General features: G+C 70.2%; 42 protein-coding genes (1 of these 42 running past the window's edge). 26 read left to right on the forward strand and 16 right to left on the reverse strand.

Annotated features, from left to right (window positions below; translation table 11 throughout):
- The 4 genes from ACIHIX_RS38245 to ACIHIX_RS38260 all read left to right on the forward strand — a co-directional run.
- Window positions 1-147 (forward strand): sigma factor-like helix-turn-helix DNA-binding protein (locus ACIHIX_RS38245; RefSeq protein ID WP_399964864.1); only part of this gene is annotated, 147 nt, incomplete at its 5' end.
- Window positions 144-860 carry a hypothetical protein gene (locus ACIHIX_RS38250; RefSeq protein WP_399964628.1) on the forward strand — a complete coding sequence of 239 codons (717 nt, stop codon included), beginning with the start codon at window positions 144-146 and terminating at the stop codon, window positions 858-860. The genes ACIHIX_RS38245 and ACIHIX_RS38250, both read left to right, overlap by 4 nt.
- Before the next feature lie 62 nt (window positions 861-922).
- Window positions 923-1,660, forward strand: coding sequence for a flavodoxin family protein (locus ACIHIX_RS38255; RefSeq protein WP_399964630.1), 738 nt, complete (start codon window positions 923-925; stop codon window positions 1,658-1,660).
- A gap of 207 nt (window positions 1,661-1,867) precedes the next feature.
- Complete coding sequence (locus ACIHIX_RS38260) at window positions 1,868-5,074, forward strand: condensation domain-containing protein (protein ID WP_399964632.1); 3,207 nt, start codon at window positions 1,868-1,870, stop codon at window positions 5,072-5,074.
- A gap of 77 nt (window positions 5,075-5,151) precedes the next feature.
- On the opposite strand, the gene ACIHIX_RS38265 is transcribed toward ACIHIX_RS38260, so the two are convergent.
- On the reverse strand, window positions 5,152-6,195 hold the full coding sequence (locus ACIHIX_RS38265; RefSeq protein WP_399964634.1) for a MupA/Atu3671 family FMN-dependent luciferase-like monooxygenase: 1,044 nt from the start codon (window positions 6,193-6,195) through the stop codon (window positions 5,152-5,154).
- A 283-nt stretch (window positions 6,196-6,478) separates the two neighbouring features.
- On the opposite strand from ACIHIX_RS38265, the gene ACIHIX_RS38270 reads away from it, so the two are divergent.
- From ACIHIX_RS38270 to ACIHIX_RS38300, 7 genes are read left to right on the forward strand one after another with little or no spacing between them, the layout of a single operon-like run.
- Window positions 6,479-7,834: a class I adenylate-forming enzyme family protein gene (locus tag ACIHIX_RS38270; protein WP_399964636.1), complete on the forward strand. Its 1,356-nt coding sequence runs from the start codon at window positions 6,479-6,481 to the stop codon at window positions 7,832-7,834.
- Complete coding sequence (locus ACIHIX_RS38275; protein ID WP_399964638.1) at window positions 7,831-8,577, forward strand: SDR family NAD(P)-dependent oxidoreductase; 747 nt, start codon at window positions 7,831-7,833, stop codon at window positions 8,575-8,577. Before ACIHIX_RS38270 ends, ACIHIX_RS38275 begins: the two co-directional genes overlap by 4 nt.
- Before the next feature lie 45 nt (window positions 8,578-8,622).
- Window positions 8,623-8,898: an acyl carrier protein gene (locus ACIHIX_RS38280; RefSeq protein ID WP_399964640.1), complete on the forward strand. Its 276-nt coding sequence runs from the start codon at window positions 8,623-8,625 to the stop codon at window positions 8,896-8,898.
- Window positions 8,895-14,267 carry a type I polyketide synthase gene (locus tag ACIHIX_RS38285; RefSeq protein WP_399964642.1) on the forward strand — a complete coding sequence of 1,791 codons (5,373 nt, stop codon included), beginning with the start codon at window positions 8,895-8,897 and terminating at the stop codon, window positions 14,265-14,267. The genes ACIHIX_RS38280 and ACIHIX_RS38285 overlap by 4 nt, the downstream gene beginning before the upstream one ends.
- On the forward strand, window positions 14,264-16,117 hold the full coding sequence (locus ACIHIX_RS38290; RefSeq protein ID WP_399964644.1) for a condensation domain-containing protein: 1,854 nt from the start codon (window positions 14,264-14,266) through the stop codon (window positions 16,115-16,117). The genes ACIHIX_RS38285 and ACIHIX_RS38290 overlap by 4 nt, the downstream gene beginning before the upstream one ends.
- Window positions 16,110-20,186, forward strand: a complete 4,077-nt coding sequence (locus tag ACIHIX_RS38295) for an SDR family oxidoreductase (RefSeq protein WP_399964646.1) — start codon at window positions 16,110-16,112, stop codon at window positions 20,184-20,186. Before ACIHIX_RS38290 ends, ACIHIX_RS38295 begins: the two co-directional genes overlap by 8 nt.
- A complete protein-coding gene (locus tag ACIHIX_RS38300) occupies window positions 20,186-23,485 on the forward strand; it encodes an aminotransferase class III-fold pyridoxal phosphate-dependent enzyme (RefSeq protein WP_399964648.1) in 3,300 nt (1,099 codons plus the stop codon). The genes ACIHIX_RS38295 and ACIHIX_RS38300 overlap by 1 nt, the downstream gene beginning before the upstream one ends.
- A gap of 79 nt (window positions 23,486-23,564) precedes the next feature.
- On the opposite strand, the gene ACIHIX_RS38305 is transcribed toward ACIHIX_RS38300, so the two are convergent.
- From ACIHIX_RS38305 to ACIHIX_RS38315, 3 genes are read right to left on the reverse strand one after another with little or no spacing between them, the layout of a single operon-like run.
- Window positions 23,565-24,332 carry a thioesterase II family protein gene (locus tag ACIHIX_RS38305; RefSeq protein WP_399964650.1) on the reverse strand — a complete coding sequence of 256 codons (768 nt, stop codon included), beginning with the start codon at window positions 24,330-24,332 and terminating at the stop codon, window positions 23,565-23,567.
- Window positions 24,333-24,338: 6 nt separating this feature from the next.
- A complete protein-coding gene (locus ACIHIX_RS38310; RefSeq protein WP_399964652.1) occupies window positions 24,339-28,682 on the reverse strand; it encodes an amino acid adenylation domain-containing protein in 4,344 nt (1,447 codons plus the stop codon).
- Window positions 28,679-31,153: a beta-ketoacyl synthase N-terminal-like domain-containing protein gene (locus tag ACIHIX_RS38315; RefSeq protein ID WP_399964654.1), complete on the reverse strand. Its 2,475-nt coding sequence runs from the start codon at window positions 31,151-31,153 to the stop codon at window positions 28,679-28,681. Before ACIHIX_RS38315 ends, ACIHIX_RS38310 begins: the two co-directional genes overlap by 4 nt.
- Window positions 31,154-31,296: 143 nt before the next feature.
- On the opposite strand from ACIHIX_RS38315, the gene ACIHIX_RS38320 reads away from it, so the two are divergent.
- The 6 genes from ACIHIX_RS38320 to ACIHIX_RS38345 all read left to right on the forward strand — a co-directional run bounded on the left by ACIHIX_RS38320 (window position 31,297) and on the right by ACIHIX_RS38345 (window position 37,023).
- Window positions 31,297-31,533 carry an MbtH family protein gene (locus tag ACIHIX_RS38320; RefSeq protein ID WP_399964656.1) on the forward strand — a complete coding sequence of 79 codons (237 nt, stop codon included), beginning with the start codon at window positions 31,297-31,299 and terminating at the stop codon, window positions 31,531-31,533.
- Complete coding sequence (locus ACIHIX_RS38325; RefSeq protein WP_399964658.1) at window positions 31,530-31,784, forward strand: phosphopantetheine-binding protein; 255 nt, start codon at window positions 31,530-31,532, stop codon at window positions 31,782-31,784. The genes ACIHIX_RS38320 and ACIHIX_RS38325 overlap by 4 nt, the downstream gene beginning before the upstream one ends.
- Window positions 31,785-31,852: 68 nt before the next feature.
- Entirely contained in the window at window positions 31,853-32,839 is a 987-nt protein-coding gene (locus tag ACIHIX_RS38330) for a glycosyltransferase family 2 protein (RefSeq protein ID WP_399964660.1), read from the forward strand.
- Between the two features lie 36 nt (window positions 32,840-32,875).
- A complete protein-coding gene (locus ACIHIX_RS38335; protein WP_399964661.1) occupies window positions 32,876-34,267 on the forward strand; it encodes a condensation domain-containing protein in 1,392 nt (463 codons plus the stop codon).
- Window positions 34,268-34,385: 118 nt separating this feature from the next.
- Complete coding sequence (locus ACIHIX_RS38340) at window positions 34,386-35,633, forward strand: MFS transporter (protein WP_399964663.1); 1,248 nt, start codon at window positions 34,386-34,388, stop codon at window positions 35,631-35,633.
- A 49-nt stretch (window positions 35,634-35,682) separates the two neighbouring features.
- The gene (locus ACIHIX_RS38345) at window positions 35,683-37,023 is read left to right on the forward strand and encodes an NAD(P)-binding protein (RefSeq protein WP_399964665.1); all 1,341 of its coding nucleotides are present in this window, start codon (window positions 35,683-35,685) and stop codon (window positions 37,021-37,023) included.
- Here ACIHIX_RS38345 and ACIHIX_RS38350 read toward each other — a convergent pair.
- The 3 genes from ACIHIX_RS38350 to ACIHIX_RS38360 all read right to left on the reverse strand — a co-directional run bounded on the left by ACIHIX_RS38350 (window position 37,004) and on the right by ACIHIX_RS38360 (window position 40,418).
- Entirely contained in the window at window positions 37,004-37,804 is an 801-nt protein-coding gene (locus ACIHIX_RS38350) for a thioesterase II family protein (RefSeq protein WP_399964667.1), read from the reverse strand. The two genes, ACIHIX_RS38345 and ACIHIX_RS38350, sit on opposite strands and share 20 nt — an antisense overlap.
- Window positions 37,805-37,812: 8 nt before the next feature.
- Window positions 37,813-39,642, reverse strand: coding sequence for an amino acid adenylation domain-containing protein (locus ACIHIX_RS38355; protein ID WP_399964669.1), 1,830 nt, complete (start codon window positions 39,640-39,642; stop codon window positions 37,813-37,815).
- A 101-nt stretch (window positions 39,643-39,743) separates the two neighbouring features.
- Window positions 39,744-40,418 carry an LmbU family transcriptional regulator gene (locus ACIHIX_RS38360; protein ID WP_399964671.1) on the reverse strand — a complete coding sequence of 225 codons (675 nt, stop codon included), beginning with the start codon at window positions 40,416-40,418 and terminating at the stop codon, window positions 39,744-39,746.
- Window positions 40,419-40,969: 551 nt separating this feature from the next.
- Here ACIHIX_RS38360 and ACIHIX_RS38365 point away from each other — a divergent pair.
- Window positions 40,970-41,869 (forward strand): thioesterase II family protein, encoded by a 900-nt coding sequence (locus ACIHIX_RS38365; RefSeq protein WP_399964673.1) that lies wholly within the window; start codon window positions 40,970-40,972, stop codon window positions 41,867-41,869.
- A 75-nt stretch (window positions 41,870-41,944) separates the two neighbouring features.
- Window positions 41,945-42,184, forward strand: a complete 240-nt coding sequence (locus tag ACIHIX_RS38370) for an acyl carrier protein (protein ID WP_399964675.1) — start codon at window positions 41,945-41,947, stop codon at window positions 42,182-42,184.
- 131 nt (window positions 42,185-42,315) lie between these two features.
- Here ACIHIX_RS38370 and ACIHIX_RS38375 read toward each other — a convergent pair whose 3' ends face one another.
- Entirely contained in the window at window positions 42,316-43,194 is an 879-nt protein-coding gene (locus ACIHIX_RS38375) for a sigma-70 family RNA polymerase sigma factor (protein WP_399964677.1), read from the reverse strand.
- Window positions 43,195-43,279: 85 nt separating this feature from the next.
- On the opposite strand from ACIHIX_RS38375, the gene ACIHIX_RS38380 reads away from it, so the two are divergent.
- The 3 genes from ACIHIX_RS38380 (at window position 43,280) to ACIHIX_RS38390 (ending at window position 44,821) form a co-directional block, all read left to right on the forward strand.
- Window positions 43,280-43,729: a carboxymuconolactone decarboxylase family protein gene (locus tag ACIHIX_RS38380; protein ID WP_399964679.1), complete on the forward strand. Its 450-nt coding sequence runs from the start codon at window positions 43,280-43,282 to the stop codon at window positions 43,727-43,729.
- Window positions 43,730-44,039: 310 nt separating this feature from the next.
- Entirely contained in the window at window positions 44,040-44,435 is a 396-nt protein-coding gene (locus ACIHIX_RS38385; protein WP_399964680.1) for a VOC family protein, read from the forward strand.
- A 20-nt stretch (window positions 44,436-44,455) separates the two neighbouring features.
- Window positions 44,456-44,821, forward strand: a complete 366-nt coding sequence (locus ACIHIX_RS38390; protein ID WP_399964682.1) for a hypothetical protein — start codon at window positions 44,456-44,458, stop codon at window positions 44,819-44,821.
- 51 nt (window positions 44,822-44,872) lie between these two features.
- Here the strand turns inward: ACIHIX_RS38390 and ACIHIX_RS38395 are convergent, their stop codons facing one another.
- Complete coding sequence (locus tag ACIHIX_RS38395) at window positions 44,873-45,991, reverse strand: FAD-dependent oxidoreductase (protein ID WP_399964684.1); 1,119 nt, start codon at window positions 45,989-45,991, stop codon at window positions 44,873-44,875.
- A 53-nt stretch (window positions 45,992-46,044) separates the two neighbouring features.
- Between ACIHIX_RS38395 and ACIHIX_RS38400 the strand changes: the two genes are divergently transcribed.
- The gene (locus ACIHIX_RS38400; protein WP_399964686.1) at window positions 46,045-46,731 is read left to right on the forward strand and encodes a TetR/AcrR family transcriptional regulator; all 687 of its coding nucleotides are present in this window, start codon (window positions 46,045-46,047) and stop codon (window positions 46,729-46,731) included.
- 189 nt (window positions 46,732-46,920) lie between these two features.
- On the opposite strand, the gene ligA is transcribed toward ACIHIX_RS38400, so the two are convergent.
- Complete coding sequence (gene ligA, locus ACIHIX_RS38405; RefSeq protein WP_399964688.1) at window positions 46,921-49,020, reverse strand: NAD-dependent DNA ligase LigA; 2,100 nt, start codon at window positions 49,018-49,020, stop codon at window positions 46,921-46,923.
- Between ligA and ACIHIX_RS38410 the strand changes: the two genes are divergently transcribed.
- Both ACIHIX_RS38410 and ACIHIX_RS38415 read left to right on the forward strand, forming a co-directional pair.
- Entirely contained in the window at window positions 49,019-49,477 is a 459-nt protein-coding gene (locus tag ACIHIX_RS38410; RefSeq protein WP_399964690.1) for a hypothetical protein, read from the forward strand. The genes ligA and ACIHIX_RS38410 overlap by 2 nt on opposite strands.
- Window positions 49,478-49,630: 153 nt before the next feature.
- Window positions 49,631-49,834, forward strand: a complete 204-nt coding sequence (locus tag ACIHIX_RS38415) for a cold-shock protein (protein WP_059190954.1) — start codon at window positions 49,631-49,633, stop codon at window positions 49,832-49,834.
- A 120-nt stretch (window positions 49,835-49,954) separates the two neighbouring features.
- On the opposite strand, the gene ACIHIX_RS38420 is transcribed toward ACIHIX_RS38415, so the two are convergent.
- From ACIHIX_RS38420 to dctA, 5 genes are all read right to left on the reverse strand, one after another.
- Window positions 49,955-50,872: an NAD-dependent protein deacetylase gene (locus ACIHIX_RS38420; RefSeq protein ID WP_399964692.1), complete on the reverse strand. Its 918-nt coding sequence runs from the start codon at window positions 50,870-50,872 to the stop codon at window positions 49,955-49,957.
- A 168-nt stretch (window positions 50,873-51,040) separates the two neighbouring features.
- A complete protein-coding gene (locus tag ACIHIX_RS38425) occupies window positions 51,041-52,120 on the reverse strand; it encodes a tartrate dehydrogenase (RefSeq protein WP_399964694.1) in 1,080 nt (359 codons plus the stop codon).
- A 131-nt stretch (window positions 52,121-52,251) separates the two neighbouring features.
- The gene (locus tag ACIHIX_RS38430; protein WP_399964696.1) at window positions 52,252-53,151 is read right to left on the reverse strand and encodes a LysR family transcriptional regulator; all 900 of its coding nucleotides are present in this window, start codon (window positions 53,149-53,151) and stop codon (window positions 52,252-52,254) included.
- 58 nt (window positions 53,152-53,209) lie between these two features.
- Entirely contained in the window at window positions 53,210-54,448 is a 1,239-nt protein-coding gene (locus ACIHIX_RS38435) for a glycerate kinase (RefSeq protein WP_399964697.1), read from the reverse strand.
- Entirely contained in the window at window positions 54,448-55,908 is a 1,461-nt protein-coding gene (dctA, locus tag ACIHIX_RS38440; protein WP_399964699.1) for a C4-dicarboxylate transporter DctA, read from the reverse strand. Before dctA ends, ACIHIX_RS38435 begins: the two co-directional genes overlap by 1 nt.
- A gap of 517 nt (window positions 55,909-56,425) precedes the next feature.
- Here dctA and ACIHIX_RS38445 point away from each other — a divergent pair.
- Window positions 56,426-57,259 carry a PIG-L family deacetylase gene (locus tag ACIHIX_RS38445; RefSeq protein WP_399964701.1) on the forward strand — a complete coding sequence of 278 codons (834 nt, stop codon included), beginning with the start codon at window positions 56,426-56,428 and terminating at the stop codon, window positions 57,257-57,259.
- Window positions 57,260-57,355: 96 nt separating this feature from the next.
- On the opposite strand, the gene ACIHIX_RS38450 is transcribed toward ACIHIX_RS38445, so the two are convergent.
- A protein-coding gene (locus ACIHIX_RS38450; protein WP_399964702.1) for an aldehyde dehydrogenase family protein crosses the window boundary here: on the reverse strand, window positions 57,356-57,671 show its final stretch. It continues 1,163 nt past the right edge of the window; only the last 316 of its 1,479 coding nucleotides appear in the window; its start codon lies beyond the right edge, outside the window; it ends in the stop codon at window positions 57,356-57,358.

Raw genomic sequence — 57,671 nt, forward strand, 5'->3', positions numbered from 1 at the left:
CAGCAGACGGCGGACCTCCTCGGCTGCTCCGTCGGCACCGTGAAGAGCCAGGCCAGCAGGGCGCTGAAGAAGCTGCGCTCCAGCGCGGCCCTGTCGGACTACGCCGGCGGGTCGGCGCACACGGAACAGGACGGACCCCGGGCATGAGTACCGACATCTCCCCGCAGCCGCCGTCCCCTGAGCTCTGGCAGATGCTGGACGAGGCCGCACGGGACTGCGCCCCCACGGCGTTCCCACGTGACCGGGTCGTACACCGGGCCAGGCTCATCAAGCGGCGCCGCAGGCTGGTGACCGCCACTCTGGCCGTCGCCCTGCTGACCCCGCCGGCCGTCAAGCTGGTCCTGCCGCACGAGACCACGCACTCGCCCGCCGTCTCCAGCACCCAGGTGCCGACGCCCGGCCCCTCCGCCACCCACGACCCGGCCGACGACCGCTCGCCGGTCCGTGTCGTGCGACCAGGGGAGCGGATCGAAGCGGGGCTCGGCGTCTGGTACATGCTCAAGAAGCGTGAGTACTGCGACGCGAACCCGGCTGACGAGAAACCCATCTGCGTGGCGGACCTGGACGTGGACCAGCCCGGTGCCATACCGATGACCTTCAACACGCACCCCTTGGCGAACGGGATGGTGTACGTCTTCGCGTACACCGGGAAGACACCCGCCGTCCGCATCACGATGACGGAGAACGGCCGGACCACCGTCCTCCCCATCGTGCGGCTGGCCGGCCGCCCGGCCTATGTGAGTTCCTACGCGGTCGGCGCACCGCAACCCGCCGACGCGAGCGAAGGGCTGCTCGGGGACGCGCAGTTCCGGGTGTACGGCGCCGACGGCAAGGAACTGGCCCGGATGGGGGGACGGTGAACGGCGGAGGACCAGCCGCGCGTGAACGGGACAAAACGGAACACTCGCGAGAAGCTGCCCTCATGACAACCGAACCCGCGCCCGCCGCCGACGCCTCGTACCGCTTCGACGACCTGACCGCTCTTTTCATCAACTGCACCCTCAAACCGTCCTCGCAGCTCAGCCACACCCAAGGGCTGATCGACAAGAGCGCGGAGATCATGATGGCGCGGGGGGTCACCACGTCCGAGATCCGTGCCGTCGACCACGACATCGCCCCTGGCGTCTACCCGGACATGACCGAGTACGGTTTCGCCACCGACGAGTGGCCCGCACTGTACGAGCGTGTGATGGCCGCGGACATCCTGGTCGTCGCCGGTCCGATCTGGCTCGGCGACAACAGCTCGGTGACCAAGCGGGTGATCGAGCGCCTCTACGCCTGCTCCGGCATCCTCAACCCACAGGGCCAGTACGCCTATTACGGCCGCGTCGGCGGCTGTCTGATCACCGGCAACGAGGACGGCGTGAAGCACTGCGCGATGAACGTCCTCTACAGCCTCCAGCACCTCGGCTACACGATCCCGCCCCAGGCCGACGCCGGCTGGATCGGACCGGCCGGCCCGGGACCGTCGTACCTCGACCCCGGTTCGGGCGGCCCGGAGAACGACTTCACCAACCGCAACACGTCCTTCATGACCTGGAACCTCATGCACACCGCCGCCCTGCTGAAACGGGCGGGCGGCATCCCCGCGTACGGCAACCAGCGCTCCCAGTGGGACGCGGGCTGCCGACCGGGGGCGGAGAACCCCGAACACCGCTGAGCGTGGCGTTCTCCCCGTCTTGCCGGCGAGACAAGTGTCGTCCCTGCATCGCCGTGGAATGTGCGCCTCTCTGCTTTGACGTCCGCAGGCAGCTGGTTAGGCTTTATCGAGTCGGTGTGAGCAGTCTCCGTGCCCCTCGGTAACCGCACTCGATCGATTGGTTGGCGGACTTCTATGTCTCGAATACGTCACGCGAATGGACAGGATGTGGTTCCCGCCTCGTCGGCGCAGCGGAGGATGTATTTCTCGTCCTTGGTGAGATCGGATGATGCGGCGGACACCTGGGGAACTGTACTCAGGCTCGACGGGGCGCTGGAGACAGAAAGACTGGATCGCGCACTCAGGGTTCTGTACGACCGGCACGAAACATTGCGCACCACATTCCTGGAACGCGACGGTGAAGTCCTCCAAGTGGTACGCGATGTGCACGGAGATCCTTTCCTCGCGTCCCTGATCGACATTTCGGAGGCCGAGGGCGACACCCACGACGAGCGCCTTGCCTGGGCTGAGGCCGAAGCGGGCAGGCTGCTCGATTTTCCTTTTGATCTGTCATCCGGACCGCTCTGGAAGGCAAGCGTCATACGGGTGTCGCCCAAGCTGCATCTGATGATTCTCGTTTTTCATCACATCATCATCGACGAAATGTCCGCCCAGGTGTTCGCCGAGGAGCTACGCCTCGCCTTCGCTGACCCTGACGCGTCGGCCTGGGCGGTGCCGGCCGTTCCGTACGCGGATTTCTGTCTCGCGGAGAAGGCCTCCGGGGTCGATCGCGCAGGCCTGGACTACTGGCGTGGTCAGCTGGCGGGCCTCAAGTCGGTGCGGCTGCCCGAGGACAGCACGGAAATCCCGGGGAGGATGGTCGGTTCCCGGCTCCCGGTCGCCGTTGCGAAGGATGTGGTGACGGGATTCGAGAGGTTCTGCAAGGAGCGCTCGATCACTCCGTTCATGGGCATGCTGGGAGCCTATTTCATTCTGTTGCAGCGCTGGGCGGGATCGAGTGACATAGCGGTCGGCACGCCGGTACTCGCGCGACCCGACGCAGAATTCTTCGGAACGATCGGATTCTTCGCCAATACGGTTGTGCTGCGCTGCCCGGCAGCGCCCGAATCGACCTTCGATCAGTTCATCGAGCGCGTGAGTGAAATGGTTCTGGACGCACTCGACCACCAGGATGTGCCGTTCGAGACGGTGGTGGAGACTCTTTCCCCCTATCGGGACGCCGATCGCAACCCCCTGTTTCAGGCCGCCATCGGATACGGCTCGCTCGACCCGAGCGATATCTGGGAGCTCGACGGGCTGCGGGTGACGCCGATGCCGGAACCCACGCAATTGGCGCGCGTCCAGTTCGACCTGAGACTGGACATACAACGGCAGGCGCACGAGACCCTGCTCACCGTCGAATACAACCGTCAGCGGTTTTCCGAGGCAGCCATGGAGGTGTTCGCCGATGCCTACGGAAGCCTCCTGGAGTCCCTCACCCTGGCACCCGACGTCCCGCTCGGGAGCATCGCGGTCCTCGGGCACACCGCACAGGCCGAAGCGCTGACGCTCGGGGCGGAGAACGAGACCCGGGAGGGCGGTGCCACCTCGCACCGCGTATCGGCATGGGAACTCTTCGAGGCGACGGCCGCGACCTCGCCTGAACGGGAAGCGGTCGTGGCACCGGGGGAGCGGCTCACCTTCGCCGAACTCGCGGACCGGGCCCGGACGATGAGCGTGGCATTGCGCGCCCGCGGCGTGCGCACCGGCACCATGGTGGGGATCTGCCTGGCGAGGCGCAGCGATCTGATCGTAGCGATGCTCGCCACGTGGGGCGCGGGCGGAGGATTTCTCCTGCTCGATCCACGGCAGCCCCAGGGGCGCCGCCGACCGCTCATCGAGGAGGCGGGCATCACCCTGGTCGTCTCGGACGAGTACGTCGCCGATGTGGAGACGGTCTCCGCGGCCGTCCTCCTGGCGCGTGGGGCGCACGGTGCCGGGGAGGTTCCCACGCACCGCGACGATCCCGCTCGGCGCCCGGCCACCGCGCCCGCCTACATGGTCTTCACCCCGGGTTCCACGGGACAGCCGAAAGGCGTGGTCGTCGATCAGACGAGCCTCGTGGCTCGCGTCACCGCCCAACTGGCGCCGATGTACGCGCGGTTGCCCGACGGCGCTCAGGTCAACGTCGGCGCGCTGAGCTCAGTGTCCTTCGACGCGTTCCTCGATCAGTGTCTGGGCATGATCGCCTTCGGGCATCGGCTGCTGTTGATCGACGAGGAGGAGAGGACGGATCTGCTCCGGCTCCTCGCCCGAGGATCGGATCCCGAATCGGCGATCGACGTGCTGAGCTGCGGCAGCAGCCAGATGGAACGCCTGGTCGACGCCGGCGTCCTGGCGCTGGCGTACCCGCCGAAGCTTGTGGTCGTCGGTGGCGAGCGCGCGCCGGACGGGCTGTGGCGGCGGCTGTGCGAGCAGCCGGGGCTCCTCGCGTTCCACACCTACGGCCTGACCGAGTGCGGTGGAGGTGTGGCCAGGACGGAGATCGGGGAACACACGCGTCAGGAGGGCGGGCGCGCGGCGGGCAGCTCCCGCATCTATGTCGTCGACGAGCAACTGCAGTTGCTGCCGCCCCTGTTCGTCGGCGAGATCTGTATCGGCGGGCCCGCAGTGGCCCAGGGATATCGAGGGCGACCCGCCGACACCGGCGAGCGCTTCGTCGCCGACCCGTTCAGCGACGTCCCCGGTCGGCGTATGTACCGCACGGGTGACAGGGGCCGGCTGCGTCCTGACGGGCAGCTCGAGATCTGGGGCCGCCTTGAGGACCGGGTGACCGTCCGGGGGCTGCGTGTCGAGCCGGGTGATCTGGAAGCGGTCCTTCACACGCATCCCGCCGTCGCCCGGGCCGCCGTCGTCGCGACCGACCCCGGCACGCCCACGGCCCAGTTGGTGGCGTACGTCGTGCCGGGCGAGGAAGGCCGGGAAGGGCTGACGGCCTCCGCCGTACGGGAGTTCCTTCGCGGCAGGCTGCCCTCCGCGCTGTTCCCCGACCGGGTGGAGGTTCTCGAAGCGTTCCCGATCGCCCCCGACGGCAGGCTGGACCGCAGGGGGCTGTCGGATATCGAGCCGTCGGGCACGGTACCGGCGGCCGGCGAGAACGCGGGGCTTCTCGTCGACTCCTGGGGAGAGCGTCTGTGCGAGATCGTGGCCGAGGTGGTCGGAGTCCCGGAGGCGGGCCTCGACGACAACTTCTGGGTTCTCGGCGGCAATTCGCTGCTCGCCATGCAGATCATAGGTCGCGTGCGCACGGAGTTGGGCTGCGAGCTGAGCATCCGAACGATCTTCGAAGCGGAGTCGCTGGGCGACATGGCGGTCCACTTGACGGCCGAGGAGGATGGCGCGGACCGGCCCGCGCCGCACGGGGAGAGGCCGTGATGCCGGTGGCGCGAGTCGACCACGGACAAGGGATCCGGCGAGCCCCTCGCGGAGCTCGCCGGATCCCTTGTCCGCCCTCAGTCGCCGGAGATCGAGCGCAGCCGTCCGAGGTGCGTCAAGCCTGAGACGACCTCGTCCGTCGGCAGCCCGAAGTCGATGAGACAGGCGATCTCGTCCACGCCGATCTCCGCGAGGCGTGCGACGACGCCTTCGGCCTTCTCCACGGAGCCGAGCAGACCGATGTTGTCGAAATAGTGCTCGAACGATCGCTCGACGAGGAAATCGATCTCGTCTTCTTCGAGGTTCTCCGCACCCTCCGCACCGGCATGGGTGTCCGAGGCCAGGATGAGGCTCAGAGAGCTGCGCATGTACGCCGACAGTGCCGGCCGGACCAGTTCCCGGACCGCCTCGTTGTCCTCACCCAGAAAGGTGTGCACCATGACCACGACGTGGCCCGGCCATGCGCCCTGACTCGCTTCGGACGCCGCCTCCCGGTATTCCGCGATCTTCTCGGCCAGTTGCTCCGGGCTCTGACCGAGCAGGTGGGTGAGCAGCCCGGCACCTGTACGTCCGGCGCTGCGGAACGTCGCGACATCGCCGACGCTGGTGACCCAGACAGGCAACTCGGCCTGCACCGGCGGGGGAAACGACCGTACTTTGACCGGGTTTCCCAGGCCGTCCGGAACCTCGATGGTCTCGCCGCGCCACAGTGCCCGTACCTGCTCGATCCGCTCGTACATCTCGGTGCGGCGGTCCGCGTAGGCCGGCGGGTTCAGCGCGAAATCGGTGGCGTGCCATCCAGAGGCGAACGACACACCGACGCGGCCGTGCGAGAGGTTGTCGACCACCGCCCACTCCTCGGCGATCCGCAACGGATGGTGCAGGGGCGCCACCACGCTGCCCGCCCGAATTCTGACGCGGCTGGTGATGGAGGCGATCGCCGCACTGGTCACCGAAGGATTCGGATAAGTGCCTCCGAAGTGATGGAAGTGGCGTTCCGGTGTCCACACGGCACGGAAGCCGTGTTCGTCCGCGAAACGAGCACCGTCGATCAGTAGCCGATATCGATCTCCGTCGGAATTTCCACTGTCATTGGCGAAGTAGAAGAGACTGAAATCCATCCCGCTCGCTCCCCTCGGCTCGGCTGTCCGCATGGACCGGCGTCATGCTATGCATCGGCATGAACTCCTGTCAGTACTTGTCTCGCCGGCGGGACAGGCGGTGGCATGAGGATTCCTGTATCGCCCGGCCGGATGAAATGCCGGTAGTCTCCGTGATCGCCTTACGTGAATGGGAAGCGTGGGCGAATCAATTGACCGCCATGGAATTCACGAGAAAGTCCACACCGTATTCCGTGGCCTCGCGGCTCAGCTGATGGCGCACATGACAGTGAGGGGAGGCGCGATGGACTGGCTGCTGTCGCAACTTCAGGGTCGATCCGACACCGAGGCCATGGTCGGGTACGGCGGCAGCGTCACGTACGGCGAACTCGCGGCGCGGGCCGGCGGCTGGCTGACCGAGCTGAACGGGCTCGGAGTGACGGCGGGCGAGAGCGTCGCGATCGTCGGCAACGCCTCGCCGCACACGGTCGCGCTCTTCGTGGCACTGGCCGAACTCGGCGCCGTCGTCGTTCCCTTCGCGCCCGCCGATCCCCCGAAGGACCAGCGCGAGCGCCGGATCGCGACGGCGCACGCGACCCGTGTCATCGAGTTCAGCGGTCCCGACGAGTGGACCGTCCGGACCGTCCCGGCGGCGGATGCGCCTCGGCCACGGCTGCTGACCGAGCTCGCCCAACGGGGAGAGGCCGGGCTGCTGTTGTTCTCCTCGGGCACGACCGGCGAGAGCAAGGCGGCCCTTCTCTCCTTGCCGCGGCTGCTGGGTGACTTCCGTGCGTCGTCGCGGCCCCGGCGCACGCTGCAGTTCATGGCGCTCGACCACATCGGCGGAGTCAACACATTGTTCCGCACACTCATCGGCGGTGGAACGGTGGTCACCGAGCCGCAGCGCACCCCCAAGCACGCGTGCGAGGCCATCGACCGGCACGGCGTCCAGGTGCTGCCGACCACACCGACCTTTCTCAACATGCTGCTGCTCTCCGGGGCCCACGAGGACCACGACCTGTCCTCGCTCGAACTGATCACCTACGGGACGGAGCCCATGCGGGAGGTCACCCTCGCGCATGCCGCCGAAGTCTTCCCCCAGGTGCGGTTCAAGCAGACGTACGGCCTCACCGAGACCGGCATCCTGCCCACCCGGTCGATCGCCTCGGACTCGTTGCGGATGGACGTCGGGGGACGGGGATTCGGGACGCGGGTGCGTGACGGAGTGCTCTGGATCAAGTCGCCCAGCGCCATGCTCGGGTATCTCAACGCGCCCAGCCCCTTCGACGAGGACGGGTGGCTCAACACCGGAGACGCGGTCGAAGTGGCCGAGGACGGCACCCTCCGGGTCCTAGGCCGGCTGTCGGCGCTGATCAACGTGGGCGGGGAGAAGGTGTCACCGGCCGAGGTCGAGAACGTGCTGCTCCGGGCCGGCAATGTCTCCGACGTCATCGTGACCGGACGCCCGAACGCGGTCACCGGTCACATCGTCATGGCCACGGTCGAGCTGATCGAGCCGGAGGAGCGGCGAGCCCTGAACAAACGGCTGCGCCAGTTCTGCACCGCGCACCTGCCGCCGCACAAGGTTCCGGCCGTCATCGCCGTCGCGGACACGCCGTTGCACGGCGAGCGATTCAAGCGCATGGGGGGTGCGGCATGAACGGCACCGCGGACCAGCGCCCGGTGGCGGTCGTCAGCGGCGGCAGCCGCGGCCTGGGACTGGCGCTGGTGACGGACTTCCTGGAGCGCGGCTACCGGGTGGAGACCTTCAGCCGGACCGAGTCCGCCGAACTCATCGCACTGGGCAAGTCGACCGCTCCGGACACGCTGTTCTGGTCCCCGATCGACGGCACGGACGCGGACGCGGTCGAGGAGTTCGTCCGTACCGCCGCGCGTCGCCACCGCCGCATCGACACCCTGGTGAACAACGCGGCGGTCGGGCTCGAAGGTCTGCTGACGCTGACCGCCCCGGCAGCCATCGACACCGCGCTGCGGACCAACCTGACGCTACCGGTCCTGCTCACCCGGGCCTGCCTCAAGCCCATGCTCGCGAGCCGAGCCGGTGTGGTGATCAACCTGTCCTCCATCAACGCGCTGCGCGGACAGACCGGCGTCGCCGTGTACGGCGCGGCGAAAGCGGCACTCGACGGACTGACCCGGGGCCTCGCCCGTGAAGTGGGCCCTGCCGGAGTGCGGGTGGTCAGTGTCGCTCCCGGCTATTTCGACAGCGAGATGACCGCGGGCATCAGCGAATCCCAACGTCACCGCATCGTGCGCCGGACGCCGTTGGGCCGGCTCGGCTCGGTGGAGGACGTCCTCGGCGTCATCCGGTTCCTCACCTCGCCCGCGGCGAGCTTCATCACCGGCCAGACCATCACCGTCGACGGCGGCTACACCTGCTGAACCCCTGCCACGGGGCCGGGTGATCATGAACGGAGTGTGATTCCAATGAACAAGCGGGACACGGTCAGGGCCGCACTGCTGGAGATCGTGAACGAGGTGGCCGGGCCGGTCGAGCGCCTGGACGAGGACCAGCTGCTCGTCGATCAGCTCGGCCTCGAGTCACTGCACCTCGCGCGGCTCGTCGCCGTGCTGGAGATGGAGCTGGACACCGACCCGTTCTCCGCCGAAGTGCCCATCACCGGTGTGCGCACGGTCGGTGACCTGCTGGAGGCGTACGACCCGGTCGTCCTGCCCCGACTCGGCGCCGGCGAGCCGTCATGACGCGGCGCGCACCCGAGGGGGAACCGATCGCCATCGTGGGCATGGCGGCCCGCTTCCCCGGAGCCGCGGACCTGGACCAGTTCTGGGACGCGATCCTGGCCGGGCGCGAGTCGATACGCGACCTCGGTGAGGAGGAGTTGCTGCGCACCGGCGTCAACCCTGAGTGGCTGCGCAACCCTGACTACGTCAAGGCCACCGCCTCGATGGACGACATCGACCTCTTCGACGCGGCCTTCTTCGACATCTCCGGCCGCGAGGCCGCCGTCATGGACCCGCAGCAGCGGATCTTCCTGGAGACCTGCTGGCACGCCCTGGAGAACGCGGGCCTGGCCACGGCGACCGGGGCCGGGAACCCGGTGGGCGTCTTCGCCGGCAGCGGGGGTGTTCTCACCAGCTATCTCCCCGAGGTGCTGCACAGCTCCGGGCCACTGGAAGATCCCACGGCCTCGCTCGAACAACTCGGGACCGACAAGGACTTTCTCGCCACCCGGGTGTCGTACAAACTCGATCTGACCGGTCCCAGCCTGACCGTGCAGACGGCCTGCTCCACCTCGCTGGTCGCGGTGCACCTCGCGGTCCAGAGCCTGCTGCGCGGCGAGTGCGACGCGGCACTTGCCGGCGGCGTGAACATCCGGCTCCCGCACGCCGCGGGGTACTGGCACCGCCGGGGCGGCATCCTGTCGCCGGACGGCCGCTGCCGCCCCTTCGACATCGGCGCACAGGGAACGATCTTCGGCAGCGGCGTGGGCGCCGTCGTCCTCAAGCCGCTCGCCGCCGCGCTGCGCGACCGAGACACGGTCTACGCCACCATCCTCGGAACGGCGATCAACAACGACGGGGGCGGCAAGTCGAGTTACGGAGCCGCGAGCCTGTCCGGCCAACTGGCCGCCATGCGGCAGGCACTTCATGTCTCCTGCGTCGACCCCGCCACGATCGGCTACATCGAGGCGCACGGAACCGGAGTACCGCTCGGCGACCCCACCGAGATCGGCGCGCTGAAACAGCTCTTCGGGCAGGACGCACCCTGCGCCATCGGCTCGGTGAAGGCGCTGATCGGGCACATGGAGGCGGCGTCCGGCATCGCCGGTCTGATCAAGGCCGCACTGTCCCTGCATCGCGGGCAGATCCCGCCCAGCCCGTACTTCACGGCGCCGAGTCCCCGGCTGAAGCTGGATGACACGGGCCTCTTCGTCAACACGGCGCCACTGCCGCTGCCCGGATCCCCGCGCCGGGCAGCGGTCAACTCCCTGGGCATCGGCGGCACCAACGCCTTCGCCGTGCTGGAGCAGGCACCCGAACGCACGCCCCCCGATCGGCGACCGGGGCCCGAACTCATCACGATCAGCGCCAAGAACGCGGACGCGCTGCGGGAACTGGCGAACCGGTGGGCGAGCCGACTGCGCGAGCCGGACGCGGACCTGACGGACCTGGCCCGCACCAGTCACGTCGGCCGCCGCGCGCTTCGACACCGGCTCAGCGTCATCGCGGACACCGGGCACACAGCGGCCGAGCGCATCGAGTCATGGCTCGGCGACGGCACCGGGGCTGCCGACACCGGCGAATCCGCGCGAAACAGGCCGAGGGTCGGGTTCCTCTTCCCAGGACAGAGCTCCGAGTACGCCGGCATGGCCGTCGAACTCCACCGCGACAGCCCGACCTTCCGCGCGGCACTGGACCGGCACACGGAAACCTTCCGCCGCCTCACCGGAGTCGGCCCGCTCGACGTGTTCGCCGACCCCGCGGCACAGACAAAGGCCGAACTGCTCCAGCCGGCGGTCTTCCTCCTGCAGATCGCCCTGGCGGAATTCTGGGCCTCGTGCGGAGTACGCCCCGACGCGGTCGTCGGTCACAGCCTCGGCGAGTACGCGGCCGCCTGCGTGGCAGGCGTGTTCAGTGTCGAGGAGGGCCTCGAACTGGTCTGCGCGCGCGGTCGTGCCTTCGCGGCCGTACCCGGCAGCGGTCGGATGGTCGCCGTCGGCTGCACCGACCCCGCCGAACTGGAACGGCTGGTCAAGGCCAAGGGCGGCACGGCGGCGGTGGCGGCCTACAACGCGCCGGAACGGATCACGGTCTCCGGCTCGGACACCGAGATGGGCGAGCTGGAAGAGGAGTTCGGACAGCGGCGCTGGGGCGTGATTCCGCTGGAGACCACGCACGCCTTCCACTCCCCGCTGGTCGCCCCGGCCGTACCCGAACTCGTCGAGGCCGCGGGCCGGATCACCCACCGGGAGCCGGTAGTGCCGATGGCGCTGAACCTCACCGGCGCCTGGGCGGGCCGTGCGGAGCTCGGCGCGGAGTACTGGGGACGGCAGCTCACCTCACCGGTCAGGTTCGCGCCCGGCATCGGCGAACTGCTCGCCGGAGGGTGCACGGTCTTCCTCGAAGTGGGTCCGGGCCGCACCCTCACCACCTCCGGCCGCGCCCAGTGCGACGACGATGCCGTCTGGTTGCCCGGCCTGGCGCCCAGAACCCCGGATCAGGTCACCGTGCTCACCCATCTGGCGCGCCTGGAGAGGGCAGGAGTCCCGGTCAGCTGGGCGGAGTACCACGCACCATCGCCGGCGGGGAACGCTTCCGCTCCGCTCTATCCCTTCGCCCGGACCCGGCACTGGACCGCACCGGCGCCCGCGCCGGCCACCGAGACGCCGACCGATGCCGAGCCGCCCATCCCTCCGGCCGGAGACCTGCCGGAACTGACCCGGCTCGCGCTGCCGCAGTCCACGCAACGGCGTTACGAGACCACGGTGGCCGCGAGGGCCCCGCGCGTGCTCGCCGACCACGAGATCTCCGGCCGCCTCGTCGTACCCGGGGCGTACCACACGGCCTGCCTGGTGGAGGCGGTGGCCGCCGACTCCGCCGCGGTCGTCGAGGACCTGGTCTTCCCGCGCGCGCTGGAGGCCGAGGAGACACCGCGCCGACTCCAGCTCGTGCTCACCCCGGCCGGGGACCACCGCTACGTCGCCCAGTCGCTCAGCCTGACGCACCCGCAGGACCCACTGGCCGACGAGTCCTGGCAGGTCCACGCGGAGGGACGGATCCAACGGACCGACGCCGTCGCACAACTGACGGACCGGTCGGCCTACCGCACCGGCCGGCCGGTGCCCCCGACCGAGCTCTACCCCCTGTTCGAAACGGCGGGCTTCCGGTTCGGCCCGGCGTTCCAGTGGATCGAAGAGCTGCGCCTGGACGGTGCGGACAGCTCCGGCGACCTCCGCTTCGCCGCCGGCTCGCCGCGAGAGCGGACCATGGCACTGCTCGACTCCTGCGTCCAGCTGGCCATCGCCGCCCGGATCGTCCGCTCGGCACCTCAGGACGGCGTGCTGCTTCCGTTCCGGATCGAGCGAGCCGTGTTCCACGCCTCCCGCGACGCCGTGGAATCCGGAGTCGCCCTCGTCCGGCACCGAGCGGCCGACGACTCGGGAGCCCTGGCCGACGTCTCGCTGACCGATCATGAGGGCAACCCACTGCTGGAGCTCTTCGGCCTTCAACTGCGAGCCGTCTCCTTCCGCTCGTCCGAGGCGGCGATCTACACCGACGCGTGGGAGACGACCGAGCCGACCGCCGCCCAGCCCACGACCGGCACCTGGATCGTGCTCGCCGACCGTCAGGGGCACTGGCGGCACCCGGTCACCGCGCTGGAGGAGAGCGGCAGCCGGTGTGTGATCGCCGAGGTGGGCACGGCCTTCACCCGCCTCCGAGAGGGGCGTTACACGCTGGATCCCGCCGACGTGGACCACCTGGTGCGGCTGTTCCGGGAGACCGGACCGGCGAGCGTGCTGCACTGCCTCGGGCTGGACGCACAGAACACCCGGCTTGCCTGTGGCAGCGTCCCCGCCCTCGTGCAGGCCACCGAGCAAGCGGACTGGACACCGGATTCCGTGCTGCTGCTCACCCGCGGCGCGGTGGCCGTGCACGAGCCCGCCGAGGTCGGCGACCCCTACGGGGCGATGCTCTGGGGCCTCGGCCGGAGCGCGGCACTGGAAGCACCACAGCTGAACGTACGGCTGCTCGACCTGGACCCACGAGACCCCACCGGCCTACCGAACGTGCCGCTCGAACGGTCCGGCCGCGAAGCCGCGATCCGCGGCGGACGGCTCCACCGGCCCACCCTGCGCCGCGAGTCGCCGACGCCGACACGTCCTGACCGGCTCAGCACCCAGGGGTGCCACCTGATCACCGGCGGGACCGGAGCGCTCGGGCTGCGGACCGCGGCCTGGCTGGCCGGACGCGGGGTGCGTCATGTGGTGCTCGCCTCGCGGCGTGCTCAGGAGGCACGTATCGAGGAGCAGGTTCGTGAGCTGGAGCGGTCCGGGCTGCGCGTCACCCTGGCGAGCCTCGACGTCACGGACGCGGCCGCCGTCGACCGACTGGTCACGCGGGCCCGCCGGGAGTGGGGCGGCCTCAAGGGCGTCGTCCACGCGGCCGGCGTCCTCGACGACGCGGTGCTGTCGCACCTCGGCTGGGACCGCTTCGAGTCGGTGGCCGACCCCAAGGCCGCCGGCGCCTGGCACCTGCACCGAGCCACGCTGGATCTCGACCTCGACCACTTCATCCTGTTCTCCTCCACAGCGGCCCTGCTCGGAGCGCCGGGACAGGCCCATTACGCGGCCGCCAACGCCTTCCTGGACGGGCTCGCCCACTACCGGCGCGGGCTGGGCCTTCCCGCCCTCAGCGTCGGCTGGGGGCCGTGGGAGACGGGCATGGCGGCGCAACTGAGCGAACGGATGCAGAACCGGCTCCTGGAGGGCGGGTTCACCCCGCTGGCGGCCGGTCCGGCGTTCGCCGCGCTCGACCGGCTTCTGACCGGGCCCGGTGGTCATCACGGGGTGTTCTCCGTGGACTGGTCGCGCTACCTCGACCGGTTCCCCACCGGGCGGGCGGTCGTCCAGGGTGCGGGGGCGTCAGGCGGGGACGGCGTGGAGGCGGTCAGGCGGCTGCGGCGGGACCGGCCCGGCGCCACGCCGGAACACCGTCGCGAGCTGGTGCTCGACTACCTGCGGAGCATGCTGGCCGCGCGGCTCGGCATGCCCGAGGCCGCCGTCGACGAGGACCTCTCGCTCCATGAAGCGGGGCTCGATTCGCTGGTGGCGGTCGAAGTACGCGGCCAGATCTTCCGCGACCTGGACGTCGACCTGCCGCTCACCGGCCTCCTCCAGGGCAAGGCCCTGCGCCTGCTCGTCGACGAACTGTCGGAGCGCCTGACGCTCGACGCGCCGTCCCGAGCCGCCGCGCCCACGGCGGCGACGACCGCGGCGGAGCCCTTCTCACCGGAGGAGGCGGAACGCCTCCTGGCCAACCTTGACTCGCTGACCGAGGACCAGATCGAGGCGCTGCTGCCCTGGCTGGCCGAGGGGGACGGAAGCGCATGACCACCGACGACGCCCGGCAATGGGAGCTGCGCAAAAGGCTGGAGGCGACCCTGCGGGCACGTGCCGGTCAGGCGCGCACCGCACATCCGCTGTCGTACGCCCAGCGCCCGCTGCTGCTGCTCCACCGGATGAACCCGGACAGTGCCTCCTACAACGTCGGGTTCACCGCTCGCTTCACCGGCGGATTCGACCCCGCCGACTTCCGCGCCGCGGTCTCGTCGCTCGTAGGGCGGCACGCCGCACTGCGCACCACCTTCAGCGGCACCGACGGCCAGACGGTGCACGGCTGGCTCGAACCCGACTTCGCCGAAGTCGACGCCCGCCACTGGGACGAGCGGCAGCTCGTGGACGAGGTGCACCGCGCCTACCGAGAGCCGTTCGCACTCTCGGCCGGGCCGATGGTACGGGTGCGGACGTATCAGGTGGCGCCGGGGGAGGCCGTGGTGCTGCTGGCCGTGCACCATGTGGTGTGCGACTTCTGGTCGCTCGGTGTCATCGTCGCCGAACTCGAGCAGCTCTACCTGGCGGAGACCGAGCGCACCCCGGCGCGGATGTCCGGACACAACGTCCCCTACAGCGACTTCGTCGTCCGTCAACGCGACTCGATCCAAGGGCCGAAGGGCAGTGAGGCGCGCGCCTATTGGCACGCTCAGCTCTCCGGCCCGCTCGAGCCCGCCTCATGGCCTCGCTGCGCACTCGACCGCGACGCCGACGGGGGCGGATCGATCGTCTTTCCCCTCGCCCCGGAGCTCACCGACAGCGTCTTCGTACTGGCCAAGGACGAAGGGGTCACCCCGTACGTCGTGCTGCTGACCGCCTATCAGGTCCTGGTCGGCCGCTACACCGGACAGCGGGACGTCCTGGTGGGATCCCCCTTCGCCGGGCGGACCGATCCGGCGCTGGCCGAGTGCGTCGGAAACTTCGTCAACCCCGTCGTACTGCGCGCCGACATGGGCGACGCGGTGTCGTTCCGGGAACGGCTGGGCCGGACCCGCCGTACCGTCATCGAGGCGCTGGAGTACCAGGACTACCCGTTCGAGCTGCTGGTCGGCGAGCTGGCGCCACGTCGGGTGGACGACCGCAACCCGATCTTCCAGGCGATGTTCAGCTACCAGAAACCCAGCCGGTACCCGGCGCTGGCAGGTCTGTACGTGGCGGACGACGGTGCCGCGCCGGTCGACTGGGCCGGGCTGACCGCGGTGCCGTTCCGACTGGACCAACAGGACGACCAGCTCGAACTCGTTCTTGAGATCGTGCACGACGGGGAGCGGCTGGTCGGGCTGCTGAAGTACCGCAAGTCCGTCTTCTCCGCCCGGGCGGCCCGGCAGGTCACCGAGAACTATCTGGCGCTGCTGCGGGCCGCGCTCGCGGACCCCGGTCGCACGGTGACGGAACTGCCCATGGCGTCCGAGGTCGTCCCCGGCGTCGACCGGCACACCGCCGAGGCACCCGAGCCCGCCCGCGCAACTCCTCGCAGCGGCAACGAGATACGCGGTGTCGAGCAGCGCATCACGGCCGTGTGGCGGCAGGTGCTCGGGCGCGAGGGCATCGGGCCCGACGACAACTTCTTCGACCTCGGGGGTAACTCCATGCTGCTGATGGAGGTGCACGAGCTGCTCGTCGACGAAGCCGCGGACACTCCGCTGAAGATCAACGAACTGTTCCGCCACCCGACCGTGGCCGGCCTGGCCCGGCACCTCGGCCGGACCGACACCGGGGTCGGCGCGAGCCCCGGCCGCAGCCGGGCATCGAGCAGACGCGCACAGTTGGCCGACGGCACGGCCCGCGTCGCCCGCCTGCGCGCGAGGGAGCGTCGCGTCCTGGACACCGACGGGGGCAGCGATGTCTGACGGTGGTACGGCCGCCGCACCGGTGCGGTCGAACGACGTGGCCGTGATCGGCATGTGCGGTCGGTTCCCCGGTGCCGGGAACCTGACTCGGTTCTGGGACCGGTTGCGTGCCGGGGACGACATGCTGACCACGTTCACCGACGCCGAACTCACGGCCGCCGGGGTGCCGGAGCGTGTGCTGCGCGATCCCCGGTATGTCAATCGGGCCGCGATCCTGTCGGACGCCTTCGACTTCGACCACGAGTTCTTCGGCTTCACCAGGCGCGAGGCGAAACTGCTCGATCCGCAGCAACGCGTCCTGCTCGAAGTCGCGTGGGAGCTGCTCGGGACCATCGGCTACGCCGGCGGAGCGGACGCCCAGGCCATCGGCGTGTTCGCCGGCGCGTCGATGAACACGTATCTGACGAATGCCGTGGCCCGTTCCTGCGATCCGCTCGGCTACGACGGCACCGAGCTCATGATCGCCAACGACAAGGACTATCTGACCACCAGGATCTCCTACAAGCTCGGTCTCAACGGGCCGAGCGTCAATGTGCAGACCGCCTGTTCGACATCCCTGGTCGCGGTGCATCTGGCCGTGCAGAGCCTGCTCACCGGTGAATGCGACATCGCCCTGGCCGGCGGTGTGTCCGTCATCGCCAACAGCTATCCGGGCTACGTCTACAGCGAGGGGATGATCCTCTCCCCGGACGGGCGGTGCCGGCCCTTCGACGCCGAGGGGGCGGGGACGACCTTCGGTGACGGGGTGGGTCTCGTCGCCCTGAAGCGGCTGGCCGAGGCGATCGAGGACGGGGACCAGATCCTCGCGGTGGTCAAGGGTTCGGCGATCAACAACGACGGCTCCGACAAGATCGGGTACACCGCCCCGAGTATCGGTGGGCAACGCGCCGTGATCTCCGAGGCGCAGGCGGTGGCCGAGGTCGACGCCGACACCATCACGTACGTCGAGGCCCACGGCACCGCCACGGCTCTGGGCGACCCCATCGAGTTCGCCGCGTTGAGCGAGGCCTTCGCCGACGGCGGTGCCCGGCCGGGCCAGTGCGCCCTGGGCTCGGTCAAGGCGAACGTAGGGCACCTCGCCGCCGCGGCGGGAGTCGCCGGCTTCGTCAAGGCGGTGCTGGCGCTGCGGCACCGGGAGATCCCGGGCCACCCGGGATTCGACCGGCCCAACCCGCAGATCGATCTGGTCAACAGCCCCTTCTACATCAACACGCTGCCGACGGCCTGGCCGGCGGGCGACACTCCCCGTCGGGCCGGAGTGAGTTCGTTCGGCATCGGCGGCACGAACGCCCATGTCGTGCTGGAGGAGGCACCCCCGCTCCCGGACCGGCCGGCCACGATCGGCGGCCCGCAGACACTGGCCGTGAGTGCCCCGAGCGCGCAGGCGCTGGCGGAGTTGGCCGGCCGGCTGGCCGACGTACTGGAGGCACCGGACGCGCCCGACCTCGGCGACGTGGCCTTCACGCTGCGGCGGGGCCGGCGCGGTCACGCGCACCGCCACACCGTCACCGCGGCGGACCGCGCCACCGCCGCGGCCGGACTGCGCGCGCTCGCCGACGGCGAGCGCGGGGGCGGGCGGGTGGTGGAGAGCGAGCCGACCGTGTCCTTCCTGTTCGGCGACGTCCCGACCGACGAGTTCCGTGCGCTGTCGGCACAGTTGTCCGCGGTCGCCGAGACGGTCGAGCGGTCGCCCGTGACCTCCGTGCCGAGTAGGGACGACGCGCCGGCGGCTCTGGTGACCGCGAGCCAGGTTCTGGCGACCCTGTGGACGGAGTCCGGCGTGCGGCCTGCGGCGGTCGGCGGCGCAGGGGCCGGCGAAGTCCTCGCGGCGTGCTTCGCCGGTGTCTTCGGGCCGTCCGACGCGGCGGCACTGCTGGCCTGGCGGGCCGGACTGATCGACCACGCCCCCGAGTTGCGCCCGCGGATCCCGGACGTACCCGTCCTGTCGGCCGTCGTGGGCGGCGAACTCCCGCAGTCACGGGCGCTCGACCCGCTGCACTGGACCCGGGACGTATGGGAGGGCGAGCGGCTGGACGAGGCGTTCACCGGCCGGGCGGCGGACGGCGCGGCCCTGGTGGCGATCGGGAACCCGTCCGTGCTCCCCACGGACTCCGGCCTCGACGGCGAGCGGGACCTGCCGCCCGTGTCCCGGTTGCTGACCGCCGCGGGCCGGCTGTGGACCGAAGGCGTGCCGGTGGACTGGTCCGCCTGGTACGGCGGACGACGGCACCGTGTCCCCCTGCCGGTGCACGCGCTGCAGCGCACCTTCCTCCGCCTCGCACCACCGCCCGCCTCCGGCGGGGAGAAGCCGGGCTCCACGCCCCGACCGGCCGAGTGGCTCTACACACCGTCATGGCAGCGCCTCGGCCCCGGAGCGGGCGCACACGGGGCGAACCCGCTGCCGGCCGGGCCATGGCTGCTGTTCGCGGACTCCGGCGGCACCGGCGACTCGCTGGCAGACGCCCTGCGCGAACAGGGCGCCACCGTGGCCGTGGTGCGTCAGGGAGGTTCCTTCCACCGGGCCGACAGTGCCTCCTTCGTCGTCGACCCCGGAGAATCCGGCGACTACGAGAAGCTGTTCGACGCGCTGGCCACGGACGGGCTGACCCCGGAGCGGGTCGTGCACCTCTGGTCCCTGGACATCGCTCCGGGGCACCTCGCGACGGACGGTCTGGACCGCGCCTGCGACCTCGGACTGTTCTCCGTCCTCGATGTCGCCGGCCGGCTCGGCCGGGGCCCCGACCCCGCGGGCGGGGACATCACGGTGGTGGCCCGCGACGTGTACGACGTCACGGGCGCGGAAGTGCTCGCGGCCGGCGCCGCGATGACCGATGCCGCACCGCGCTTCCTCTCCCAGGAATCCGCCGGGCTCCGGTGCCGAAGCATCGACATCGGCACCGGCACTCCCGGCCCGGACGTCCTCCTCGCCGAGATCCTCGCCCCGACCGGGACGCCGATCGCGTTCCGGAACGGGCACCGCTGGACGCGCCGTCTCGTACCGGTGGCGGCTGAGCCCGGCCCGCCCGTCCCGACCAGCCGGCTGCGACCCGGCGGCGTCTACCTCGTCGCCGGCGGTCTCGGACGGATGGGCCTGGCTCTCGCCGGCCATCTGGCGCGCGTCGCCGGGGCCACCCTGGTGCTCGTCGACCAGTGCCCGCTGCCGCGACCCGAGGCGTTCGACCGGTGGCTCGCCGAACACGGAGCGGCCGACCCGGTCAGCCGGACGATCGAGGCCGTCCGCGGCATCGAACAGCTCGGCGCCACCGTCGTCGCGGAATCCGTCGACGTCACCGACGCGCGGGCGATGAGGGAGCTGGTCGCCGCCGCGCGTCAGCGGTTCGGCCGGATCGACGGGTGGTTCCACTGCGCCGCCGACGCCCCGCGCGACCGGACCGACTCCGGGACCGGCCGCGCCGACCGGGCGGCCTGGCGGCGGGCTCTCACCGTGAAGGTACGCGGCGCGCTGGTGCCGGCCGAGATCTTCGCCGAAACCCCCGTCGACTTCGGCGCCGTGATGCGCTCGCCCGCCGCGGTGCCGGACGGCGGCGACCCGTGGCAGGCGGCGGCCGACCGCCTCCTCTCCGCGCGGTCGTCGGGCACGGACGGACTCCTCGCCATCAGCTGGGACGACTCCCTGCCACCGGAGCAGCGTGCCGAAGTCCTCGACCTGGTACTGCGCTCCGACCTGCCGTCCCGGCTCCATGTCTCGGCCACCGACCCGGAACGCCGTGCACGGCGGCGGGCCCACCCGGAGCCGGTGTGCCCCGTACTCGCCTCGCCCCGGCGGCAGTTGAGCGGCGACGAGCTGAAGGCGGCGCTGGCGGCCCTGTGGTCCGAAGCGCTGCGGACCGAGATCGATCGTTACGACCTGAGCCTGTTCGAGGTGGGCGGCGACGAGCTGCTGGCCGTCAGGCTCGCCCGGCGGATCGAGGAACGACTCGGCGTGCCGCTCACGGCGGTCGAACTCCTAGCGAACCCAACGATCGACCACCTGGCCGCCGTTCTGGCACCGGGACGCACCGCGGCGCCGTCCCAGCGCCGTGTCGGCCGCCGAAGGGAAACAGCCTGATGTTCGACCACCAGGAGAGCACCGTGGAACTCCTCCTCCAAGAAGTAGGCACCATCGTCGGCGACTATTTCGACATCGAGCCCGGAGAGCTGGACGCCAACCTCGCGGTCACGGAACTCGGGGACTCGATGTCGCTGCTCGGCATGTTGCAGCGTCTGGAGGACCGCTACGGCTGCAAAGTGCCGCTGCGGCAACTCTTCGGTGACGTCCGCACCCTGCCCGACCTGGCCGCGTACCTTGCGGCCAACGCACCGGCGGAGAAGCTGCCGGGAGCGCGGACAACGCCGGAACCCGCTGCCGCCGCCAGTGTCGACGTCGTGGTCCCCGCCCCATCGGCTCCACCGGCGCACACGCCGCGCGGCACAGTGACGCCAGGCGTGTCGACGGCCGTAGAGGACCTGATCAAAGAGCAGCTCGCGGTCATGCAGCGCCAGCTTCAGCTGCTTGCGGGCAGCGAACCGATCCCTACCACCGGCCCGATCCCCGCAGCCGGCCCGGCCGTTGGTGGCGTGTCCGGGGCCGGAGGTTCGGCGCGGGTGGTGCTCCCCCCGCCGAAGTCGGTGGTGCCGCTCGCACCCGGCGCCCGGATCGGCGCGGCCGGCCCCGTGGAGACGGCGGAGCGCGCCCGCTATCTGAAGGAGCTCGCCGACCGCCTCAGCAGCCGGACCAAGGGTTCCAAGGAGTTCGCCCAGCGGTTCCGGACGATGGTGGCCGACAGCCGGTCCACCGTCGGCTTCCGTCCCTCGACCAAGGAGATGCTGTACCCGATCGTCGCCGAACGGGGCCAGGGCTCGCGGCTGTGGGACATCGACGGCAACGAGTACGTCGACCTCACCCTGGGATACGGCGTCCACCTCCTCGGCCACAACCCGCCGGTCGTCATGTCGGCCGTCCGAGAGCGGCTGGACGTCGGGTTCAGCCTCGGGCCGCGCACCCAGCTGGTCGAGGAAGTCGCCGCCGGAATAATCGAGTTGACCGGCATGGAGCGCGTCGCCTTCCTCAACAGCGGCACGGAGGCGGTCATGACCGCGGTGCGACTCGCACGGGCGGCGACCGGCCGCGACAAGATAGTGGTCTTCTCCACCGCGTACCACGGCCACTTCGACAGCGTGCTCGCCATGCCGTCCCAGGAGAACGGGGTGTTCGGCACCCGTCCGCTCGCACCAGGCGTCTCGCCGCTCGCCGTGGAGAACGTGTACGTGCTCGAGTTCGGCACGGACGCCGCCCTCGACTTCATCGACCGGCACGGATCGGAGCTCGCGGCCGTTCTTACCGAGCCGGTGACGCTGCGCACCCCCGGCGTGCAGAAGCCCGCATTCCTGCGTGCGCTCCGCGAGATCACCAGCAACCACGGTACGAAACTCGTCTTCGACGAGATGGTCACCGGTTTCCGCTGCCATCCGGCGGGCGTCCAGGGGCTGTACGACATCAGGGCGGACCTCGCCACCTACGGCAAGATCGTAGGGGGCGGGATGCCGCTCGGCGTCATCGCCGGACGCGACGGGGTCATGGACTCGATCGACGGCGGCGTCTGGAACTTCGGCGACGACTCGGGCCCGAGGGTGGAATCCACCTTCTTCGGCGGCACGTTCAACCAGCACCCCCTGACCATGGCGACCGCCAAGGCGGTCCTCGACCATCTGCGCGCCGAGGGCCCCGAACTGCAACGCGACCTGGACCGCAGGACGGCGACGTTCGCCGACCAGCTGAACGCCGATTTCCGCGAGCTCGACGTACCGATCGAAGTCCACCGGTTCTCCTCGCTCTTCAAGTTCGAGCACCAGGCGAACATGGACCCGTTCTACTTCAACCTCCTGGAACGGGGCGTGTTCGTCTGGGAGTTGCGCAACTTCTTCCTCTCCACCGCGCACGAGCAGGCCGATCTCGACCACATCCGCACCGCCGTCCGTGAATCGGTCGAGGAACTGCGGGCGCATGGCCTGCTCGGCAGTCGGCACACGAGTCCGGCCGGCCCCCGACCGCCCGCGGCAGCGCCGTCCAGCACCCTCGCCCAGCGGCAACTACGGGCCCTGGACCAGGAGGGTGTGCCCGCCTTCGAGATGTCCGTCGGGTTCTGGCTCGACGGCTCACTGGACCGCGACGCACTGCGCACCGCCGTCCGGGACCTCGTCGCCCGTCATGAGACGCTGCGCACCACCTTCAGTCCGGACGGCGACACGCTCGTCGTCCGCCCGGCGCCCGGGACACCGTCAAGCGCTCTGCTGACCGAGCACACCTGCGCGGACGAGGACGCACTCGGGCGCTTCCTGCGGAGCTGGGCGCAACGACCGCTCGACCCGGTCGACGGGGAGGTGTTCCGCGCCGCCGTGGTGGAGGTCGAACCGCGACGGCACCTGCTGCTCATCACGGTCCATCACGCGGCGGTGGACGGCTGGTCCTACGGCGTCCTGCTCGACGACCTGGTCGCGCTGTACAACGCCAGGTGCCGCGGCACGAGCCCCCAACTGCCCCCGGCCACACAGTTCCGGGAGTACCTCGCCTGGCATGAGCGGATCGCCGCAGGCCCGACCGCCGCAGAGCACCGCGCCTTCTGGCGTTCCCTGGTGGAGGGAGTTCCCGCACCGGTCCTGCCGAGGTCGGGGCAGCCGGGCCGGTTCCCCTACCGCGCGGTGCGGCACAGCCTTCTCCTCGATCCCGGGTTCCGCGACCGGATGCGCGAGGCCGCCCGCGAGGAGGGGGTCACCGTCTTCGCCTATCTGGTGGCGGCCTGGGGGGCACTGTTGCAGCGACTGACCGGACAGGACGACATCCTGCTTCCGGTCGCGTCCGCCCGGCGCCCACCGGAGCTGGACCAGGTGGTCGGATACTGCTCGAATCTGCTGCCGCTGCGCCTGAGCACGCCGGCGGACCTGCCGGTCGCGGACTACGTGGCCGAGGTTCTGACACAACTGGTCGACGGGCTGGAGCACCAGGACTACCCGTTCGCGGACCTGATCGCGGAATCCGCCCCGCCCGGAGCGGGCCTGCGCAGCGAGTTGTTCACCACGTCGATGTCGTTCTACCGGCAGGTCGTGGTGCCCCCCATGGACGGGCTCGCGGTCTCACAGGCCGAACCGTTGCCGATCACCCGCACCGGCAACCCCCTGGCCCTGAACATCGTGGAGAGCGCCGACGGACTCCGGTGCGAGTTCGAGGCCGCGGCCGACCTGGTCGACCCCGAGCTCGTCGAACGCCTTCCGCGGTACTTCCGGAACCTGCTCGACGCCATGGTCGCCGACGGCGAGCGGCCGTTGGCCGAACTGGACCACGAAGGCGAGGAAGGCCCGACCGGGAGCTAGGTCGTGTCCGGCGGATCATGCCGCAGACGCGGGGCAATGAGGCGCCGCGCTCCCTGCGACCTGATCCGCCGGACAGGCCTTAGCCCGCCGACCCGGGCCCGTTGGGCGCGAGCTCGTCGGCGATGAGAGCGAGCACCTCCGCCCGCCGGTCGAGCAGGTAGAGGTGGCCTCCCTCGAAGACACGGACCGGGGCGGCGGCAGCGCAATGCCGTCGCCATGCGGCGACCTCGTCCACCCGGACCTCGGCGTCGTCACGGGCGGTGAGCAGTCGGGTCGGCACGCTCAACGGCGATTGCCGCCGGTATCGGTAGCCTTCGCAGGCCGCGAAGTCGGCACGCATCGCGGGAGCCAGCCAGAGGAGCACATCGCGGTCGCGCAGAGCCGAGGCCGAGGGACCAGCGATCTCGTTCAGGCGTCGCAGCAGGGCCTCGTCGTCCAGAACGCTCGCGGCAGGCCGCCAGGACGGGAGGTCGGGGGCACGCATCCCGGACAGGAAGAGCCGAGCCGGGGCCGGCCTGCCCGCGGCTCGTAGCGTGCGGGCCAGTTCGAAGGCCAGCAGAGCCCCCATGCTGTGGCCGAAGAACGCGAACGGCCGGTCGAGCAGCGGTTCCGCGGCGACCCGCAGGGCGTCGACCATCGACGCGATGGACCGCAGCGGAGTTTCCCCGGCCCGGTCCTCACGTCCGGGGAACTGGACGGCCCACACCTCGGCGGCCAGGTCGGCGGGCAACCGCCAGGCCCCGTATCCGAGCGCACCGGACCCGGCCCACGGAAGGCAGAACAGCCGCATGGCGGGGTCCGGATGAGGAGCACGGCAGCGCAGCAGATTCGCCACGGCGGCGGTCATCGGCCGTCACCTCCGACGGTGCTGCCGCCGACGCGCGGCATCGGCGTTGCGCGCACGAGGGCTCGTGGACCGTCCGTCGGAGGAACGGGGTCCCTCCCCCTGATCGAGGGTCTGAGCGAGCGAGGCGATCGTCGGGTAGGCGAAGAAGGAGGTCAGCGGTATGTCGATGGCATGCCGCCCACGAAGCTCCTGCCGTATCCGCACGATGAGCAGTGATGTGGTGCCCGCGTCGAAGATGTTCTCCGTGACGCTGACTCGGGAGACGCCCAGTACTTCACACCAGATGTCGTGCAGAAGGCTCTGGGCACGTCCGCTCGGGCGTACATGATCCGTACTCGGGGCCTGCTGCCGGGCGATGGCCTTCAGGGCGTTCCGGTCGGTCTTCCCGTTCGGGGTCAGCGGCAGCGCCGGCAGGGTCAGCACCCGGTTCGGCACCATGTACTCGGGCAGGCTCTGCCGCAGCCTGGCCCGCACGCTGTGCTTGAGCACCCGCAGCAGAGCACCCTGCCGGGGATCGTTGCTGACCGGCCCGTCGATCGTCGGCCGCTCGTGGACGAAGTGTCCGTCCCCCTGGTCGCGGCGCGTGAAGACGGTCCGGATGCGTCCCTGCTCCGGAAAGGAACCGGACCAGGCGTGGTGGGTCCGCCGGCCGTGCCGGGCCGCGACCTCGTCGAGTTCCGCCGGCGAGAACAGCGAGCCCGGCGCCTCGTCACCCGTCATGAGCTGGGCGAAGCGGGCGACGCGGGCATTCGGGATCCCGTCGACCACGACCGCCGCCGAGCCCGACGCGCCGAGGAGCGCGTCCAGGCCCGCCAGGTCACGGACGTCCTCCCAGTCCTGGTACTCACAGGGGAGCGGTTGTTGCGGTACCTCCCCGCCGATCCTCAGCAGGACGTCGTATCGGAAGCGCGTCATCTCGTTGTCGTATGCGGAGTCCTTGAGCGACACCTGAATTCCGGTCACCGCGGGAAGCGCGTTCTGCAACTGTGCGAAATACCCCGGGTCCACGAGGAGTTCGTCCTCCTCCAGCGCGTGGCGCGCGGCGAGGACACGCAACTCGTCGGGCGGCATCCGCTCGTCCGTCCGCAGCACGCCGGCGTGGAACGCCTCGGCCAGTCTCAGGCTGCGCAGGTCGCCCACGAAGACATGACCGCCGGGAACCACGATCCTGCTCGCCTCGGTCAGGACCTCGGTGAGATAGTCCCGGCCGGGGAAGTACTGGGCAACGGAGTTGATCACCACACAGTCGAAGAGCTCCCCGTCGGCGACGTCCCCGATCTCCGTGGCAGAGGCGGTGGCCAGCCGCACCCGGTCGGCGAGCCCTCGCCGGGCAACGGCCTCGCTCACCTGCCCGATGGCCTCGGTCGAGAAGTCGACACCCAGGTAGCGGTCGGCTGCGGGGGCCAGGCGCAGGAGCAGCAGTCCGGTGCCGCAACCGATCTCGGCGAAGCTGCGCGCGCCCGTCGCGGCGATGCGGTCCACGGTCCGCGTCACCCAGTCCCGCATGTCCGCCGCCGGCAGGGGTTGTTTGGAGTAACTGCTCTGCCAGCCCTTCAGGTTGAAGTCGTCCTCTTCCGCGGGTGCGCCTTCGGCATAGGTGTTCTCCCAGATGGCACGCCAGTCCTCGGTGGTCTCGCCGGCCTGTTCGGCCGCGCTCTCCGGCGTCACGAAGGTGACCATCTGGTCCTCTCCCGCGGAGGCCGCCACGGCCAGCGTGCAGGCGTCGCGGACGCCGGGGCAGGCTCGGGCCACGGCATCGACCTCGCCGGGTTCCACGCGGTGCCCGCGGATCTTCACCTGGTCGTCGAGACGTCCGAGGTACTCGAGGTTCCCGTCGGACCGCCAACGGACCAGGTCGCCGGTGCGGTAGACGGGCAGACCTTCGACGTCGACGAAGCGCTGCGCGGTCAGATCGGGGCGGCCGAGATAGCCCAGTGCCAGCCCGGCACCGCCGATGCACAGTTCTCCGGGTACGCCCATGGGGGTCTGGCGGCCGGCGTGGTCGAGGACGAACAGCCTGGTGTTCGAGATGGGGCGCCCGATTCCCGTGACGGTGTCGGACCGTCGTAGCACCGCGCGTGTCGACCAGATGGTGGTCTCCGTCGGACCGTAGAGGTTGTGCACCTCGGGCCCCATCGCGGTGAGCGTCCGGGCGAGTGAGTGCGGCAGATGCTCGCCGCCGCTCCATATCTGCCGTAGCGCGGGCGGCGCGGTCCGCTCGGCGGAGGCGTAGAGCTTCCAGGTGGCAGGGGTGGCCTGCACCACCGTGATCTCCTCGTCGGAGAGCAGCCGGTGCAGCAGCTCCGGGTCGCCTCCGGCACCCGGCGGCCCGATCACCAGTGTCCCCCCGGTCAGCAGCGGGAGCCAGAGCTCCAGCCCCGCGATGTCGAAGGAGAGTGATGTCAGTGCGAGCAGGCGGTCGCGCGTGCTGAACCCGGATGTGGACGCGAAGTCGTCCAGCAGGTTCCCGAGGCTCTTGTGGTCGACCATCACCCCCTTGGGGCGACCGGTCGAGCCGGACGTGTAGATCACGTAGGCCACATGATCGCCATGGGACACGGGGGTCGGCCGGGGGACCGGAGGGAGGGGACAGGGGAGGTCGTCCAGCAGCAGCACATCGGTACCAGGGGGCACGGGGATGCGATCCGCGAGGTCGCTGGTGCTCAGCAGCACCCTGATCCCGGCGTCCCGCGTCATGTGCTCCAGCCGGGCGCCGGGATACGCCGGGTCCAGGGGGACGTACGCCCCTCCCGCCGCCCAGACGCCGAGCAGGCCCACCGGCAGGTCGCGGCCCCGGGGGAGGGCCACCCCGACCAGATCGCCGGGGCGCAGCCCGCGTGCTGTGAGTGCCGCGCCCACGGCCTCTGCCCGCTCGATGAACTGCGCGTAGGTGTGGACGCCGTCGGACGCCTTCACCGCGACGGCGTCCGGTCGGCTGCGCGCGGTGGCCGACAGCCTGACAGGGAGCGCGCGGGAATCGACCGGACGTGTGGGGCCGGCGCCCAGCGTGGCGAGCACGGTCCGCTCTTCCTGCCCCGCCAGGTCGATGTCCGCCACCCGGCCGTCCGGGTCGGCGGCGACGACTTCCCACAGCCGCCGCAGGTGCCGGGTGAACCGCTCCGCCGTCTCCTGGTCGAACAGGTCCGTCGCGTACCGGAGTCGGCAGTCGAGACCGCCGTCGTCGAGCGCCGTGACCGCGAGTACCAGGTCGAACTGTGCGGTTCCCGTCCGATGGTCGATCAGTTCCAGTTCCGCGTCCGGGAGTTCCACCGGGGGAACAGGGCCTTCATGGAATTCCGCCATCACCTGGACCAGCGGGTTGTGGGACAGGCTGCGCTCGGGCGCGAGGCCGTCCACGACCTCCTCGAACGGGACGTTGTGCGACTCGGCCGTCCGGTACAGGTCATGTACGCGCTTGAGGTACCCGGCGAACGACGGATCGCCGCTCATGTCCGTCGGGATCACAAGGGTGTTGGAGAAGAGGCCGATCAGGCGGTCGGTCTCGGTCGACGAGCGGTTGGCCACCGGGGCCGCCACGAGCAGCCGGGACTGGCGCGACCAGAGACCCAGTACCGCGGAGAACGAGGTGAGCGCCAGAGTCCGGAGAGTGGCCCCGTGTTCGCGTGCCACCCTCTCGAGCCCGGCCGTCAGGGAGGACGGGACGCGCCAGCGCAACGACGCACCAGCGCATGTCTGCACGGGTGGCCGCGGGCGGTCGGCCGGCAGATCGACCACCGTCGGGAAGTCCGTGAGCGCGTGCGTCTGGGCCGCCCGTCGTTCAGCGGCCTGCGGGGTCTTCGCCCACTCGCGCTGCCGTGTCGCGAAGTCGGCGTAGCGGATCGACGGCAACGCGGGCAGCTCCGGGACGCCGCCCGCCGTGTCCCTCCGGTAGAGCTCGGCGACCTCGCGCACGAAGATCTCCAGCGACCGGGCGTCGGCCACGACGTGATGGAGCACGAACACCAGGACCCGGGTGCCGTCGCCGCCCTGCACCAGTCCCACCCGCACCAGGGGAGCGTCGGTCAGGTCGAACGGCTCATGGGCGAGTTCCGCCGCTGTGGCGACGGCCGACGCCTCGTCCGAGGCGTCGAGCTCCCGCACGGCGATCCGGGCTTCGTCCAGCAACTCCTGGACGAGGGCGTCGTCCACGATGCCGAAACGGGCCCGCAGGACCTCGTGCCGTTCGACAACGCCGTTGACCGCGCGTTCGAGCGTCGGCACGTCCAACTCGCCGTGCACGAGGAACTGTGCGCACAGGTTGTTCCGCGAGGTCCCCGGCACCAACTGCTCCGTGAACCACAGGCGTTGTTGCGCCGACGAGGTCGGGTGCGCGCTTGGGGCGAACGTCATCGGCTGACCTGCTTTCCCGACAGTTCCGCCGGGTCGATCCCGGGGCAGTGCTCCAGCAGTGCGGGATGCGCATACGCGGTCCGCTCGAAGGTCCGCGGTGCGATGTCGACACGCAGCGCGTGATCGCGCTCCGCGTAGGCTTGCCAGTCGATCCGCACGCCGTGTTCCCACAGGGCTCCGACGGCCTGGAGAGGGGAACACCGGCTGCCGGATGCACCGCCGTCGGACACCAGGGCCAGGGCGGCGTCGTCGGCCACCCCCTGGGGCCGGGCCGCGCGCAGCAGGTGCGTCCCGCCGCTCAGCTGGAGGTACACCGCCGCGGGATACTCGGACACCACGGAGCGCAGGGCCTCGTCGAAGGGGAGGTGCTCCCGCAGTTGCGCGCCCCAGTACCCGGGATCGCAGGCGTCCTCGGCGGTCAGCCAGGTTCCGGTGACGCAGGAAACCGTCGGTGTGGTGGGCGGGTTGAGCCGTACTTCACGCATCCGACGGGTGAAGCGGACAGCGGCTTCGGCGCGTTCCGACGGATCCGGCAGGGCCTGGCCGCGCCAGCACACCGCCCGGGCCGCGTCCTCGAAGGAGAGGACACCGCTCAGCAGCGCGGCGGTCAGCTCCCCGACGCCGTGACCCATGAGCAGGTCCGGGCTGACCCCCAGATCGCTGAGGAACGCGTGCTGTCCGACTCCGAGCAGATGCAGCACCGGCTGGGAGACGTTCGTCGCGTTCGGCGCTCTGCCGTGGCGGAACGCGTCGCGCACCGTCCCGAAAGCCTCCGGGGCCAGTACCTGTTCCATGACGGCGAGGCCGTTGTCCACGGCCGACCGGAAGACCGGCTCCGCCTCGTAGAGGGCGAGCGCCGCGTCCGACGCCGTGCTCTCCTCCCCGGGGAGCACGAGGACGAGGGTCGGTGGCCCGTCGGGAGCGGTACGAAATCGTGCGGGCGTCGGCCACCGCGCACCGGTCGAACCGTCGTCGACCGGTATCAGCGCGGTCGCGCGCAGGGTGAGCTCCGGGCGACCGGTGCGCAGCGTGTGGCCGATGTCCCGCCGCACGTCCCGCGATGCGCCGTTGACGGCCGAACGCACGGCGTCGACGGATTCGGTGAGGCGTTCCGGGTCGTCCGCGGACAACGGAAGGAGCTGCCAGGCCCGCCCCGCCCGGGAGGTGAGCCGCACCTCCGGTTCGGCGTCGCCGATGATGACATGCGCGTTCGTGCCGCCCAGCCCGAAGGAACTGACGGCCGCGTAGCGGCCCTCGTCCGAGCGCTCCCAGGCGATCTCGCGGTCGGCCAGCCGGAAGGGCGTGCCCCGCAGGTCGATCGGCGGGGCACCTGCCAGCAGGGGTGCGTTGGGCGGGATCCGGCCGTGGCGCAGGGCCAGGAGGCAGCCGATGATGCCTGCCGCGCCGGCCGCCGCGGTGAGATTTCCGATGTTCGCTTTGACGGAGTGGAGCCGGCACTGCCCCGTGCCGCCCCCGGAGGAGCGAAAGGCCTGGCTCGCCGCATCGATCTCCAGCGCGTCCCCGATGCTCGTGCCCGCGCCGTGCCCCTCCAGCAGGCCGATGCTGGAGGAGTTCAACTCGGCGACGTCGAGGGCCTCTTCGATCAGCTCGGTCTGACCGGCAACCCCCGGTGCCGTGAAGCCGGCGCGCTGTCGGCCGTCGTTGTTCACCGCGGTACCGGCGATGACGCCGAGGATGGGGTTGCCCGCGGCCAGTGCCGCGTCCAGCCGCCGCAGGAAGAGAACGGCGACGCCGTTGCCGTCCACCGTGCCGTCGGCCGAGGCCATGTACGGCTCGCAGCGACCGCGGGGCGAGTGGATGCCGCCCTCGGTGAACGTGTAGCCGGCGTCCTGTGCGTCCACGGCGACACCGCCGGCCAGTGCCGAGTCGCACTCACCGGCGAGGATCGCCTGGCAGGCGAGGTGCACGGCCACGCTTGAGGACGAACAGGCGCTCAGGACCGTCATCGAAGGACCGGTCAGCCCGTAGGTATAGGAAATGCGGCTGGACATGTAGTCGGGATCGGTTCCGATGGCAAGACCGGCGAGATCCAGATGTCCGCCGGTCGCGCCCGCGCGGTGTCTGATCTGCGCGCCGTAGTCACTCGCCCGCGACCCGAGGAACACCCCGACACGATCCGGCAACGAGCCGATGAAGCATCCCGAGCCCTCGACCGCCCGATAACAGGCCTCCAGCATCAGGCGATGCTGTGGATCGGTCAGCTCCGCTTCGGACCGGCTGTATCCGAATGCCTTGATATCGAAACCGAGACAGTCTTCCAGGGAATACGCGAAGGGCACATATGCCGGGTCTTTGTATCGGTGTCCCGGAATTCCGCGCCGCACCAGCTCCGCGTGGTCGATCTCACGCCGACCGGACTGTCCCGTGCTTATGAGTCGCCAGAAGTCGGCCGGGTTCCGCACGCCGGCCGCACGAATCGACATTCCTACCACGGCAACACGATCAGGCATACACCGCCCACCTCATCAATAACGTCGACCAGGGCGCCCATGTGGACGACCGTGCGTCCAGCTTGCGATCAATCTTGTCTCGCCGGCGAGACGAGCACAATAATCGGCCTGGTCAGGCGGGATCGGTCGAGAAAGAGGAGTTCATGGCGAATCCGCTCGAGGATGACGAAGGCGTTTACCTGGTTCTGGTCAATGAAGAGAACCAGCACTCCCTGTGGCCTGCGTTCAGAGCGGTACCGGCCGGCTGGGCAGCGGTACACGGACCGGACACCCGAAAGGCCTGTCTCGAGTATGTGACCGGACACTGGACGGACATGAGGCCGGCCAGCCTGGTCAAGGCGATGGACGACGAACCGCGGAGAGAGGTGTCGGGAATATGACGAACGCCGGTGAGTCCCACGAATCCATGGACGCATTGGTCGTCGACAGTGTGCGAAAGCTGACGGGAAACGCCGAAATCGGCCTCGATGACAACTTCTTCGACGTGGGCGGCAACTCCATCATCGCCATCCGGCTCGCGCAGGCGTTGAGTGACGAACTCGGGATCCGGCGCAATATTCGCGTTGTTCTCAAGAACCCCGTGCTCAGGGATCTCAGTGAAGCACTGCGGGCAGTCGCCCCGAACTCCTGAAGCCGCCCTGGTCGGCGGTGACCGAGAAGCGCTGCCGGTCGTCATCCACGGGAAAGGGTTGGTGTGCCATGCTGCCGACACTGAGTGTCGTCGTACCGATGTTTGACGTCGAGCCCTATGTCTCCGCCTGCCTCCGGTCGTTGCTCGACCAACACGTCGCGGACGTCGAGATCATCGTGGTCGATGACGGATCCACGGACCGAAGCCCCGGCATCGCCGAACAGCATGCGCGCCAGGACCCCCGTGTACGGGTGCTCAGACAACCGCACGCCGGAGTGAGTGCCGCGCGGAACGCAGGCTTCCGTGTGGCCCGTGGACGCTATCTCGCCTTCTGCGACAGCGACGACATCGTGCCGGTCACCGCCTACGCATCGCTCATCGGATCGCTGGAACGCACGGGATCGGACATCGCCTCGGGAGACGTGCGCCGACTGCACAGCTCCGGTGCGGAACCGTATTCCGGATACCAGGACCTGTTCGCACACGACCGGCAACGCACACACATCCGGCGCCACACCGCGCTCGTGCGCGACCGGATGGTGTGGAACAAGGTGTTCCGGCGCTCGTTCTGGGATGCCCGGGATCTTGCGTTCACCTTGACCGAGTACGAGGACGCGCCCGTGATGATACGGGCACACATCGAGGCATCGTCCGTGGATGTCCTGTCGGAGCTCGTCTACTACTGGCGAATCCGCGAAGAAGGCGCGTCGTCGATCACTCAACGGTGCGAGGAACCGGACAACATCGCCGCCTGTATGCGGATGGTGCTCGACACCTACGAGATCATCACCGACCTCGCACCGGAACTGGTCCCTCCCTACGCCGATGACATGTGTCGAGGCGATGTCCGGCGGGCGCTGCGCTCGCTGCATCTGCACAGCGACGCCACACTCGGCGAACCGCTTTCACCTGCCCGCTCGTTCGTCAGAAGCGTCCCCGCACACCTGCTTGACGCGTTACCGGCCACGGACCGAAACCTCATGGCTCTGCTGGCCCGCGGTGATCTGTCGGAGATCCGTCGCCTGGTGGAAGAGCCTGTGCAGGCATTCCGATGATGTCGTCCGCAGGACACCGAATCGAGAGGCGGAGCCGTGCCGGAAGGCGTTGACAACGCGGCGGCGGGCGAACGCGAAGGGCGCCTGAACTGGGCCCAGGCCGACTGGTTCGCCGAGCGCCCCACCGACCCTGAGGCACTCGCGGAGTACAACGAGGGCGCTTACGAGGACAATCTGTGCTCCGTGGTCGACGGACGCGGAGCGACGGTCCCGCAGGTGCTTCAGGCGCTCACCCGCTTGGCCGTCCGGCACGAGTCGTTGCGCACCTTGCTGACGTTCGACGGGGCCGGCCGGGACGGCAGGCAGCGCGTCACCCCGGTGACCGCCTCGGCGGTCGAGGCCGCCGTCTCGGTGCGCGGCGGCAGGGCGGCCGAGGAACGCTTCGCTCGGATCCGGCGCACTTCCTTCGATCTGTCGGCGCAGTGGCCGTTCCACGCGGTGCTCTCGACCACGGGCGGGCACGTCCGGGAGATCGGCCTGGTCGCGGACCACAGCGCGGTCGACGGGTGGGGCATGAGCGTGCTGCTCCAGGACCTGGACAGCCTGCTGCGGGGAAACCCCCCTGCCGACCCGGATGTCACGCAGCCGTTGGACGTCGTCCGCTGGGAGGACTCGGAGGAGGGGGAGCACCACCGCCGACGGGCCGTCCGGTACTGGACCGATCAGTTCCAGGAAGTACGGAAGGCGGTGGGGGCCCAAGGCGACGTCGATGCCGGCGCCTTGGTCGTGCCGACGGGCGCGGAACGGTACGCCGCCTGCAGTCTGCGTTCCCCGTCCCTGCTCAAAGCGGCCGAGGCCGCGTCGTCCAGGCTGCGGATACCTATGGCCACGGTGCTGCTGATGGCCTTCGGTGCGGCACTGTGTCGTAGCACCGACACGTCGGCGATCGGCGTGCTGACGCTCTCCCACAACCGGTGGCTGCGGAACGTCCGGTCGAGTGTGAGCAAGATGTTCCTCCAGGCCCCGGTGCTCGTGCCCGCCCTGCCGACGGAGGACGTCTCCCGCACCGCGAAACACACCTTCGGCCGGCACATCCAGGCCAACCTGTTCTCCCACATCGACCGCGTGGAGGCCGAGTCCGTCAGGGACAGCACCCTGCCCGGCGCGCACTCACTGCGTGTCGCCGGTGCCCTGTTCAACTTCATCGACTCCTCGATGCTCTCGCTCCACGCGGATCCCCACGGGCCGCTCGCGTCCTCCCTCGCCCCTCGGCGCCTCCCCGACGAAGAGATCACCTTCGAGGAGGAGCGGACGCACGGTCCGCAACTGATGCTGTTCGCCTGGCAGGAGACGGACTGCGTCGCCCTGCGGCTCGTCTGGCGCCTGAACGGAGAACTCGCCCGCCCGGGCGACCTCCTCATCCGTGACATCGGTGCCGCGGTCGCGGACCTGGCACGCGGAGTGGATCCTCGGACCGGCCCCTCGTGAGGCCGCCGAGGGTGATCCGCGCCTGGCCGAACGCTGTGGACAGGCGCTGCACACCGCGCTCGCCGACAGGGCCTCAGCCCGTTGACGGCGCCGCCGCCCAGCCCCGACGATCAAGCGCATGTCTGCCGCTCTGTCCCCTCTGCGCCACCGCCCGTTCCGCCATCTCTTCATCGGAACGACGGCCAACGTGCTCGGCAACGGGGTGGCACCGATCGCCCTTGCCTTCGCCGTGCTCGACGCCACCGGATCCGTCGGCTCGCTCGGGTTGGTGGTCGGCGCCCACTCCCTCACCAGCATCCTCTTTCTGCTGTACGGCGGCGTGCTGGCGGACCGGCTGCCGCGTGGCCCGCTGCTGGTCGGCAGCAGTGTGATCAGTGCCGTGAGCCAGGCGGTGGTGGCCACCCTCGTCCTCGCCGAGAGCGCCGCCATCCCCCTGCTCATGGTGCTCGCCGCGGTCAACGGGGCCTCGAGCTCCTGCTACCAGCCGGCCGCCCAGGCCCTGCTGCCCCAGGTCGTGCCGGCCGAGTCCCGGCGCGCCGCCCTGGCGCTGTCCCGGATCGCGGGCAGCAGCGCCATGATCGTCGGCGCCTCGCTGGGCGGCGTACTGGTCGCCGCCGTCGGCCCAGGCTGGGGTCTGGCCGTCGACGCGCTCAGCTTCGCGCTCGCCTCCGTGTCCTTCGCGCTGATCCGGGTGAAGCTCGCACCGTCCGCGCCCAGTTCCGGCGCGATACACGAACTGCGTGTCGGGTGGCGTGAGTTCACCTCCCGCACCTGGGTGTGGGTGATCGTGGTGGCCTTCTGCTTCCTCAACGCGGGGGTCACCGCCTCGTTCACCGTCCTCGGGCCGGCCGTCGCCGACACGACCGGGATCGGCCGCACCGGCTGGGGCCTGGCGGTCGCCGCGGGCTCGCTCGGCGCGGTCGCCGGGGGCCTGCTCTCGCTGCGCTGGAGACCCAGGCGCGCGATTCTGGTCGGCTGCGCGCTGATGGGCCTGACGGCGATGACACCGCTGCTGCTCGCGCTCGCCCCGTACACCTGGGTGCTGGTCGTGGCCAACTTCGTGTCGGGCGTGGGTGTCGAGCAGGCCGGCGTCGCCTGGTATTCGACCCTCAACGAACAGATCCCCGAGGACCGCCTCGCCCGTGTCTACGCGTACGACGACCTCGGTTCCTATCTCGCGCTTCCGCTCGCCCAGTTCGCCGCCGGACCCGCCGTGGTGCTCCTCGGCCTCGACGCCACCCTTTACGCGGCCGCCGCGCTGATCCTCCTCGCCACCCTCGCCATGGTCGCCACCCCCTCGGTCCGCGCACTGGCCCCGAGGACCACGGAACCGCTGCCCGCCTCCGGAGAACCGGTGCCTCGCTGAGGCCGTCCCTGCGCGTCGTGCCCTTTCCCGGAACACACAAGGAGATGAGTTGCCGACCAACGCCCTGACGGTTGACTACTTGATCATCGGCGCCGGCGCGATGGGGATGGCTTTCGCCGACGTACTCGTCAGCGAGAGCGACTCCACGATGGCCGTCGTGGATCGTCATGACACCCCGGGCGGTCACTGGACCGTGTCCTATCCATTCGTCCGGCTGCACGGGCCGTCCAAGTTCTACGGCGTCAACTCCCGCCCGATGCCCAGCGACGAGGGAACGGGGAAGCTCGCGTCGCGCAGCGAGATTCTCGACTACTACGACCGTCTGATGCGCGAGACCCTGGTCGCCTCAGGACGCGTCACCTATCTCCCCAAGCACAACGTCGACGTGGCGGAGCCCGGCCGCCCGGCCACGGTCCGCTCCCTCGTGACGGGGGAGGCGACGGAGATCGTCGTGCGCAAGCGGGTCGTCGACGCCTCGTACATGAACATCACCGTCCCCGCGATGCGCCGGGCCGGTTTCGGCGTCGAGGACGCGGCGACCCTGATCACGATCAACCAGCTCGCCGAACTGGACCGCGCGCCCGAGCGGTTCACCGTCATCGGGGCGGGCAAGACCGGCATCGACGCCTGTCTGTGGCTGCTGGAGCGAGGCATCGACCCCGACCGCCTCACCTGGATCGTGCCCCGTGACGCATGGTTGATCAACCGTGGGCTCGAATGGCAGTCCGGCGGCTTCCAGCCGCTGCTCAACCTGCTGGCCTGCACCTCGGTCGACGCCGTGATCCGCGTCCTGGAGAAGAACCGCGTGGTCGTCCGGCGTGACCCCGACGTCGAACCGAGCGCCTTCCGGTGCGCCACCGTCGATACCGGGGAACTGGCCCAGCTCCGGCGGATCAAGAACGTGGTGAGGCTGGGACGGGTGCGTGCCGTCGGCGCCACGAGCGTGACCCTCGACGGGGGAACGATCCCGACGACGCCGGGGACGGTGCACATCGACTGCACCGCGGACGGCCTGACCCAGAAGCCGCCGAAGCCGGTGTTCGAGGCCGGTGCCATCACGCTCCAGCCGCTGCTGCCCTGTCTCCTCCCGCCCAGCGCGGCCGTCGCCGCCCGCGTGGAGTGCCTGGACGGCGACGACGAGTGGCGCAACGAGCTGTGCGCACCGGTCGTCAACCCCGGCTCCGCGCGTGACCTGCTGTCCTTCTACGCCATCAGGCTGGAGCGGATGGCGCGGTGGGCGCGCTCGCCCGAACTGTTCACCTGGCTCGCCGGGTCGCGCTTCATCACCGGGATCGCCGCGCTGGAGAGGCTGGACGAACCGGAGGCACAGACCGCGGTCTTCTTCTTCGCCTCGCGCATGGCGGACCTCCTCAAGGCCGAGGGCGGGTGACGCTCTCGGGCCCTCCACCTGGCGCTGCACCGGACAGCAGGCTCTCCATGTCGCGGGCCAACTCGGCGAGCAACGGCGCCGGGGCGCCCAGGAAGTCGTAGTGCGCGCCGTCCAGGAGCACTTCGCGGACGCGCCCCTCATCGGCGTACCGGCTCCAACCGCCCATGAGCCCGACGGGGATGACGGTGTCCTCGCGCCAGCCGATGGTGGTGAGGTCGGTCGCGAGGCGCACCGGCTCGGTCGGCCGGTACTGGCGGTTGGCCTCGATGTCGGCGGCGAGCAGCCGCACTCCGAGCTCCACGAGATCAGGATGCGGCTCGCCACCCATGGCCCGGGTCATGGCCTCGATCTCCCGGGGGAGTTCGTCCTCGGCGAGCTCCAGCAGGCGTCCGTACGGACCGTCGTCCGGGGCCACTTGGGAGGAGACGAAGAGCCGGTCCGGCAGCCGCCGCTCCTGCCGGGCCAGCTCCACCATGACGGCGAACGCGGGCAGGACGCCGCTGCAGTGGCCGAAGAACGCGGACGGACGGTCGAGGTAGGGCTCAAGACCTTCCAGCAGCGGCCCGGCCAGGGCCTCGTAGGTGCCGAAGTGCGCCTCGCGCAGCCGATTCTCCCGCGCGGGCAGCTGCACGAGGCAGACCTCGGCGCCGCCGATGTACCGAGGCCATCTGGAGTACATCGACGCCCCCACACCCGCATACGGGAACAGGAAGATACGCGCGGGACTGTCGTCCTTGGGGCGGCGCAGCAGCCACTTCGAGGGTCGCTGGGCGGAAGTCATCTTTCACCTCATGGGATACGGCGGAACGGAGGGCGGGGTGTGAGCGGCGCCGGAGTCGTGGTGGGGGTGCCGGAGGAGAGCGCCTCGTCGATGGTTGCGGCCAGTTCGGCCACGGTTGCGCTCAAGTAGAGGTCCCGCGGGCGCAGTTCCACCCCATAGCGCTCCGCGACATGGCCGACGATCCGGGTCACCAGCAGGGAATCGCCGCCCAGCTCGAAGAAGTCGTCGTCCACGCCGACCTCGTCGAGGCCCATCAAATCGGCCCATAGATAGGCCAGTTGCCGTTCGACCGGCGTCTGCGCGGCTCGGAAGTCGGCGTTGGTCTCGGGGCGTTCGCGCAGTCGGCGCGCCGTGAGCGCGGCCCGATCCACTTTGCCGTTCCCCGTGAGGGGCAGGGCGTCGAGCCGGACGAAGGCTGACGGGACCATGTGGGGCGGCAGCGAGCGGCCGAGGAGCTCGCGCAGGTCCGCGGCGCCGATGCCGTCGGCGCAGACGTAGAAGGCGGCCAGGCGCTTTCCCGCCTCCGGGTGCGTATGCACCACGACACAGGCGTTCTTGACCCCGGGGTGGGCCAGCAGAGCGGTCTCTATCTCACCCGGCTCGATGCGGAACCCGCGGACCTTGACCTGGTGGTCGAGGCGGCCGAGGAACTCGACGACCCCGTCCGACCGGCGTCTGACGAGATCACCGGTGCGGTACATCCGCGCGCCGGGCACGGCGCTGAACGGATCGGGCAGGAAGCGGTCGGCGGTCAGGTCCGCGCGGCCGACGTATCCGCGGGCCACGCCGGTACCTCCGGCGTAGAGCTCGCCGCTTTCGCCGTCCGGCACCGGCCGCAGCCGGTCGTCCAGCACATACACCTGCGTGCCGGTGACGGGCCGGCCGATCGGCAAGGTGTCGCCCTCGACCGGCGCCTCCATGACGTGGCAACAGGTGAACGTGGTGTTCTCGGTCGGTCCGTAACCGTTGACCAGACGGATTCCGGGAAGGGCGGCGAAGGTGCGGTTGACGTGGTGTGGGGAGACCACGTCCCCGCCGGCCAGGAGCTGACGCAGCGAGGTCAGCCGGGCCATCGGGCCATCCGCCATCTGGTGGAAGAGGCCCGCCGTCAGCCAGAGCACCGTCACGCGCTCCCGCACGACCGCCTCGGCCAGCTCTGCCAAGGAGGGTTCGCCGGGCGGGAGGACCACGAGCCGGGCGCCGTTCAGCAGCGGGGCCCAGATCTCCAGCGTCGAGGCGTCGAAGGCGAGTGGGGCGAACATCAGGAAGGCGTCGTCGGGTTCGACCTCCAGGAAGTTGCCGGGCTGGACGAGACGAAGCACGGCGCGATGCGTGATGCACGCGCCTTTGGGCCTGCCTGTGGACCCGGAGGTGTATGCCACGTATGCCGCGTGGTCCGCCTGTACGGGGATCCCGAGGTCGCTGGTGGGCAGATCGGTGAGTTCGAGGGAGTCGGAGTCGAGTACGAGGACGTCGGCCAGACCGGAAACCCGGGCGAGCAGCTGTTCCTGGGTGAGGATCAGACGGACGCCCGCCTCCTCCATGAGCGTCGAGTGACGTTCACGCGGCTGGCGCGGGTCGAGGGCGACGTAGTGTCCGCCGGCCTTGAGGACCGCGATCAGGGCGACGACGGTGTCGACGGACCGGTCCATGCAGATCCCGACCGGGGTCTCCAGGCCGACTCCCCGGTCACGTAGGTGCCGGGCGAGCCGGTTGGCCCGCGCATTGAGCTCGGCGTAGGTGACACCTCTGCCGCTCAGCGTGATCGCCACCGACTCCGGGAAGGCGGCCGCCCGCCGCTCGAAAGCCGCGTGCACCGATTCAGTGGTCGTTGTCATTCCCCATCCCCCCGCGCCCTGTCCGGGGCGTCGGTCGCGTCGGGTGCTCAGGCTCAGCGAGGCACCCGTCCGGCCGCGACGGCTGACATGAGATGCCGCGCTCAGGAGCAGGCAATGGCGCGCCGTACGATCTTCGCCGCCCACGTCTCGATCGGCTCACCGTCTCTCCTGGCGGCTCTTTCCAGACCTGCCAGGTCCTCAGCCGAGAACTGGAGTTTCAGCGGGCGTGCTTCGGGTGTGGAGGCCGCTTCCAGCAGGGCCGGCGTCGACGTGGGCTCGTCCGCCGTGCGGTCGACGGTGTGTGCCTCGCCGCCTGTCGAGGACTCCGGTGGCGTCAGCTTTCCCTGCCGCATGAGCAGACTGCCACGAACTTCCCGGCGCAGCTTGTTTCTGCTCCAGCCGAGCTCTTCGGCCTTCCGCAGCCAGTAGTCCTGTTCCGGTTGTTCGAGCGCCACCACTTCGAGATGGTGACTGAAACTCAGGCCTTGATGTCTGCGGGGCAAAGGAAAGGCGCGCGCGACCCAGGTGTAGTTGCGCAGCGTCTGATAGCTGAGCGATGTTCGCCGGATGGCTTCCTCGTAGCGGTCGTGGAATACGGACTCGCCGTAGACCAGCCAATCGGCGATCCACCAGGTGGAGGAATCGGCTAAAGAGAACAGTTCGGTACCGAGCTCTTCCCAGGTGCTGAAGCTGTGTTTGGCCGTGAACAGCAAGCCGGATTTATGGAGCTGGACGCCCGAGCCTCGCGGTCGCCGAGCGACGCCGGTCGCTGCCATGTGTTGTGCCGTATGACTCACACTCAACCCTCCATCTGACTCGACGATCCCCCGAGCGGGGTCGAAATGTAGGGAGATGTATGGAATCGTCCCCGTTCGCTGTGTTCGGTATAGCGAACAAGGGTCGGTCCACTGACCGGTTCGCCGCCAGCAACCGGTTGCATTGCGCCGTCGATCTTGCTTGCGGCCTTGAGAGCTCGTCAAGGGCTCGGGCGGATTTTTCGAAATTCCGACCGCCTGTCGTTCAAGCGCCGGGCGCTCCGGCAACTGGGGCAAAGGGCGCGATCGACTGGTGAACGACCAGCTCACCCAGCATTTCTCGGCCGACGCCCCGTCTCCTCTTGACGCGGTGCGCAGACTTCGGCACATCATTTATTCCAACCATGCTTTAACTGGCCCTCCTTGGGGAAACGTCACCCCTGGCGCATCGAATGCGGGCCATGTGCAGCCGCCGCACGCTAAGCCGCCTTGGTGCCATAGTGCGTACATGCGGCCTTCATTGATCGTTACGATCGCTGAAGTCCGTTCGGTATGAGGGACATGTCCAGGGGGTGGCGACGGGGCCGGGGCAGCGGTCGACGGCGGAGACGCCTCCCGGGACACGGCCCGCGTCGCGCCTCTGTTCAGCAAAGGGTCCTCAAGACGAAAGGGGGTCCTCGAGTACGAAGGAAGGCAATTCCATCAGCGATCGCATATTCCTGTACGGCCCGCCGTCCCCCGCAGCCGACCTCCGGATCTTCTGCCTGCCCTACGCAGGCAAGGGTGCCAGTCTGTACCGGCAGTGGTGGGAGGCCTCGGACCAACGGATCGAGTTCGTGCCGGTCCAGTTGCCGGGCAGGGAAAACCGCTTCAAGGACGGTCTTGTCCACGACATGCGCGAGCTGGTCGCCTCCCTGGCCGCCGACATCGCGCCCCATACGGATCGTCCCTACGCGCTGTTCGGCCACTGCATGGGGGCCGTCATCGCGTTCGAGCTGGCGCACCGGCTGTCCGATCTCACCGGACACCGGCCCCAGCACCTGGTCGTCGCGGGCAGCGCCGCACCGCACCGGCAGCAGGCGGTGCCGGCGGAACGACAGCGCACGGACGCGGAGTTGATGACCGAACTGCGTCGGCTGGGTGGCACCCCTCAGGCGGCACTGGACGACGAGCGACTGCTCGCGTTCGCCCTGCCCGTGTTCCGGGCCGACTGGTCCGCCGTCGACGGATACGGCTACCGACCCACTCCGGCACTGGACACCCCGATCACGGTCCTCGGCGCCGCCGACGACGCGGGCGTGCCGACGGACGAGTTGGGGGAGTGGGAGCGCCATACCAACGCCGACACGAAGGTCCACGTCCTCCCGGGAGATCACTTCTTCATGGAGCGGTCCGGTGAGGAGGTCCGCGGCCTGCTGGTCAGCGAGCTCTCGGGTGACGCGGACGTGAACGCGCGGGGGATCCAGACCTAGACGGCTCATTTCGGCCACAGCGTGCCTACGAAACAGGAGAAGACATTGTCCTCGCACAGCACTGCCAGGGATGCCGTGTCCCGGATATGGCTCCAGGGTCTCGGCCGTTCGGTCGACGGCCAGGTCGAAGATCGCGAGAAGTTCTTCGAGAGCGGAGGCGACTCGCTCAGCGCGATCAGGCTGTACATGGAAACCGAAGAGCGGCTCTCCGTACAGATCGATGCCGCGGAATTCCTGGGAACTCTCGCGGAAGGAGATTTCGGGGACATCGTTCGGCTGGCGGAGGGCGCCAGGGACGAGGCGGCCTCCGCGTAGACCTCTGGCGGGGAAGCGCTCCCCCGTCGGCCCGGAGCGTTCGGTGCCGATGGGGTTCGAATCCTTGCGTGGACCCGTTGCTCTGCCTACCTCGGCCGCTCCCCCCCTGGGCGTCGGCCGCCCATGCGACCTCATCGCGCTCCCGGGAGGCTCAACAGCGCCAGTTCGGCCGGGTCGGCCACCACGGTGATGGCGGCGATCCGCCCGTGCCGGACGGTGAACGCGAGCACGGCCTGTGGGCTGCCGTCCTCGTACCAGGCGATGATGCCGGGCAGGCCGTTCACGAGTACGGCCCGTCCGTTGGCGGCCGCGTCGGCCGACAACTGCGCGCCGGCCGCCACTTGAGTGGCGCCGAGGGTGACGAAGGGACCGGCCGGGGTGTCGACGGTCAGTTTCACCTCGGGGTCGAGGATGCGCAGCAACTCCTCGAAGTCGCCGTGGCGTGCCGCCGTGAGGAAGGCCTGCACCACCGCGCGCTGCTGCTGTGCGGTACCGGTCGGTCGTTCCGTCGTCCGCACTTTGCGACGCGCGCGGCTGGCGAGCATCTTGGTGGCGGCGGTGGACTTGCCGAGGATCCGGCCGATCTCGTCGAAGGGCACCGCGAACAGGTCGTGCAGCACGAACGCCAGCCGCTCGCCGGGGCGGAGCGTGTGAAGGACGACCTGCAGGGCGAGCCCGACGGAGTCGGTGAGCACGGCGTCGTCCTCGGGCGCGGGAGCGTCGTCGACCATGACGACGAGGGGGGACGAAAGGTCGTCCCAGGACGCCTGCGGACGGGCCCGGCGTGAGCGCAGGACATCGAGACTGATCCGGCCGGTCACCGTGGTCAGCCAGCCGGCGAGGTTGTCGATGCCTGTCACGTCCTGGCGGGACAGCCGCAACCAGGCCTCCTGGACCACGTCCTCGGCGTCCGCGTGCGATCCGAGCATGCGGTAGGCGATCGCACGCAGCCGCTCACGGTGGGCCTCGAACGCCTCCGCCGACGTGATGGTGGGGCGGGTGTGGGACATGCGGTGTTACCTTCCTCGGCTCTGCTCCGTCGTGGGTGATGACGGGCGCCGACGGGCGCAGGTAACCGATGAAGGAGCACGACTGATGCAAGCACGCATGACCGGCCCCGCCAACCCTGATGTGATCACCGCGATCCAGCACCTCTACAAGGCGGTGCACGCCGGGGGCGTCGACCAACGCGTGCTGTCCCTGGTCCACTTGCGGGTCAGCCAGATCAACGGTTGCAGCCCGTGCGTTTTCGCCACCATCGAGGCGGCGCGGAAGGCGGGCGAGACGGACGAGCGGCTGCACCATGTGGTCGCGTGGCGCGAGACACCCTTCTACACCGACGAGGAACGCGCCGCTCTCGCACTGGCCGAGGCCGCGACCCGGATCCAGGACGGCGCGCCGGGCGTGACCGACGAGATCTGGGACGCCGCGGCCGACCACTTCACGGAGGAACAACTGGGCGCGATCATCCTGGAGACAGCGATGACCAACCTCTTCAACCGGGTCAACCACGCGGTCCAGGAGCAGGCCGGCAAGACCTGGTGAGGCAGGGAGGTCACCCGGTGGCGGGCGGAGTCGCCCGTCCAACCAGGTTACCGCCCAATGCAGTTGGCCCTTACCGTCGGGGAAGTAGTGGAAGAGTCGGCTCTTGCCCCCGGACACCGTCGCGCATGCCGCGGTCCCGCCGGCGAGCGACGAGGCGGGCGGGGCGCACGGGACCGTGGTCGACGTCGACGGGGGGGCCAGGACGGAGGGCGCCGTCGTCAGGACGAAGACGCCCGACTCGTCGACCGGGTCGGGGAGCAACGGTGCCGAGCCCATACGCTGGGCCCCGTTCGCACTATCCGGGAGAGTCATGACAAGCAGGTTCACCGAGTTGGCCGTTGACTGCCACGACCCCGAGGGACTCGCCGCATTCTGGTGCGAGGTCCTGGGCTTCAAGGTGATCGAGCGGAGCGAGGGCAAGGTCGAGATCGGGTCCTGGGTGCCGACCGTCGAGGAGGTACGGGCCCGTCAGATGCCACCCACCGTGCTGTTCGTCCAGGTGCCCGAGGGCAGGGCCGTGAAGAACCGGCTTCATCTCGACGTCAGCCCGATCGACGGCAGCACCGAGGACGAGGTGGCCAGACTGCTCGGCCTCGGCGCCACCAAGGCGGACGTGGGCCAGGGGCCAGGCCGGAACTGGGTGGTCATGGCGGACCCGGAGGGCAACGAGTTCTGCGTCCTGCGCTCCCTGGCACCGCAGAACTAGCAGGCGGTCAGGGGGCGTTCATGGTGACAGATGCCGAGTGGGCCGACGTTCGACGGGGGTTGCGCTTCGGGCAGGTCTTCGAGGGGACGGTGGTGAAGGTCCCGAGGCCCGGTGTGATCGGGATCTTCGTGGACATCGGCCTGTGCGTCGGAGGCTTCGTGGACGTGGCGTTGCTGCCGGAGCAGGGGGAGGAATGGCCGGTGGAAGGCACGGTCGCCGACTTCGAGATCTGGTGGGCCGACAGCCGTCACCAGATCCGGCTGAAGCCGTGTGACTCCCGGTATCTGCGCGACGACTTCACGGACTTCGTGGCACGGTTCCGCCCTGACTGGCCGTCCCGTATCGGGCAGCCGGTTCCTGATCCCGAACCTCTCGGCAAGGGGTGATGCGACGGAGACGCCGCGGCGGTGCCGTGCCGCTGTTGTGGCACCGGGCGGTCAGGACGGCTGGACCTGGTCGAAGAGCGCGAGAGCGTTGGCCGGGTCAGGGCTCACGAGGCGTTCCAGGCCGGACATCGTGATCCGCCCCCATTTCCCGGCCCGCGCCCACATCTGTTCCTCGAAGGCGCGGACCGCCTTGTCCAGATCGCCCGGACCGGTGGCGATGGCCTCGGCGAGTTCGGCCCCTTCCAGCATCGCGAGGTTCGCGCCCGCCCCCAACGGGGGCATCAGATGGGCGGCGTCGCCCATGAGCGTCACACCGGCGACATGGGTCCAGGTGTGGGACTCGGGCAGTACGTAGAGGGGACGGTGGACGAAGGCCGTGCCGTGTCGGAGGAGGTCGAGGACGGGCGCGGCCCAGCCCTCGAACAACGCCAGCAGGCTCGAGCGCACGGCTTCCACGTCCGCCGGGTCGAGGCTGGTGTGCCAGTCCAGCGGCGTACGGAACTGGGCGTTCACCTTGACGTGGCCGCCGCTGTTGCGCTGGGCGACGATGCCGCGGTTCACGCCGTACACCGCCATGGAACCCTCGCCGATCAGCCGGGCCAGGTCGGGGTGGCGGGTGTCGATGTCGTCGAGGGAGGTCTCGACCGAGGTGACGCCGGTGTAGTGCGGTGTCACCGACGACACGGCCGGACGGGTCCGGGACCAGGCGCCGTCCGCGCCGACCACGAGGTCGAACGCCTCCTGCCGCCCGTCCGCGAAGCGGACCGTCGCGCCGTCCCGGCCCCCCGGCACCACCTGTGTCACCTCCTGGCCCCACTGGACCTCCAGCGGGCCGAGGAGCAGGTCACGGAGGTGCCCGCGGTCGATCTCGGGATTGGCCCGGTCGTCCGGGCGGGCCCGCCAGTCGCGCAGGACGGTCCCGTCCGCGTCCAGGATGCGCATGGCCTGCCCCTCGGGGCGGGACAGCGTCTCGAACTCCGCCAGCAGCCCCGCTTTGTCCAGCGCGACCTGGCCCAGCCCTTGGTGCAGGTCCAGCGTGCCGCCCGGGGGCCGGGCCGTGCGGGAGGGATCGCGTTCGAGGACGGTGACCGGATGGCCGTGGCGGTGCAGGACACGGGCGAAGGTGAGGCCGGCGGGACCGCTCCCGACCACGGCGATGCGATGTCTCATGTCGATACACTGTATTGATCCGCTACGTCGCATCGCAACCGTACGATGTGAACATGACTGTCTGGGACCGGCCGGAGCCGCCGACTCGCCCCGTGCCGCTCGACCGGGAGCGGATCGTCGCCGCCGCCGTCGCGCTCGCCGACGAGGGCGGTCTCGAAGCGGTGTCGCTGCGCAAGGTGGCCGCCCGGCTGAACGCCGGCCCGATGCGGCTGTACGGCTTCATCGCGACCAAGGAGGAACTGTTCGACCTCATGGTGGACGAGGTCCAGGCCGAGATCCTCCCCGAGGAGCCGCCCGGCGACTGGCGGGAGGCGCTCCGCGTGCTCGCCCACCGCACCAGGAAGGCCGCCCTCCGCCATGAGTGGCTGGCCGACCTGCTGGGCGGCCGTCCGAGCCTGGGCCCCAACGGCCTCGCCGTGACCGAGGCCAGACTGGCGGCCCTCGACGGCCTCATCGACATCGACACGGCCGTGCGCGCCACGGAGACGGTCGGCGCCTATACGACCGGCGCGATCAGGCGTGAGATCGCCAACCTGCGGGCCGAACGTGCCACCGGCCTGTCCAAGCACGACTGGCGACGCGCGTCCGGCCCGCATGTGACGAGGATGCTGGCCACCGGCCGTTTCCCGGCGCTGTCCAAGGCCGTGCACGAGGGCACGGACGTGGACACCGAGACATCCTTCGCGACCGGCCTGGACTGGGTCCTCGACGCGGTGGCCGCGAGACTCGAACGGCCTTGATCATCCAGGAGCCGCCGGACGCGGTCAGCCCGACTTCTCGGCGGGGCCGGCGAGCTCGGCGAGGAACTGCGGCACTCGGTCGGCGCCGAAGTTCCTCCGCGCAGCCGCGAGATACCCCGGAACGACCCCGTCGATGGTCAGGGTGAGTTCGACCCCGGTGATCCCGTCGGCCGGACCCCGCGGCGCAGGTCAGTCGAGGAAGTCGGCGATGAGTGCGGCGAACTCGTCCGGTGCGGCCAGGCGGATGCCGAGGTCTTCGGCCTTGGCGCGCTTGGAGCCCGCGCTGTCTCCGGCGACGACCAGGGAGGTCTTCTTGGAGACACTGGAGGAGGAGCGGCCTCCGGCTCGCTCGATGAGCTCGTTCATCTGGTTGCGCGAGAGCTTCTCCAGAGCGCCGGTCATCGAGCCGGTGACGACGACGGTCATCCCGGCCAGCGGCAGATCCGTCGTCGCGGCTGCCCCGGACTCGTCGGTGCCGTCACCGTCACCGTCTGCGTCGGCCGGGGGCGGCGGGGTGGCGCCGGGTTCGGTCATGTTGACCCCGGCCGCGGCGAGTTTGTCGATGAGCGGGGCCAGTTCGGTGAGTTCGGCGACGATGGACGGGGCCTTCTCGGTGCCGATGCCCTCGACCCGCTGCATCGCTTCGGTGTCGGCGGCCCGGATGTTGTCCATGGTGGCGAAGTGCCGCGCGATCCGCCGGGACATGGACCGGCCCGTGCCCCGCACCCCCAGCGCGCACAACACGCGTGACAGCGGCTGGGCCTTCGCCGCGGTCAGCGCGGCCAGGAGGTTGTCGGTGCTGGTCTCGCCCATCCGGTCCAGGTTCAGCAACTGCTCGCGGGTGAGGGCGAACAGGTCGGCGAGATCGGCGACCAGACCGGCGTCGACCAGCTGGACGACCCGGGTGTGACCGAGCCCCTCGATGTCGAGCTGGTCGCGCCCGGCGGCGTAGGACAGCGAGGCGACCAGATGACAGTTGCGGCCGTTCTCGCAGCGCCAGCGCTGCTCGCTGGTGTCGATGGCCGATCCGCAGCGCGGGCACGCCTCGGGGAAGACGATGGGCTGCTCCTCACCGGTGCGCAGATGGGCGACGGGGGCTTCGACGCGGGGGATGACGTCCCCGGCGCGGTAGACCATGACATGGTCGCCCAGGCGCAGGTCACGGCGGGTGATGTCGGCCGGGTTGTGGAGGGTGGCGTAGGTGATGGTGGAGCCGTCGATCTCCACCGGTTCCAGGACCGCGCGCGGGGCGATGATGCCGGTGCGGCCCACGTTCCACTCCACCTCCAGCAGGCGGGTGATCTTCTCCATGGCCGGGAGCTTGTAGGCGATCGCCCAGCGCGGGGCGCGGGTGCCGGAGCCGGCGGTCTGCTGGTCGGCGGCCAGGTCGGCCTTGATGACGACCCCGTCGATCCCGAACGGCAGTTCGGCGCGCAACGCGGCGATCTCCGCCACCCGGCTCAGGACCTGCTCGACACCGTCGGCGACGGTGCCCGGCACGGCGGTCGACGCGGTGGTGTTCACCCCCAACTCGGCGGCCCGGGCCATCAGCTGACTGTGCGCGCTCTCGCCGAGCCGCTCGGCGAGGGCGGGGTCGGTGTCGGGCAGGGGGAGCAGGCCGTACCCGAAGAACGTCATCGGCACGGTGTAGGCGCGGTCCTTGGCGCGCAGCGTGCCGGCCGCGGCGTTGCGCGGGTTGGCGAACGGCTGCCCGCCATGGTCCGTGCGTACGTCGTTGGCGTGCTCGAACTGCGCGGTCGTCATCAGGATCTCGCCGCGGACCTCCACGGTGACCGGCTCCGACAGGGTGCCGGGCAGGCCCTCGATGGTGCCGATCGCGTGGCTGACGTCCTCTCCGGCCGTCCCGTCGCCGCGGGTGATCAGCCGTCTCAGCCGGCCGTGGGAGTAACGGGCGGCGACCGCGAGACCGTCGAGTTTCGGCTCGATGCTGTACGAGGTGACGTCGTGGCCGACGCGGCGCTCCAGCGAGGCGGACCAGGCGGTGAACTCCTCGGCGGAGAAGACGTTGTCCAGGCTGAGCATCGGCACCGTGTGCGGAACATCCCCCTCGACGGCGCCGCCGGCGACCTTGCCCGAAGGGGAGTCCGGGAGCACCTGGTCGGGATGGTCGGCCTCCCACTGCGCGATGCCGCGCACCAGCCGGTCGTAGACGTCGTCGTCCAGGGGCGAGGTGCCGCCCCCGTAATAGGCGGCCGCGGCCTTCACGGCGTCCTCGACCGCCTGCGCGTAGGCGGCGGCATCCACGATCTGTGCAGCTGGTGTCGTCATGACCGCCATCCTGCCTGCCACCACTGACAATGCCCTCGCTGAGCGCCTGGCGCGGGTGGGGTTCCCGCAGGACGAACTGGACCGGCATGGGCTCGACTTCGGCAGCCTGCGCGAGAGGCCACAGGAGTGCGCACCGGCGGTCGGACGTCTCGTCGACTCCCAGGCCGAGCGCGCGGAGACGGTGCTCGCCCGGTGCCGGTGCCGGTGCCGGAGCCTGCCGGAACTCGTCGCCCCGGAGTACCGGCCCTTCCTGAACGCCCTGATCTCCGTCCAGGAACTCCGGCTCGACGCCGTGCAGCGCAACCGCGACATCGCGCGGCCCGGGACCGGCGGTTCTGAGGGGGTACGCGTGCCCGAAGCAGGGTCCGGGGCGACTTGTCCTCGTCCGCGGCGGGCTCGTGGCCCCGTCGCCCCAACCGGCGCGATGCGGTACATAGTTGTCGCTCTCTGGAGATGATCCGCTTCGCCGTGTAGCGTCTGCTCCAGCTGTCGTGGTTCGCAGTACCTGCCCGCGCCTTGGCGTGGGCGTTTTGCTGTGCAGTGCCGGACCAGGGCGATCACCTCCAGGGCCGCGCGGTGCGGTTCCTGACATCGACTGAGAGGCATCAGCATGGCCAGCGGAACCGTGAAGTGGTTCAACTCCGAAAAGGGCTTCGGCTTCATCGCCCAGGACGGCGGCGGTCCGGACGTCTTCGCGCACTACTCCAACATCAACGCCTCCGGCTTCCGTGAGCTCCAGGAAGGCCAGGCTGTCACCTTCGACATCACCCAGGGCCAGAAGGGCCCGCAGGCGGAGAACATCACCCCCGCCTGATCTCGGCCCGCTGCCCGGGCTTCGGGGGCCAGTCGAACCCATGTACGCCGTCGCGGTGTGTCGAGCACCGCGGCGGCGTACAGACGGTTCCAGAACAGCCTCCGGGAAGCGTGGGCCCGCTCAAGCCTCCCCGGCTCGTCCCCCGGTCGGCTCAGTGCCGACGTCCAGGTTCAGTGCGTCTGCGACGCTGGTCAGAGCTGCTCCCAGCGGCAGTGCGACGCGGGTGAGGACGTGGGGGTCGCCTCGGGTCGGGTCCCGGTTGACGATGATCACGGTTTTGGCGGCCTGGGCGGCCTGGCGGACGAACCGTAGACCGGACATGACGGTCAGGGAAGAGCCCAGCACCAGTAGCGATCTCGCGTCACGGACCAGTTGGCGGCACTGCTCGACCCTCGTGGCGGGCACGGTCTCGCCGAAGAACACCACGTCCGGCTTGAGGACGCCGTCGCAGATCAGACACGGCAGCACCTGGAAGTCGCCCACCTGCGCGTCGGTGAGGTCGGCGTCGCCGTCGGGGTTGATCCCGGCGGCCGTCGGCGCGAAGCCCGCGTTGGCCTCCTCCAGCCGCAGGGCCAGCGCCCGGCGCGAGCTGACAGCACCGCAGGAAAGACAGACGACCCGGCCCAGGCTGCCGTGCAACTCGACGACACCCTCGCTGCCCGCGGCCTGGTGCAGGCCGTCCACGTTCTGGGTGATCACCCCCGAGAGCAGGCCGTGTCGCTCGAACGCCGTCACGGCCCGGTGCCCGGCGTTGGGGCGGGCCCGGCCGAAGGTGCGCCAGCCGAGGTGACTGCGCGCCCAGTAACGACGGCGGGCCTGGGCACTCGCGGTGAAGTCCTGGTAGGTCATCGGCGTGTGCCGGCCAAGGCTGCCGCCCTCGCCCCGGTAGTCGGGGATGCCCGACTCCGTGGAGATACCCGCCCCGCTGAGCACCAGCACACCGCCGGCGCTCAGCACATCCACGACCGGGCCCAGATCCGTGGTGGCCGGCGGCAGATCCTCGGCAGGGGTCCAGCTCAGGGTGGGACGCATGCGCATGCCGCAAGGGTACGAAATCCCGGAGAGCGGACGCGCGGGGCAGCCGAACGTGCGCGTGCCCGCCGTACCAGGTCGCCGCCGCACGGGTCGTCGAAGGCACGCCGCACTGCGACCGCGACGAACCCGTACGACTCGATCCGGCGTCCCCGATTCCCTGGCCCGCATGGCTCACAGGGCGTCGATCAGCGCCTTGGTGACGTCCTCCGTGGAGGCGGTGCCGCCGACGTCGCGGGTGAGGACGCCGGCGGCCGTCGTGGCCTCGATCGCCTTGTTGAGGCGGGCCGCCTGGTCGTGCAGGCCGAAGTGCTCCAGCATCAGCGCGGCGCTGCCGACCGCGCCGATCGGGTTGGCGAGGCCCTGGCCGGCGATGTCCGGAGCGGAGCCGTGGACCGGCTCGAACATGCTCGGGAAACGGCGCTCGGGGTTGAGGTTGGCGCTGGCGGCGAGCCCGAGGCTGCCGGCGAGGGCGCTGCCGAGGTCGGAGAGGATGTCGGCGTTGAGGTTGGAGGCGACGACGACGGAGAGGTCCTCCGGCTTGAGCACGAACTTCGCGGACATCGCGTCGACGAGCACGCTCTCGGTCTCGACGTCCGGGTAGTCGGCGGCGACCCGCTTGAACACGTCGTCCCACAGGACCATGCCGTACTGCTGGGCATTGCTCTTGGTCACGGAGGAGACCTTCTTGTGCGCCCGGGTGCGGGCCAGGTCGAAGGCGAACCGCATGATCCGTTCGCAGCCCACCTCGGTGAACAGGGCGGACTGGACGGCGACCTCACCGCCGGGTCCGCGACCGCCGAGGTTGCGGCCGCCGAGGCCCGCGTACTCGCCCTCGCTGTTCTCGCGGACGACCACCCAGTCGAGCTCGGTGTCGTCGGCCTTGCGCAGCGGGCTGGTGACGCCCGGCAGGAAGTGCACGGGCCGGACGTTGGCCCACTGGTCGAAGCTCTGGCAGATCCTCAGCCGCAGCCCCCACAGGCTGATGTGGTCGGGGACGTTCGGCCAGCCGACGGCACCGAAGTAGATGGCGTCGAAGTCCTTGAGCCGGTCGAGCCCGTCCTCGTCCATCATCGTGCCGGTGCGCTCGTAGTACTCGCAGCCCCAGGGGAACTCCTGCCACTCGAAGGCGAAGGCCCCGCCGGACTCCTCGGCCAGGGCGTCGAGGACGGCACGCCCTGCGGCGACGACCTCCTTGCCGACGCCGTCGGCGGGGATGGCGGCGATGCGGAACGTGCGGGGTGTGGTGGTCATGAAGTGCCTCCGGCCGGCTGTGTTTCGGGGTCGCTTCGAGTCAACACAGCGCCCTGGTGAACCGTCCAAGACATGGATTCGATACGACGTATAGGCGTGGCCGATCGGTTGTGCGGCGGCTCGTCGACGTGTCAGGCGTCGCGGACCCGGCGTTGCGCCAGCGACCTGGTGAGGGTCAGGAACGCGCGGGCGGCCGGCGTCAGATGCGCGGGCAGGCTGACCATCGCCACATGGAGGTGGGCGGTCGGTTCGATGGGCGCCACCACGGCCCCGCACCGACGGGCCAGACGGGTCCACGAGGAGGGCAGCACGGCGACGCCCACGCCCGTCAGGACGAGCGGCAGGATGGAGGTGCGGTGGTCGACGATGGTGACGATCTCCGTGCCGGTACCGCCCGCCGTGATGTCGTCGACGATGGTGCGCATCAGGCTGCCCGTGCGCGAGGCGATGAGTTTCTGCCCGGCCAGGTCCTCGGGCCGGACCGTGACATCGTCCTCGACGGCCCCGCCGGGGGCGGCGACGACCACGAAGGGCTGGTCCTCGACGTGCAGGACGTCGATCCCGGAGGGGTTGACGGGGCTCGCCGAGCCCAGCAGGCCCAGCTCGCAGGCGCCGCTGCGGACCAGCGACACCACCTCGTCGGGCGTGAACGCGGCCTGCGTGCTCACCGTGACGGACGGGTGCAGCTCGGCGAACCGGTGGACGAGGGTGGTCAGCGGCTCGATGCCGGGGGAGGGCATGGTGGCCACCTCCACCGTGCCGCCGTGCAGCCCGGCGAGCGCGGCGGCGGTGTCGCGCACGGCGGCCAGGTCGCGCAGGACGCGGCGGCTGGGCTCCAGCAGTTCGGCACCGGCCTCGCTGAGGACGACGCCCCGGCCCACCCGGTGGAACAGGGCGACCCCGAGGTCGGCCTCCAGGTTCGCCATGGCCTGCGACAGCGACGGCTGGGCCACGTGGAGCGCCGCAGCGGCCTTGCTGAAGCCGCCGTGCTCCACGATGGCCAGGAAGTACTCCAGCTGCCGCGCGTCCACGTTGCCTCCGCCGATCGGTCGTCCTAGGTCAGGGTCAACCTAGGCCGTGTCTTTCGGATCATCCCGGTGAGCACCGTCGCTCCGAGTCGGGCTGATCCGAGAGACACGGCCTAGCCGCCGACCCGGCCCCTTCCCCGCAGCCGCCGATCCATCGCTCGGCGACCGCGCGGCCATACCGTGCGAGCAGCTGTGCGGACAGCGCACTGTCGGTGGCGCAGTCCTCGTCGGTCAGATCCGTCAGGGCCTGCACGGAGCGGAAGTGGGCGCCCGCCTGCTCGGCGGACAGGGTGCACCGGCCCGCGACGGCATGCACGGGGACACCCTGTCGCCGGGCCCGTCGCGCCAGGGCGACCGGCAGTTTTCCCGACAGGGACTGCTCGTCCAGGCTGCCCTCGCCGGTGATCACGAGGTCCGCGTCCGCGAGGAGTTCGTCGGCACCGAGCAGCGTCAGGAAGTGATCGGCCCCGGAGCGGATACGGCCGCCCAGCAGCAACCCGGCGTACCCGAGCCCGCCGGCCGCACCCGCTCCGGCGGTACGGGCGAGGCCGTCCGCGTCCGGGACACCGGCCGCCGCCAACCGTCGTACGAAGCCGGTCAGCGCCGCGTCCAACTCGCGTACGTCGTCGGCGGTCGCCCCCTTCTGCGGGCCGTAGACGGCGGCGGTGCCGTCCGCTCCGAGCAGGGGGTTGTCCACGTCGGTGGCGAGGATCAGATCGACTCCCGCGAGCGCGGCGCGGGCCGCGGTGAGGTCGAGGTGGTGGAGGTCGGCGAGTCCGCGGCCACCGGGGCCGACAGGGGTGCCGTCCGCGCGGGCGAGGACGGCACCCAGGGACTGCAGCAGACCCGCGCCGCCGTCGGTGGTGGCGACACCGCCGAGCGCGAGGACGAGCGTGTCGGCTCCGCCGGCCAGCGCCTGCCGGACGGCCTCGCCGACGCCGCGGCTGGTGGCCGTCAGTGCGGCCGTACGCCCCTTCGGCAGCAGGCCGAGGCCGCACACGGCGGCGGCCTCGACGAGGACGGTACGGGCGTCGCGGGCGACGGAGGCCGTCACCGGCTCCCCGACCGGCCCCGTCACCACGACCGTCTCGGCGCGGAAGCGGCCCGTGCAGGCGGCGGCCACGCTGCCCTCCCCTCCGTCCGCGAGGGCGAGTGTGGTGACGCGGGTGTGCGGGGCGGCGGCCAGCAGCCCGTCCGCCACGGCGCGGGCCACGGCATCGGCGGTGAGGGAGCCCTTGAACTTGTCCGGCGCGATCAGGACGGACGGCGTCACGATGGAGGGCGCAAGGCCGGAGGGCATCAGGACGTCACCTCGGCGGGGTGAACGGCGGCCGGACGCTGCTTGGCGAGTACCACCTCGGACTCCGACTCGGACTCCGACTCGGACTCGCGCTTGGGCTCGGACCTGGACTCGATCTCGGGCTCGGCCTCGGTGGCGAGCGAGGGCTCACCCGCCCGCCCGGCCAGCACCGCCCGCGCCCGTTCCAGATCCAGCCCGTTCTCCCACTTGGCGACGAACAGGGTGGCGACGGCATTGCCGAAGAAGTTCACCAGCGCCCGGCACTCCGACATGAACTTGTCGATGCCGAAGATGAGCATGATGCCCGCGGCCGGGACGGAACCGACCGTCGACAGCGTGGCGGTGAGCGCGATGAAACCGCCGCCCGCGACGCCCGCCGCGCCCTTGGAGGTGAGCAACATGACGGCCAGCAGGCCGAGTTGCTGGCCGAGGGAGAGGGAGGTGTCGGTGGCCTGGGCGATGTAGAGGGTGGCCAGCGACAGATAGATCGCCGCTCCGTCGAGGTTGAAGCTGTAGCCGGTCGGCACGACGAGGCCGACCGTGGGGCGCTCGGCGCCCATGAACTGGAGCTTGCGCATCAGCCCGGGCAGCGCGGGCTCGGCGGTCGAGGTGCCGAGGATCAGCCAGAACTCCTCCTTGAAGTAGCGGAAGAGCTGGAAGATGTTCAGCCGCACGTACAGGGCGAGCACACCGCCGAGCACGACCACGACGAACAGGGCCGAGGTGACGTAGAAGAGGAGGATCAGCGAGCCGAGGCTGGTCAGCGTGGACAGGCCGAACTTGCCGATGGCGTACGACATCGCGCCGAAGGCGCCCAGCGGTGCCGCCCTCATCACGAAGGACAGGACCTTGAAGACGACCTCGGTCAGGCGTCCCACGGCCGCGATGATCGGCTCGCCCGTCTTGCCCACCAGCTTGATCGCGATGCCGAAGACGACGGCCAGGAAGATCACCTGGAGGATCTTCCCCTCGACGAACGGGCCGAAGAAGCTGTCCGGCACGATGCCGGTGAGGAACTCCCACCAGTGCTGGTGCTCGCCCTGTTCGACGTACTGGCTCGCGTCGCCCGTGGTCCGCAACGTCGACGGATCGGCGTGCACACCGTCCCCGAGCCGGAAGACGTTGATCGCCACCAGGCCCGTGAGCAGGGCCACGATCGTGCCGACCTGGAAGTAGGTCAGCGCTTTGATTCCGGTGCGGCCGACCTTCCTCAGGTCCGCGACGCCGGCGATGCCGCCGATGATCGTCAGGAAGACGATCGGCCCGATCAGCATCTTCATCGCGGTGATGAACGTCGTGCCGATCGGCTCCATGTCGGTGGCCAGATCCGGCCACCGCCAGCCCAGCACGATGCCGATCACGATCGCCACCAGCACCTGGACGTACAACTGCCGGTACCACGGCTTGGCCGCGATACGCGCGGCCTGCTCGGCTCGTCCGTTGCCCGGGGTATGCGTCATTGCAGCCTCCCTGATCGCGCGCCACCGAGCCCGATCGGTCCGCGCCAGCTTTGGGCCACAGTGAACCCGGGCCCGGCGCGGGGGGTCCACGACCAAAAATCGATGCCCCGTATAGGCGCGGCCTATCGATGCGGCAGGACCTCGGCCCCGACGGCATCGTCCCTGCCGACGGCGCCTTCTTCGACGCCCTGACACCGCGGCCGTCGGCACCGCAGTGCTTCTTGCAAGTGCGCCGTCCCGCAGCGATGAGTTCTGCCGTGGCGGACCGTCTGTATCCGTGTACGGGCGAGACCGCTGCTGAGGACGGGACGTCCGGGGCCAGAAACAAGCCAAGAGGCCGCGCCGGGAACACCCGGTCCGGCCGGGAAGGTTGCATCGAGCGAGGGACCGGTGCCGCATGGGCGGGGCAACAGGGGACCGCAGGGTCATCCGCCCCCACCTGGAACCGGGCCTCAAGGTCGCGGTGTGTCCGCCGCGCCGTCCGGACCCAGATATTTGTCCGCAGGAGGACTTTTTCATGACTGACCGCCCTTTGACCCTCATGGCAGTGCACGCCCACCCCGACGACGAGGCCACCGGCACCGGAGGGGTCCTCGCGCGGTATGCGGCGGAAGGCATGCGCACGGTGCTGGTGACCTGTACCGACGGCGCTTGCGGGGACGGACCGGGGGGTGTGAAGCCGGGCGATCCCGGGCACGATCCGGCGGCGGTCGCCTTGATGCGCCGCCAGGAGCTCCAGGCCAGCTGTGACGTCCTCAAAATCAGCGATCTGGAGATGCTGGACTACGCCGACTCCGGAATGATGGGCTGGCCCGGAAACGACGCCCCCGGATCCTTCTGGCAGACCCCTGTGGAGGAAGGCGCGGCGCGGCTCGCGGAACTCATGCGGCACTACCGGCCCGACGTGGTCGTCACCTATGACGAGAACGGCTTTTACGGCCACCCCGACCACATCCAGGCCCACCGCATCACGATGGCGGCGCTGGAGATGACCGACCTGTCACCGAAGGTGTACTGGACGACGGCGCCCCGCTCGATGATGCAGCGGTTCGGCGAGGTCATGCGCGAGTTCCATGAGGACATGCCGGAGCCGGACCCGGCCGAGGCCGCCGCGCTGGCCGAGATCGGTCTCCCCGACGACCAGATCACCACGTGGGTGGACACGACCGGCTTCAGCGGCCAGAAGTTCGACGCGCTGGCCGCGCACGCCAGCCAGGGCGAGAACATCTTCTTCCTCAAGATGGGCAAGGAGAGGTTCGGCGAGTTGATGGGCATCGAGACCTTCGTACGCGTCCAGGACACCACCGGCGCGCCCGTACCCGAGAACGACCTCTTCGCCGGCCTGCGCTGATCGCGTCGCCGCGTCCCGCCACCGAAGGATCCGGTGGCGGGACGAACGTGGGCGTCGTCGCCGTCTCTCGATGACCGGCCCGGGACTCGTCCCCGCTCAGCCGGAGTTGATGACGACGCACTTCACCTGGGTCCAGTCCTCCAGGTAGTCGGGCCCCATGGAGCGGCCGAAGCCACTGTGCTTGTAGCCGCCGAAGGGTGCGCCGATCGCGCCGTTCGGGCCGCCGTCGCCGAGGGTGTTGACGGCGACCTGGCCGGCCTGGACCCGGCGGGCCAGTCGCACCGCGCGGCCGACGTCCTGGGTCCAGACGGTGGCGGTGAGGCCGTAGCGGGTGCCGTTGGCGAGGGCGACCGCCTCTTCCTCGTCCTCGTAGGTGAGGACGGAGAGCACGGGGCCGAAGATCTCCTCCTGG

This window comes from Streptomyces sp. NPDC051913, from assembly GCF_044593635.1.
GTDB lineage: Bacteria > Actinomycetota > Actinomycetes > Streptomycetales > Streptomycetaceae > Streptomyces.

What these genes read in the sequence shown, in the direction of transcription:
- ACIHIX_RS38425 (WP_399964694.1), bottom strand. Translation starts at nt 52,120, where the DNA reads ATGACCACCACACCCCGCACGTTCCGCATCGCCGCCATCCCCGCCGAC.
- ACIHIX_RS38275 (WP_399964638.1), top strand. Translation starts at nt 7,831, where the DNA reads ATGAACGGCACCGCGGACCAGCGCCCGGTGGCGGTCGTCAGCGGCGGC.
- ACIHIX_RS38445 (WP_399964701.1), top strand. Translation starts at nt 56,426, where the DNA reads ATGACTGACCGCCCTTTGACCCTCATGGCAGTGCACGCCCACCCCGAC.
- ACIHIX_RS38385 (WP_399964680.1), top strand. Translation starts at nt 44,040, where the DNA reads ATGACAAGCAGGTTCACCGAGTTGGCCGTTGACTGCCACGACCCCGAG.
- ACIHIX_RS38295 (WP_399964646.1), top strand. Translation starts at nt 16,110, where the DNA reads ATGTCTGACGGTGGTACGGCCGCCGCACCGGTGCGGTCGAACGACGTG.
- ACIHIX_RS38250 (WP_399964628.1), top strand. Translation starts at nt 144, where the DNA reads ATGAGTACCGACATCTCCCCGCAGCCGCCGTCCCCTGAGCTCTGGCAG.
- ligA (WP_399964688.1), bottom strand. Translation starts at nt 49,020, where the DNA reads ATGACGACACCAGCTGCACAGATCGTGGATGCCGCCGCCTACGCGCAG.
- dctA (WP_399964699.1), bottom strand. Translation starts at nt 55,908, where the DNA reads ATGACGCATACCCCGGGCAACGGACGAGCCGAGCAGGCCGCGCGTATC.
- ACIHIX_RS38285 (WP_399964642.1), top strand. Translation starts at nt 8,895, where the DNA reads ATGACGCGGCGCGCACCCGAGGGGGAACCGATCGCCATCGTGGGCATG.
- ACIHIX_RS38410 (WP_399964690.1), top strand. Translation starts at nt 49,019, where the DNA reads ATGACCGCCATCCTGCCTGCCACCACTGACAATGCCCTCGCTGAGCGC.
- ACIHIX_RS38400 (WP_399964686.1), top strand. Translation starts at nt 46,045, where the DNA reads ATGACTGTCTGGGACCGGCCGGAGCCGCCGACTCGCCCCGTGCCGCTC.
- ACIHIX_RS38380 (WP_399964679.1), top strand. Translation starts at nt 43,280, where the DNA reads ATGCAAGCACGCATGACCGGCCCCGCCAACCCTGATGTGATCACCGCG.
- ACIHIX_RS38305 (WP_399964650.1), bottom strand. Translation starts at nt 24,332, where the DNA reads ATGACCGCCGCCGTGGCGAATCTGCTGCGCTGCCGTGCTCCTCATCCG.
- ACIHIX_RS38360 (WP_399964671.1), bottom strand. Translation starts at nt 40,418, where the DNA reads ATGGCAGCGACCGGCGTCGCTCGGCGACCGCGAGGCTCGGGCGTCCAG.
- ACIHIX_RS38315 (WP_399964654.1), bottom strand. Translation starts at nt 31,153, where the DNA reads ATGCCTGATCGTGTTGCCGTGGTAGGAATGTCGATTCGTGCGGCCGGC.
- ACIHIX_RS38435 (WP_399964697.1), bottom strand. Translation starts at nt 54,448, where the DNA reads ATGCCCTCCGGCCTTGCGCCCTCCATCGTGACGCCGTCCGTCCTGATC.
- ACIHIX_RS38415 (WP_059190954.1), top strand. Translation starts at nt 49,631, where the DNA reads ATGGCCAGCGGAACCGTGAAGTGGTTCAACTCCGAAAAGGGCTTCGGC.
- ACIHIX_RS38420 (WP_399964692.1), bottom strand. Translation starts at nt 50,872, where the DNA reads ATGCGCATGCGTCCCACCCTGAGCTGGACCCCTGCCGAGGATCTGCCG.
- ACIHIX_RS38350 (WP_399964667.1), bottom strand. Translation starts at nt 37,804, where the DNA reads ATGACTTCCGCCCAGCGACCCTCGAAGTGGCTGCTGCGCCGCCCCAAG.
- ACIHIX_RS38390 (WP_399964682.1), top strand. Translation starts at nt 44,456, where the DNA reads ATGGTGACAGATGCCGAGTGGGCCGACGTTCGACGGGGGTTGCGCTTC.
- ACIHIX_RS38320 (WP_399964656.1), top strand. Translation starts at nt 31,297, where the DNA reads ATGGCGAATCCGCTCGAGGATGACGAAGGCGTTTACCTGGTTCTGGTC.
- ACIHIX_RS38340 (WP_399964663.1), top strand. Translation starts at nt 34,386, where the DNA reads ATGTCTGCCGCTCTGTCCCCTCTGCGCCACCGCCCGTTCCGCCATCTC.
- ACIHIX_RS38270 (WP_399964636.1), top strand. Translation starts at nt 6,479, where the DNA reads ATGGACTGGCTGCTGTCGCAACTTCAGGGTCGATCCGACACCGAGGCC.
- ACIHIX_RS38355 (WP_399964669.1), bottom strand. Translation starts at nt 39,642, where the DNA reads ATGACAACGACCACTGAATCGGTGCACGCGGCTTTCGAGCGGCGGGCG.
- ACIHIX_RS38395 (WP_399964684.1), bottom strand. Translation starts at nt 45,991, where the DNA reads ATGAGACATCGCATCGCCGTGGTCGGGAGCGGTCCCGCCGGCCTCACC.
- ACIHIX_RS38280 (WP_399964640.1), top strand. Translation starts at nt 8,623, where the DNA reads ATGAACAAGCGGGACACGGTCAGGGCCGCACTGCTGGAGATCGTGAAC.
- ACIHIX_RS38325 (WP_399964658.1), top strand. Translation starts at nt 31,530, where the DNA reads ATGACGAACGCCGGTGAGTCCCACGAATCCATGGACGCATTGGTCGTC.
- ACIHIX_RS38290 (WP_399964644.1), top strand. Translation starts at nt 14,264, where the DNA reads ATGACCACCGACGACGCCCGGCAATGGGAGCTGCGCAAAAGGCTGGAG.
- ACIHIX_RS38375 (WP_399964677.1), bottom strand. Translation starts at nt 43,194, where the DNA reads ATGTCCCACACCCGCCCCACCATCACGTCGGCGGAGGCGTTCGAGGCC.
- ACIHIX_RS38265 (WP_399964634.1), bottom strand. Translation starts at nt 6,195, where the DNA reads ATGGATTTCAGTCTCTTCTACTTCGCCAATGACAGTGGAAATTCCGAC.
- ACIHIX_RS38300 (WP_399964648.1), top strand. Translation starts at nt 20,186, where the DNA reads ATGTTCGACCACCAGGAGAGCACCGTGGAACTCCTCCTCCAAGAAGTA.
- ACIHIX_RS38310 (WP_399964652.1), bottom strand. Translation starts at nt 28,682, where the DNA reads ATGACGTTCGCCCCAAGCGCGCACCCGACCTCGTCGGCGCAACAACGC.
- ACIHIX_RS38255 (WP_399964630.1), top strand. Translation starts at nt 923, where the DNA reads ATGACAACCGAACCCGCGCCCGCCGCCGACGCCTCGTACCGCTTCGAC.
- ACIHIX_RS38330 (WP_399964660.1), top strand. Translation starts at nt 31,853, where the DNA reads ATGCTGCCGACACTGAGTGTCGTCGTACCGATGTTTGACGTCGAGCCC.